At 68.4% G+C, this 46638-nt stretch carries 36 protein-coding genes and 4 pseudogenes; 22 read left to right on the forward strand and 18 right to left on the reverse strand.

Going from position 1 to position 46638, the window contains the following annotated elements; translation table 11 throughout:
• Positions 1-244: 244 nt before the first annotated feature.
• Positions 245-481, forward strand: coding sequence for a hypothetical protein (locus ACFZDL_RS45570; RefSeq protein WP_353596696.1), 237 nt, complete (start codon positions 245-247; stop codon positions 479-481).
• 447 nt (positions 482-928) lie between these two features.
• On the opposite strand, the gene uidA is transcribed toward ACFZDL_RS45570, so the two are convergent.
• The 5 genes from uidA to ACFZDL_RS45595 form a co-directional block, all read right to left on the reverse strand.
• Positions 929-2725 carry a beta-glucuronidase gene (gene uidA, locus ACFZDL_RS45575; protein ID WP_353596697.1) on the reverse strand — a complete coding sequence of 599 codons (1797 nt, stop codon included), beginning with the start codon at positions 2723-2725 and terminating at the stop codon, positions 929-931.
• 66 nt (positions 2726-2791) lie between these two features.
• Positions 2792-3616, reverse strand: a complete 825-nt coding sequence (locus ACFZDL_RS45580; protein WP_353596698.1) for an ATP-binding cassette domain-containing protein — start codon at positions 3614-3616, stop codon at positions 2792-2794.
• Positions 3613-5364: a dipeptide/oligopeptide/nickel ABC transporter permease/ATP-binding protein gene (locus ACFZDL_RS45585; RefSeq protein WP_353596699.1), complete on the reverse strand. Its 1752-nt coding sequence runs from the start codon at positions 5362-5364 to the stop codon at positions 3613-3615. Before ACFZDL_RS45585 ends, ACFZDL_RS45580 begins: the two co-directional genes overlap by 4 nt.
• A complete protein-coding gene (locus ACFZDL_RS45590) occupies positions 5361-6305 on the reverse strand; it encodes an ABC transporter permease (RefSeq protein ID WP_353596700.1) in 945 nt (314 codons plus the stop codon). The genes ACFZDL_RS45585 and ACFZDL_RS45590 overlap by 4 nt, the downstream gene beginning before the upstream one ends.
• Positions 6302-7870, reverse strand: a complete 1569-nt coding sequence (locus ACFZDL_RS45595) for an ABC transporter substrate-binding protein (RefSeq protein WP_353596701.1) — start codon at positions 7868-7870, stop codon at positions 6302-6304. Before ACFZDL_RS45595 ends, ACFZDL_RS45590 begins: the two co-directional genes overlap by 4 nt.
• A gap of 367 nt (positions 7871-8237) precedes the next feature.
• Between ACFZDL_RS45595 and ACFZDL_RS45600 the strand changes: the two genes are divergently transcribed.
• From ACFZDL_RS45600 to ACFZDL_RS45630, 7 genes and pseudogenes are all read left to right on the forward strand, one after another.
• Positions 8238-8855: a helix-turn-helix domain-containing protein gene (locus tag ACFZDL_RS45600; RefSeq protein ID WP_353596702.1), complete on the forward strand. Its 618-nt coding sequence runs from the start codon at positions 8238-8240 to the stop codon at positions 8853-8855.
• A 294-nt stretch (positions 8856-9149) separates the two neighbouring features.
• Positions 9150-10340, forward strand: a complete 1191-nt coding sequence (locus ACFZDL_RS45605) for a family 1 glycosylhydrolase (protein ID WP_353596703.1) — start codon at positions 9150-9152, stop codon at positions 10338-10340.
• 281 nt (positions 10341-10621) lie between these two features.
• Positions 10622-10945 (forward strand): annotated as a pseudogene (locus ACFZDL_RS45610) (MFS transporter); the annotation flags it as partial.
• 142 nt (positions 10946-11087) lie between these two features.
• A complete protein-coding gene (locus ACFZDL_RS45615; RefSeq protein WP_353596704.1) occupies positions 11088-11564 on the forward strand; it encodes an MFS transporter in 477 nt (158 codons plus the stop codon).
• 322 nt (positions 11565-11886) lie between these two features.
• Positions 11887-12156, forward strand: coding sequence for a hypothetical protein (locus ACFZDL_RS45620; RefSeq protein WP_353596705.1), 270 nt, complete (start codon positions 11887-11889; stop codon positions 12154-12156).
• A complete protein-coding gene (locus ACFZDL_RS45625) occupies positions 12143-12958 on the forward strand; it encodes an SDR family oxidoreductase (RefSeq protein WP_353596706.1) in 816 nt (271 codons plus the stop codon). Before ACFZDL_RS45620 ends, ACFZDL_RS45625 begins: the two co-directional genes overlap by 14 nt.
• Before the next feature lie 25 nt (positions 12959-12983).
• Positions 12984-14177 (forward strand): family 1 glycosylhydrolase, encoded by a 1194-nt coding sequence (locus tag ACFZDL_RS45630; protein ID WP_353596707.1) that lies wholly within the window; start codon positions 12984-12986, stop codon positions 14175-14177.
• A gap of 413 nt (positions 14178-14590) precedes the next feature.
• On the opposite strand, the pseudogene ACFZDL_RS45635 reads toward ACFZDL_RS45630, so the two are convergent.
• A pseudogene (locus tag ACFZDL_RS45635) lies at positions 14591-15435 on the reverse strand (alpha/beta hydrolase).
• On the reverse strand, positions 15342-16112 hold the full coding sequence (locus tag ACFZDL_RS45640; protein WP_353596729.1) for a hypothetical protein: 771 nt from the start codon (positions 16110-16112) through the stop codon (positions 15342-15344). Before ACFZDL_RS45640 ends, ACFZDL_RS45635 begins: the two are co-directional and overlap by 94 nt.
• Between ACFZDL_RS45640 and ACFZDL_RS45645 the strand changes: the two genes are divergently transcribed.
• Positions 16028-16573 (forward strand): DUF3558 family protein, encoded by a 546-nt coding sequence (locus ACFZDL_RS45645; protein ID WP_353596730.1) that lies wholly within the window; start codon positions 16028-16030, stop codon positions 16571-16573. The genes ACFZDL_RS45640 and ACFZDL_RS45645 overlap by 85 nt on opposite strands.
• A 113-nt stretch (positions 16574-16686) precedes the next feature.
• Here the strand turns inward: ACFZDL_RS45645 and ACFZDL_RS45650 are convergent, their stop codons facing one another.
• The 5 genes from ACFZDL_RS45650 to ACFZDL_RS45670 form a co-directional block, all read right to left on the reverse strand.
• Positions 16687-17340: a class I SAM-dependent methyltransferase gene (locus ACFZDL_RS45650; protein WP_353596708.1), complete on the reverse strand. Its 654-nt coding sequence runs from the start codon at positions 17338-17340 to the stop codon at positions 16687-16689.
• 159 nt (positions 17341-17499) lie between these two features.
• Positions 17500-17886, reverse strand: coding sequence for a VOC family protein (locus tag ACFZDL_RS45655; RefSeq protein ID WP_353596709.1), 387 nt, complete (start codon positions 17884-17886; stop codon positions 17500-17502).
• Positions 17887-18043: 157 nt separating this feature from the next.
• The gene (locus tag ACFZDL_RS45660; RefSeq protein ID WP_353596710.1) at positions 18044-18394 is read right to left on the reverse strand and encodes an antibiotic biosynthesis monooxygenase family protein; all 351 of its coding nucleotides are present in this window, start codon (positions 18392-18394) and stop codon (positions 18044-18046) included.
• Between the two features lie 653 nt (positions 18395-19047).
• The gene (locus ACFZDL_RS45665; RefSeq protein ID WP_353596711.1) at positions 19048-19974 is read right to left on the reverse strand and encodes an aminoglycoside phosphotransferase family protein; all 927 of its coding nucleotides are present in this window, start codon (positions 19972-19974) and stop codon (positions 19048-19050) included.
• An 881-nt stretch (positions 19975-20855) separates the two neighbouring features.
• Positions 20856-21845, reverse strand: coding sequence for a hypothetical protein (locus ACFZDL_RS45670; RefSeq protein ID WP_353596712.1), 990 nt, complete (start codon positions 21843-21845; stop codon positions 20856-20858).
• Between the two features lie 75 nt (positions 21846-21920).
• On the opposite strand from ACFZDL_RS45670, the gene ACFZDL_RS45675 reads away from it, so the two are divergent.
• The 4 genes from ACFZDL_RS45675 (at position 21921) to ACFZDL_RS45690 (ending at position 26612) form a co-directional block, all read left to right on the forward strand.
• Positions 21921-22235 carry a hypothetical protein gene (locus ACFZDL_RS45675; RefSeq protein ID WP_353596713.1) on the forward strand — a complete coding sequence of 105 codons (315 nt, stop codon included), beginning with the start codon at positions 21921-21923 and terminating at the stop codon, positions 22233-22235.
• Between the two features lie 147 nt (positions 22236-22382).
• Complete coding sequence (locus ACFZDL_RS45680; protein ID WP_353596714.1) at positions 22383-22580, forward strand: RICIN domain-containing protein; 198 nt, start codon at positions 22383-22385, stop codon at positions 22578-22580.
• Between the two features lie 727 nt (positions 22581-23307).
• Positions 23308-25494: a glycoside hydrolase family 97 catalytic domain-containing protein gene (locus ACFZDL_RS45685; protein WP_353596715.1), complete on the forward strand. Its 2187-nt coding sequence runs from the start codon at positions 23308-23310 to the stop codon at positions 25492-25494.
• Between the two features lie 569 nt (positions 25495-26063).
• Positions 26064-26612, forward strand: a complete 549-nt coding sequence (locus ACFZDL_RS45690) for a hypothetical protein (protein ID WP_391194426.1) — start codon at positions 26064-26066, stop codon at positions 26610-26612.
• Here the strand turns inward: ACFZDL_RS45690 and ACFZDL_RS45695 are convergent.
• On the reverse strand, positions 26543-27694 hold the full coding sequence (locus ACFZDL_RS45695; RefSeq protein WP_353596716.1) for a LacI family DNA-binding transcriptional regulator: 1152 nt from the start codon (positions 27692-27694) through the stop codon (positions 26543-26545). The two genes, ACFZDL_RS45690 and ACFZDL_RS45695, sit on opposite strands and share 70 nt — an antisense overlap.
• 235 nt (positions 27695-27929) lie before the next feature.
• Here ACFZDL_RS45695 and ACFZDL_RS45700 point away from each other — a divergent pair, with 235 nt between their 5' ends.
• The 9 genes and pseudogenes from ACFZDL_RS45700 to ACFZDL_RS45740 all read left to right on the forward strand — a co-directional run.
• Positions 27930-28985, forward strand: a complete 1056-nt coding sequence (locus tag ACFZDL_RS45700; protein WP_353596717.1) for a hydroxyacid dehydrogenase — start codon at positions 27930-27932, stop codon at positions 28983-28985.
• Positions 28986-29420: 435 nt separating this feature from the next.
• Complete coding sequence (locus ACFZDL_RS45705) at positions 29421-29684, forward strand: hypothetical protein (RefSeq protein ID WP_353596718.1); 264 nt, start codon at positions 29421-29423, stop codon at positions 29682-29684.
• Between the two features lie 160 nt (positions 29685-29844).
• Positions 29845-29982 (forward strand): hypothetical protein, encoded by a 138-nt coding sequence (locus ACFZDL_RS45710; protein ID WP_353596719.1) that lies wholly within the window; start codon positions 29845-29847, stop codon positions 29980-29982.
• Positions 29983-30281: 299 nt separating this feature from the next.
• The gene (locus ACFZDL_RS45715; protein ID WP_353596720.1) at positions 30282-31613 is read left to right on the forward strand and encodes an extracellular solute-binding protein; all 1332 of its coding nucleotides are present in this window, start codon (positions 30282-30284) and stop codon (positions 31611-31613) included.
• A 4-nt stretch (positions 31614-31617) separates the two neighbouring features.
• Positions 31618-32550, forward strand: coding sequence for a sugar ABC transporter permease (locus ACFZDL_RS45720; RefSeq protein ID WP_353596721.1), 933 nt, complete (start codon positions 31618-31620; stop codon positions 32548-32550).
• On the forward strand, positions 32547-33482 hold the full coding sequence (locus tag ACFZDL_RS45725) for a carbohydrate ABC transporter permease (protein ID WP_353596722.1): 936 nt from the start codon (positions 32547-32549) through the stop codon (positions 33480-33482). The genes ACFZDL_RS45720 and ACFZDL_RS45725 overlap by 4 nt, the downstream gene beginning before the upstream one ends.
• Positions 33483-33503: 21 nt before the next feature.
• Positions 33504-33774, forward strand: a pseudogene (locus ACFZDL_RS45730) (hypothetical protein); the annotation flags it as partial.
• An 80-nt stretch (positions 33775-33854) separates the two neighbouring features.
• Positions 33855-37307 (forward strand): putative Ig domain-containing protein, encoded by a 3453-nt coding sequence (locus ACFZDL_RS45735; RefSeq protein WP_353596723.1) that lies wholly within the window; start codon positions 33855-33857, stop codon positions 37305-37307.
• A 293-nt stretch (positions 37308-37600) separates the two neighbouring features.
• Positions 37601-37926, forward strand: a pseudogene (locus tag ACFZDL_RS45740) (IS3 family transposase); the annotation flags it as partial.
• A gap of 625 nt (positions 37927-38551) precedes the next feature.
• On the opposite strand, the gene ACFZDL_RS45745 reads toward ACFZDL_RS45740, so the two are convergent.
• The 5 genes from ACFZDL_RS45745 to ACFZDL_RS45765 form a co-directional block, all read right to left on the reverse strand.
• Positions 38552-41332, reverse strand: coding sequence for a condensation domain-containing protein (locus ACFZDL_RS45745; protein WP_353596724.1), 2781 nt, complete (start codon positions 41330-41332; stop codon positions 38552-38554).
• Between the two features lie 10 nt (positions 41333-41342).
• Positions 41343-42530 carry a hypothetical protein gene (locus ACFZDL_RS45750; protein WP_353596725.1) on the reverse strand — a complete coding sequence of 396 codons (1188 nt, stop codon included), beginning with the start codon at positions 42528-42530 and terminating at the stop codon, positions 41343-41345.
• A gap of 82 nt (positions 42531-42612) precedes the next feature.
• Positions 42613-42858, reverse strand: coding sequence for an acyl carrier protein (locus ACFZDL_RS45755; protein WP_353596726.1), 246 nt, complete (start codon positions 42856-42858; stop codon positions 42613-42615).
• 28 nt (positions 42859-42886) lie between these two features.
• Positions 42887-43738 carry a 3-hydroxyacyl-CoA dehydrogenase NAD-binding domain-containing protein gene (locus ACFZDL_RS45760; RefSeq protein ID WP_353596727.1) on the reverse strand — a complete coding sequence of 284 codons (852 nt, stop codon included), beginning with the start codon at positions 43736-43738 and terminating at the stop codon, positions 42887-42889.
• Positions 43739-43753: 15 nt separating this feature from the next.
• Positions 43754-46638: SDR family NAD(P)-dependent oxidoreductase (locus tag ACFZDL_RS45765; protein WP_353596728.1), on the reverse strand; the 2885-nt coding region annotated here is incomplete at its 5' end.

The raw sequence follows: 46638 nt of genomic DNA on the forward strand, positions 1-46638 counted from the left end.
CGTGCACACAGTCCGCAAAACAGACACACCAAAACAGCGCAAGAGGAAGTCAACAACCCCACGGCCACGCCGCACAGGTTAAAGATCAAGCTAGGCGTCGCGCCCGGCGCGGGGACCGTCGCCCCGGCTGCCGCGGAGGCCGGGGCCGGCCGTGGGGGCCTGGGGGCCAGGGGTATCAGGCTCCGCGGACGAGGTGCTCCTTCGCACAGGCGCGGAAGGGGCCGAGGAGCGGACTGGTGTCCGCGTGACGGGTGGCGACGACCACCTGGCAGGGTTCGATGTCCCCGACGGGCACGGTGACCAGGTCGCCCCGCAGAAAGCAGCGTCGGTCGTCAGCCGGCACCAGGGCGACGGCCCGGCCGTCGGCGACGACTTCGAGCTTGTCCTCGAAGGTGCCGGGCCCAACTGCCCGCTGCTCACCGAGACGGGGCCCAGACCGCTCGGGGTGTACGCGATGTCCGCCCCGCCACCGCCTCTGTAGTTCACGTGCGGATTGTCCGAACCGCACCCAACGCCTCCGTGCCTGCAGCCGTGTGCCTTGGCCACCTCGTCGGACACCGTGACGGGCTGGTTCTCGTAGTTCTTGTTACCGGGCCGCGCCGGCGCGCCCCCGGTCTTCGCCGGCCCGGCCCACACGGTCGAGCGCTGTGTGGAGAAATACTGCAAGGAGGGGGCGACCGTCCGGTGACGGATCGTGGGAGTCGCATGGGGCCGGCGCAGCAGAACCCGAGAGCCGCGCCGGCCGACAAGCTGGACGGCCCTCACCGCAGGCACCGGCCGACGGTCAGCGCGAGCGTCCCGACCGCTCCTCACCCCAGGCCTGTGACCGCCGATCAGAGAGGGAGGCCGAGCGGGGTCGCATGGCGTGCGGCCAGGCGAAGTCGACAGGCGTACCGCTCTGGTGAGGTTCAGAAGCTGAGGTGTTCGATCAGCTTTGAGCCGAAGACTTGGGGCCGCCCAACTTCAGCCACCGAGAACGGAGTTCCTGCACGGCAGCCTTGGGCCTGCGGTCGCGGGTGAAGACACCCTTGCGGTTGCCGTCGACGCGGTGGATGCCGGGGGAGGTCTGGAAGTCGGCGAAGTTCCACACGTGTTCGCCGACGACCGCGTCGATGCGGTCGAATGCCCGGTGGCTGGCGGCGAGATACGCCGCCTGGTACTCCTCCGTCCACGGCTGGTCCCATACCGAGTGCAGTCCCGGCAGGGTGTCCGCCCCGTACTCGCTCATCAACAGCGGCCTGCCGAACTTCGCCGCCCAGCCGCGCAGGTCCTGCTCCATGTAGGTCTCGGCGGCGGCGAGGTCGCCGGTCGCGATGTACCAGCCGTAGTAGCGGTTGATGCAGATGACGTCGAAAAGGTCGGCGATCAGGTCGTTCTCGGAGGTCGCGAACATCACGGCGGCGTAGGTGAGCGGACGGGTCGGGTCGAGTTTGCGGGTGAGTTCGACGAGCGGCTCGAAGTATTCGCGGGCGCCTTCCTCGTTGGAGGCGGGCTCGTTGGCGATGCACCACATGACGACGCTGGGGTGGTTCTTGTCGCGGGCGATCAGCTCGCGGATCGCCTGGGCGTGGGCGGCGCGGGTGTCGTCGTTGAAGGTGTCGGGCGAGAAGGTGGGGCGCGGCGGGCTGCCGAGGAGGCCGGCCTCGACGGCGAGGTTGAGGCCGACGGCCGCGGTCTCGTCGATGACGACGATGCCGTGCCGGTCGGCGAAGTCCAGGACCTCCTCGGCGTACGGGTAGTGGGAGGTGCGGAAGGAGTTGGCGCCGGTCCACTGCATGAGCTGGAAGTCGTGGACGAGGTAGGCGTCGTCGTGGCCCTTGCCGCGTACGGCGGTGTCCTCGTGCTTGCCGAAGCCGGTGAAGTAGAAGGGCTCGCCGTTGATGAGGAACTGGGTGCCATGGACTTCGACGGTGCGCACACCGAAGGGCTGGCTGTATGTGTCCAGGACGGCATCTCCGTCAACGATCTCCGCCACGAGGTCGTAAAGGTACGCCGCCCCAGGTCGCCACGGTGTCACCGCGTCGATACGCAGGCTGCCGCTCGTGCCCTCGGCGGCAGCCACCTGCGCGCCGGTGGCATCCAGGACCCGGACCCGCACCTGGGCATCGGTGCTGCTGGTCTCCACCTCGTACTCGACCGTGCCGTCGGCGCCGTCGAAGCCGGTGACGACGGTGATGTCCTCGATGTGGACGTCGGGCACGCTGTGCAGCCACACCGAGCGGGCGAGTCCGGCGTAGTTGTAGAAGTCGTGCAGATAGGTTTGCTTGCGGCGGCCGGCCTGGTCGACGGTGATCCGGCCGGGCGGGATGGTGGTGTCGGTCAGCTCGTTGTTGACGCCGATGGTCAGGCGGAACTCCAGCCCCGCACTGAGGTGTTCGGTGATGTCGGCCTCGAACGGTGTGTAGCCTCCGGTGTGTTCGGCGACGAGGGCGTCGTCCACGTAGACCTGCCCCTGATGGGTGGCGGCGTCTACGCGAAGGATCACCCGCTCGTCCGTCCAGCCGCGCGGCACCCGCACGGTGCGCTGGTACCAGACCCAGCCGACGTGGTCGCGGATCGCGCTGTCGGTGAACAGGTCGTTGTAGCTGGCGGGCACGGCGGCTTCGAGGGGGGTGTCGAGGGGCGCGGTCCAGGGGTGTTCGCCTGCGGTGGTGCTGGTGGCGAACTTCCACAAGCCGTCGAGGTTCACCAGTTCACGGGTGGCGGTGGAGCGGGGCTTCAGCATGGGCCTCTCTTCTACGGGCGCTGTTGAGATGATCTAGGTCTGGCAGTGTGCGGGGTCGATGGCTGCCTAGGTTGCCGCCAGGCGTCGGCGCTCTTCGCGGCGCTTGCGCTGCTTGGCCGGGTCTGCGACCGGAGCGGCGAGCAACAGCCTTCGGGTATAGGGGTGTTGAGGAGCCGCAGTGACGTCCCCCGCTGGTCCGGTCTCAACGATGTCACCGCGGTAGATCACGCTGACGCGGTGGCTGACATGGCGAATGACGGCCAGGTCGTGCGAGATGAACAGATAGGCGACGCCGGTGCGTCGTTGGATGTCGATGAGCAGGTCGAGGACGCGGGCCTGGGTGGTGAGGTCGAGGGCGGAGACGGGCTCGTCGCAGACGACGAGCCGCGGGGCAGGGGCGAGGGCGCGGGCGATGGCGACACGCTGGCGCTGGCCGCCGCTGAATTCGCGCGGCAGCCGCTGCGCCGCGTCCTTCGGCAGCCCCACCCGGTCCAGCAACTCCGCTACGCGGGACCGGGCTCGGCGGGCGTCGGCACCGTGCACGATCAGCGGTTCGCTGAGAATGTCGCCGATGGTGAGGGCAGGGTTGAGGGAGGAGTACGGATCCTGGAAGACGACCTGGATGTCGCGGGCCAGGGCGCGGCGATTCTTGCGTACGGCGTGCGTGATGTCGCGCCCGTCGAAACGGACGGTGCCGCCGCTGGGCGCGACCAGGCCGAGCACGGCCCGGCCGATGGTCGTCTTGCCGGAGCCCGACTCGCCGACGACACCGAGGGTCTCGCCCTGTCCCACGCTGAACGACACGCCGTGCAGAACCTCGTGGGGGCGCGCCCTGAAGCCCCGCCCGGGATAGGTGACGTACAGGTCGTTCACCTCGAGCAGCGTGTTCATCGGGCCTCCGGCACAGTGCTCGCGGGGTGGACGGGCGGGTCGGTGCGCAGCGCGGTCTCGTCGAGGATCGAGTCGAGGAGCGCTTGCGTGTACACGTGACGGGGGGCGCGGAACAGCTCGTCCGTCCGACCGGTCTCGACGATCGTGCCCTTCTGCATGACGGCGACGCGGTCGCAGATGTCCGCGACCACACCGAAGTTGTGGGTCACGAGCAGCACGGCCATGTCCAGTTCCTTCTGCAGGTCGCGCAGGAGGTCGAGGATCTCCGCCTGCACGGTGACGTCGAGCGCGGTGGTCGGTTCGTCGGCGATGAGCAGCAAGGGCCGGCTGGCGACGGCGCCCGCGATCAGGACGCGCTGCGCCATGCCGCCGGAGATCTGGTGCGGATAGGAGCGGAAGGTCCGCTCGGGGTCGGGGATGCCGACTCTTGCCAGCAGACCCATGACCCGCTCGCGTGCCTCGCTCCTCGGCATGGGTGCCGCCGCGCGTACGCCTTCGACGAGCTGGGCGCCGACCGTGCAGGACGGGTCCAGGTTGGACATCGGTTCCTGGGGGACGTACGCGATGGACGTCCCCCGCACCGCCCGCAGTTCGCGCTCGTTCAGACCGAGCAGCTCGCGGCCGTCCAGCCGGATCGAGCCATGGGTGACGACCGCCTCCGCGGGAAGTACGCCGAGCGCGGCGAACGCGGTCTGTGTCTTGCCGGAGCCGGACTCGCCGACCAGGCCGAGGGTCTCCCCGGCCGCCACGCTCAGTGTGACGTTACTGACGACCTCCTTCAGTTCGCCGGTCGTCGTCGGGTAGGCGATCGCCAGGTCGTCGATGGTGAGCAGCCCGGTGGTCGTGCCCGCGCCGGCCGGCGGCCGGCGCGTGGCGGTGACGATCCGCGAGGGCTTCGGCCGGCCGCCCTCCAGCGCGTCCCGCAGGGAGTTGCCGAGCAGGACGAGGGAAGCGGTGATGATGCCGAGTGTCAGGCTCGGCCACAGAAACTGCAGCGGCTCCTCGTAGAGGTTGGAGAACCCTTCATTGATCATCGCTCCGAAGCTGGGCACTGTGGTGGAGCCGACGCCGAGGAAGGCGAGCCCCGACTGGACGGCGATGGACGACCCGGCGAGGAACGCGGTGGCGATGACCACCGGCCCGCGTACCACGGTGAACACATGCCGCCGCAGGATGCGCCGGTCGGGCAGGCCGGAGACCCGGGCGGCGTCGACGTACAGCTCGTTCTTCACGCCGACGACCAGATTGCGTACGAGCCGGTAGATGCCCGGGGAGAGCAGTACCCCGAAGACGACCATGGTGACGCGGTAGTCGCCCTTGGTCACCGGCATCAGCACGATGAGCAGAAGCAGCCCGGGGAACGTCATGATCAGGCTGAACATCCACTCGGTGACACCGCGCACGCGTCGCCCGAAGTACCCTCCGATCAGCCCGAAGGTGACGCCGATCGCCAGGGCGATGCTCGCACCGATCAGTGCCGAGACCGTACTGGTGTTGACGGAGTTGAGCAGTCGCGCGTAGATGTCGCGGCCGCTCTTGTCCCCGCCGAGCAGATAGCCGTGGTCGCCGATGCCGGCGTTCACCGCGTCCAGGTTCGCCTGGTTGGGCCCGTGGTCGGTGAGGAGGGGAGTGAGCAGCCCGAGCAGGATGACGAGGGCGAGCAGGCTCGCGCTGACGACGGCCTGGGGGTCGGCGAGCAGCCGCCGTAGGGTCGACCTGCGACGTGAGGACGGGTCCGGAGTTGTCAACTGACCATCCTCGCCTTCGGATTGAGCCAGCCGGCCAGCAGGTCGACCACGAGATTCACGACGACGACGAGCAGTACGCCGAAGAGGCTGATGCCCATGATGATCGGCACATCGCCCTGCAGGGACGCGTTGAACGCGTACTGGCCGAAGCCCGGCAGCGCGAAGACCTGCTCGATGATCAGAGCCCCGCCGAGCATCTGGATGAACTCCAGGGACAGCACCGTCAGGGCCGGTCCGGCGGCGTTGCGCAGGGCGTGCCGTAGCACGATGGAGCGGGTGGGGATGGAGCGGGTGCGCAGGGTGCGGACGTAGTCCTTGCGCAGTTCGCCGATCATGGCGCCGCGGATCTGCGAGGTCAGGCTGGCGACCCCGCCCATCATCAGGGCGGCCACGGGGATGGCGATGGAGCTCGCCCAGCGGGCCGGGCTCTCGCTGAAGTCGGTGTACCCGGTGGCCGGGAACAGCTGCAGCTTGATGGCGAGTACGTAGACCAGCGCGATGGCGAACAGCAGGTTCGGGACCAGGTAGCCGATCATCGAGATACCCTGCGCGAGCCTGTCGACGGCGCCGCCGCGGGCGGCGGCGGCCACGCCGAGCACGACGCTGATGACCGAGGTGGCGAGCAGCGCGACCACGACGATGGACAGGGTCACGCCGAGTCGGGCGGTGACGGCGGAGCGGACCGGTTCGCTGGTGAAGTACGACAGGCCGAAGTCGCCACGGATGGCATGCGCGAGCCAGTCGGCGTACTGGGTCAGCACGGGCCGGTCCAGGCCCATCTGGGCCTTCTGCTCGGCGATCCGCCCGGGAGTCGCACCGCTGCCGACGATGCCGGCTGCCACGTCGTCGAAGGACAGGCTGAGCAGCAAGAACGTGATCATGGTCACCAGGACCGCGAGCACCAGGCCCGTGGCCAGGCGACGCAGCACATACAGCGTCATCGCCGCGGCTCCACGCCGAACTGCCGGATGGTGGACATCGTGGAGGCGCCGTCGCCGAGGTAGACGATGCCCTTCTTGGTGCCCCAGACGACGCCGACGTAGAAGACCGGCGTCATCCATGCCTTCTCGACGCCGAACTTGTTGATCTCCTGCTGGGCCTCGTCGGCTTTCGCCGGGTCGAGCTCCTTGGCGGCCCGGTCGAGGAGCTTTGTCAACTGCGGGTCGGTGGAGTGGAACACGTTGCGGAAGCCGGACGGGGAGTAGAAGTTCCGGGTCATGATCGGGTCGGCGGTGAGACCCTCCACCAGCAGGAACATCGGGTACTTGCGCGAGAGGAGAGCCGAGGTGGTCTGCTGCGCGGGCACCGGCTTCCAGTCCACCTTGATGCCGATGTCGGCGAGCGCCTGGGTGAAGGTCGGTTCGAACGGCTTGGTGAAGACCAGACTCGGCATGGTGACCGAGAAGCCCTTGGGGTAACCGGCGTCGGCGAGCAGCTTCCTGGCCGCGGTGACGTCAAAGGAGTAGGCGGCGTCGAGTGCGTCGTCGTAGGCCCCGCTTTGCGGGTTGTACAGCTGGTCGGTGGCCTTGCCGACGCCGTGCAGCAGCTTCTTGACCATCTTCTGCCGGTCGAAGGCCATGTTGATGGCCTTGCGGACGCGCAGGTCGCCCAGTGGCTTCAGCTTGGTGCCCGCGCGGTCGGCGAGGACGAGCGTGGCCACCGCGGTCGCCGGCACCGTTTTGATCTGGAAGCCGGCCGCCTTGAGCGAGGACACCTGGGAGCTGTCGACGGTGCCGACGTTGGTCTGGCCGGCTCTGAGCGCGTTGGCCGACGCGGTCGGGTCGGAGATCACGCGGACCTTGACCGTCTTGAACGGGTACGCCTTCTCGTTCCAGTAGTCGTCGCGCCGCTTGAGCACGTACACCGAACCGTTGACGGTGGCCTTCGCGTCGAGGGTGTACGGGCCGGAGCCGACCGGGTTCAGGGCGGTGCTCTTGTTCGCCATCGTCTTCGGGTCACCGATCACCCCGGGCGCCGTCGCCAAAGAGCCGAGCAGCGAGCCGTCGGGCTGCTTCAGCTTGATCACGACCGTCGACGCATCCGGTGCCTCGACCGAGGAGACGGAGGCCAGCGACGCCTGGCTCTGTCCGGGCGTCGAGAGGGTCCGCTCCATGGTGGCCTTCACCGCCTTCGCGTCCACCGGGTCGCCCGAGCTGAACGTCATTCCCTGGCGCAGCTTGAGGGTGAGCGTGCGGGCGTCCTTCGAGTACGACCAGCTGCGCGCGGCCCCGGGACGCAACTCGCCCTTGTTGTCCTGCAGGAGCAGCGTGTCGAAGATCGAGTCCCAGACGTAGGTCTGCTGGCCCTCGATCAGCTGGGCGGGGTCGAACGAGTTGGGCGTGCCGAAAATGGACAGCGCGAGGGTCTCGCCGGCACCGGAGGGGCTGGACGGTTGGCTGTCGCACGCCGTGGTGGCCGTCGCGAGCAGCGCGGCGACGGCTGTGACCGCCAGGGACCGAATGCGCGGCCGAGGCTGTCGCCGGGAGTACGGAACTCGTGTGGGCATGGCTGGATTCCTTCGTCCGGGGAACCTGAGAACAGAGACCTTCGTCAGTGCGGAGCCGCCCTGGGCGGAACAGGTACGTGTGCCGTGAACAGGGGAGATCCGGCGGTCGCGGACCCGCCGTTGCCTCCATCCCGCTAACCCTTACCGCGTGGTTGAATTTCGATCGGAACGTAAGTCCTGCGGTGAGTGGCGGGAAGAGGGCGGGCCGCGTTCGTAACCGGAGTGTTACCTGGGGGCGGGGTGTCGCAGGCGGAACCTTGCGCTCGCGGCGGCGGTCGACCACACTCCGGGCGGGAAGCCGAAACACTAACCCTTGGAAGGTTTCCAGGGATCGCGACGCGGGATTCTAGGGAAAGGGAAACATGTTGTGGCCCAGGCCAAGGCCCGTGGCCCGTACGCCAAGACACCGGCCAGGCGTGCGGAGATCGTCCGGGCGGCGCGCGACAGTTTCGCCGAGCACGGTTTTACGAAGGCGTCGCTGCGGGACATCGCCGAGAGGGCCGGCATCACTCACGCCGGGTTGCTGCACCACTTCCGCGGCAAGGACGACCTGCTGGCCGCAGTGCTTGCCGAACGCGATACCGAGGAGTGGCAGCACGGCCTTGCGCAGGTCACCAACGTGGGCCAACTGGCGCCGTACCTCGGGGATCTGCTGCGTCACCACCAGAAGGCGCCCGAGCTGATGCGCTTGTGGATCGAGCTCGCGGCGACCGCCTCGCGTCCGGACAATCCGGCGCACGACTACTTCGTGCAGCGGTACGCGCGGGCACGTGACCAGTCCGAGCCCGGCATGCGGGAAATGGCCGACAGGGGAGGGCTGCAGGAAGGCCTCTCTCCCGCCCACGCCGCCATCCTGATCCAAGCCATGCTCAATGGCCTCCAGCTGCAGTGGCTGCTCGACCAGGACCTGGACATCATCGGCCCCATGCGAGCCTTCATGCGCCTGGTCCTTCCCCAGGGCGACGAACCGGAGAACGAGGCCTGAGACCCGGCATGCAGTCAGGCGTCCGTGATCGAGGTGCGCCTGATCAATGGCGGAGCCCCATGCTGCCCTCGTGTGCCGTATCGGCCCGTGGCTGACAGGGGCCGAATTCGTGACCGGGTCTTGCCCGCTGCCGCTGTCCGGGAGTTTAATCTCGCTCGAAAGGTTTCCACGCGGTTACATTTGGCCGGTGCCCACTCAGCACGGAGCCTCGTCGCTTCCCCGCCCCGCCGACCGCGCTTTCTCGCCACCAGCGGCACTCAGCGCCACCTCACCCCACCACCTCAAGGACCACTCATGGACAAGCCGACCTTTCTCTGGGGAGCTTCGACCGCCCCGCACCAGATCGAGGGCAACAACGTCAACAGCGACTGGTGGGCCCGCGAGGGCCAGATGCCCGGCATGGAGCGCAGCGGCGACGCCGTCGACAGCTACCACCGCTATGAGGAGGACATGCGCCTGCTCGCCGACGCCGGCCTGACCGCCTACCGCTTCGGCATCGAGTGGGCGCGCATCGAGCCGGTCCCGGGGCACTTCTCCCGGGCCGAACTCGCCCACTACCGGCGCATGATCGACGCCGCGCTGCGCCTCGGCCTCACACCCGTGATCACGCTGCACCACTTCACGAGTCCGCAGTGGTTCGCCGAGGAGGGCGGCTGGCTCGGCGAACGGGCCGTCGACCGGTTCACGTCGTACGTCGAGCAGGCCAGCCGCATCCTCGGCGACGTGCCCTACGTCGCCACCATGAACGAGCCCAACATGCTGGCGATGATGACCACCATCGAGCGCATGATGCGGGAGCGCCCCGCGGACAGCTGGCAGAGCCCCACCGTCGACAACGACCCGAGGCCCACGCTGCCCGCACCGGCCCCCGAGATCGGGCACGCCCTGGTCAAGGTCCACCACGCGGCCCGCGAAATCGTGCGCGCCCGCACCGACGCGAGCGTCGGCTGGACCGTGGCCAACCGCGCCTTCGCCGCCCGCCCCGGCGCCGAGGAAAAGCTGCGCGAACTTGAGTACATCTGGGAGGACCTCTATCTGGAGGCCGCGCGCGGCGACGACTTCGTCGGCGTCCAGTCGTACTCGAGCCAGTGGGTCGGCAAGGACGGCATCGAGCCGCACCCGCCGCACCCCGACAACACCCTCGTCGGCACCGCATACCGGCCCGACGCCCTCGGCATGGCGGTGCGGCACACCTGGGACGTCACGGGGGGCGTCCCGATCCTCGTCACCGAGAGCGGCATCGCGACCGCAGACGACACCCGGCGCATCGCCTACACCGACGAGGCCCTGCGCCATCTGTTCGCGGCGGCCGACGACGGCATCGACGTCCGCGGCTATCTGCACTGGAGCGCCCTGGACAACTACGAGTGGGGGCACTGGGAGCCGACGTTCGGCCTGATCGCCGTCGACCGGGAAACGTTCGAACGCACCCCGAAGCCGAGCCTGGCATGGCTCGGCGAGGTCGCGCGGCGCGGCCGCCCCTGACCCCGTAACCGTCCTCTTCCAACAAGGCCTGCGCCCCCAGACCACTTCATGTACTTCTCCGCACACCACAGAGCCCGCACGCCCCACCCCGCACGCCCGCGTGCACCTTTGACAATGGAGTCACCGTACAGGACCAGACACCCTGTCCGGCTGTCGCACCGGCCCCGCCACGGCCCCCTGAGCCGTCCCCCGCCGCCACCGCACCTCAACGGATGGCGCGGGGACACCTGTTCTGGATGGCCGCCGCCAACTTCGGCGTCTCCATGGCCTACATCCTCCCGATGTCGTACACGCTGACCCTGCGCATCGATCAGCTGGCACCGGGCCGCGAGGAGGTGCTCGGTTACGTCACAGGCACCGCCCAAGCCGTCTTCCTGCTGGCGAGCCCGCTGCTCGGCCTCTGGAGCGATCGGACGCGCAGCCCGTTCGGGCGGCGTCATCCGTTTCTGATCGGCGGCAGCCTGCTGGGCCTGCTGGCCCTCACCGCCATCGCCGTGGCGCCCAGCCTGCTGATCACCGGCGCCGGCTGGATGCTCGCGATGCTCGGCTGGGCCACCGCCTCGCAGGCGATCCTCACCCTGCAGGCCGACCGCGTCCCCGAGGACCAGCGCGGCAAGGTCTCCGGGCTCACCGCTGTCACCGGCCAGGTCGGCCCGGTCGTCGGCATCACCCTTGCCTCGGTCCTGCCCGGGACACTCCTGGTCTTCGTCGTGCACTTTCTTCTACGCGCAGCGTCTCGACCTGCCGGTGAAGGAGGTCGCGGGCGCGGTCGGCGCCGTCGGCGTGGCGGGCATCGTGGCCGCCACGGCCGGGGCGATCGGCGGCGGGTTCCTCTCCGACAGGCTCGGCCGCAGGCGGCTGTTCGCGATGCTCGGTGCGCTGCTGTTCGTCGTCGGCGCGGTCGTGGAGGCGTTCGCGTACTCACTCCCGACGCTGATGGTCGGGTCGGTGCTGATGCAGTTGGCCATCGCCGTGTTCTCATCGGTCGACCAGGCGATTGCCATGGCGGTCCTGCCGGACCGCGCCGAGACCGGCCGTTACATGGCGGTGGTCGCGTTCGCCCAGAAGATCCCGAGCGCGCTGGCCCCGCTGATCGCTCCGGTCATCATCGCTCTGAGCACCACGGGCGACACCAAGAACTACACCGTGCTCTATCTGACGGGCGCTGCCTTCGCGCTGGTGGGCGGCCTGTTGATCGTCACCCGGGTGCGGTCCGTCCGCTGATCCCGCCCGCTTCACCCCATCCGTTCGGAGACCGAAGAGCATGTACGACAACGCACCGGGGACCTTGAGGACCGATGGCTCGGACTGTGCCGGCCGGGTCGCCATCCGCGGCCCCCGGCCCCATCTGTCATGGCAGCTGCCCAAGGGCCGACCGGCACAGGACGGTCATGAAATCCAGGCACGCGTCAACGACACCGACCTGCCCTGCGCCGTCGCCGCCCCACCACGGCACCTGTTCGTCCCGTGGCCCCTGGCAGCCGCTGACCAGCCGAGACCGGGTCAGCTGGCGGGTGCGTACCCGCAACGGCGATGCCCTGACGCCGTGGTCGGCGGCACGTATCGCTCCGTGCGTACGCTGGCCGCGATCGCCGGCGTCCTCGGCAAAGGTGAGGACGCCCGCCGGTACGGCGAGTCGGCCGAGCGCATCCGGGCGACGCGGCGGACCGACACGGACGTGCCCGCCGGGCCGACGGCGACCGTCGTCCTGCCGGACGGCACGCACGTCGCCGCCGGGCCCGGCCCCGTACACGCCGAGTGCCCTCACCATGCCCCCGACATCGACATGAAGGACGTATCCCATGCCCATGCCTGACGTCTCCGCCCGTCCCCTCGCCGGACTGACCAGCCTGCGCGAGCGCCGCATCGTCGTCACCGGAGGCGGCCGCGGTCTCGGCAAGGCGATCGCCGCCCGGCTCGCCGAGGCAGGCGCCCGGGTGCTCATCGGCGACATCGACGCCGAACTCGCGACAGCCGCGGCCGCCGAACTCGCCGACGGGTACGGCACCGACGTCCTCGGCGTCGAGATGGACGTGACGGACTCCGACGACATGCGCACGGCGGCGGATGCCGCCGTGCGGCGCTGGTCCGGGCTCGACGCGTGGGTCAACAACGCCGGCGTCTTCCCGAACGTGCCGATCGCCGACATGGACGACATGACGTGGGATCACGTGTTCGCGGTCAACACCCGCGGCACCCTGGCCGGCACCCGCGAGGCCGCCCGGGTCATGTGCGACGGCGGCCACGGCGGCGTGATCGTCAATATCTGCTCCACCGCGGGCTTCCGCGGCAGCGCGCCCGGCCTCGCCGCCTACGTCGGCTCCAAGCACGCGGTGCGCGGCATCACCCGGCAGAGCGCCCTGGAACTGGCGCCGCACGGCATCCGCGTGCTCGGCGTCGCGCCCAGCTATGTCCCGACCGAGGGCAACCAACTGGCCGCCGCTACGCCGCCCGCCCCGGAGTTCCGGGAGGCGAGCACGCCACTGATGATGACCAGCCCGGTCGGCCGCACCGGGACGCCCGACGACATCGCGCGCGTCGTCTTCTTCTGCGTCAGCGACCTGTCGATGTTCATGACCGGCAGCACGCTGCTCGCCGACGGAGGCACGACGGCATGACCACCCCGAGCATCGAGGAGCACCGATGACCAGCACATCACCCTTCCTGTGGGGGGCTTCCTCCGCTCCTCACCAGACGGAGGGCAACAACGTCAACAGCGACTGGTGGGCCCGCGAGGGCCAGATCCCAGGCATGGAGCGCAGCGGTGACGCCTGCGACAGCTACCACCGCTACGAGCAGGACATGCGCCTCCTCGCGGACGCAGGGCTCAACGCCTACCGGTTCGGCATCGAGTGGGCCCGAATCGAACCCGTTCCGGGCCATTTCTCACGGGCCGAACTCGCCCATTACCGGCGCATGATCGACACCGCGCTGCGCTTCGGTCTGACACCCGTGATCACACTCCACCACTTCTCCAACCCCCGGTGGTTCACCGAAGAAGGCGGCTGGCTCAGCGAGCGGGCGGTCGACCGGTTCACGTCGTACGTCGAGCAGGTCAGCGGCATCCTCGGCGACGTACCCTACGTCGCCACCCTGAACGAACCCAACATGCTGGCGATGATGATCACCATCGAGCGCCAGATGCTCTCACAGCCGGGCGGTGACCCGACGGGCTCCACTCTGGCCGACACCGTGCGTCCGGCACTGCCCACCCCCAACCCGGAGATCGGCGCCGCCCTCATCGAGGCCCACCACGCGGCCCGCGCGGTCGTCCGAGCGAACACCGACGCGGCCGTGGGCTGGACCATCGCGAACCGCGCGTTCGCCGCCCGGCCCGGAGCAGAGGACCGGCTCCGCGAGATCGAGTACGTCTGGGAGGACCTGTACCTCGAGGCCGCGCGGGGTGACGACTTCATCGGAGTCCAGTCGTACTCCAGCGAATGGGTCGGACCGGAGGGGATCGAGCCGCACCCGCCGCACCCGGACAACACCATGGTCGGCACCGCGTACCGCCCCGATGCCCTGGGCATGGCGGTGCGGCACACCTGGGATGTCACGGGGGGCATCCCGATCCTCGTCACCGAGAACGGCATCGCCACCCCCGATGACTCCCGACGCATCGCCTACACGCAGGAGGCCCTGCGCCATCTGTTCGCGGCGGCGGACGACGGTATCGACATCCGGGGTTACCTGCACTGGAGCGCCATCGACAATTACCGCTGGGGGCAGTGGAAACCGACGCTCGGGCTGATCGCCGTCGACCGGGAGACCTTCGAACGTCACCCGAAGCCGAGTCTTGCCTGGCTGGGGGACGTCGCGCGCCGCGGACGTCCTTGACGGACCGCGCCCGCCCGCGGCCCGTTCGGGGAACGACGCCACCGCGGGGGCGATCTCTCGGCGCAGTTCGTCATGCCGAAGTCGGGCCGAGGATCATTCTCCGAGCTGGAGCATGACCACGCTCCAGCTCGCGAGCGCGAGGTGGGAAGCACACGCGCGTGCGGGCGTTGTCGGCGGCAGCGCCCGCAGGACGCCCTCGACGGCATACTGCGCGCCGTCCCCGCAATGACCGCCTGGCCCCGGCTCCACCTGCGCCGACCGACCCGGCAGGCTCGTGATGGTTACGACTGGGGGCACGCTGCCGGCAGACGCCGGTGAGATCCTCTGATCAGGCCCGTCGGCGTCTTCCGCCAGATGGACACCCCGACCCCTTGGCATGACTGCGAGCGACCGGGGCGGGGCTGTCGCGCTGGTCAGTCCGCCGGGCGGAGAGCCCCTCGCATCGCCTCCACCCTGGCCCGCTGCAATTCTCTGACGACCGGATGCTCGGGCGCGACCAGCTCGAACGCATGATGCGCACCGGGGATCGTCGTCAGCTCGCACACCACACCTGCTTCGCCAAGGCGCCGCGCGTAGTCGATGCCCTCCTGATGGAACAGGTCGATCTCCCCGACGCTGATCCACGCCGGGGCGAGTCCGCCGAGGTCTTCGCGGCGGGCGGGTACGGCGTAGGGGCGTTCCTCGCTTTCGCCGGGGGAGTGTCCCAGATAGCTGGTCCACGCGAACCTGCTCGAGGGCACCGTCCACACGACACTCACGCGGCCTTCCCTCTCCGCGCGGACGACGGTCCGGTCGCCCAGCATGGGTGAGACCAGCACCTGCATGCGCAGATCGATGCCGGCGTCGCGAGCCCGCTGGGCGATGGCCGCGGCAAGCCCGCCGCCCGCGCTCTCACCCCCGACGACGATCCGTCGCGGGTCGATTCCGAGTTCCTCGGCTGGGTGAGCATCCACTCGAGAGCCGCGAAACAGTCGTCGACGGCGGCGGGATAGGGATGCTCGGGTGCGAGCCGGTAGCCCGGGACGACGACGAGCGCGCCCAACTCGGCGGCGAAGGCGGACGCCGCGTCGTTGAAGTGCTCGGCGGATCCTGTGATGAGGCCACCGCCGAACAGCCACAGGAGCGCTCCGCTGGGCCGCTTACGCCCGTCGGGCTCATGGACCATCACGGTGAGATGGGGGTGCTCCGGCACCGCCCGGAGCTCGGCACGCACGCCGGCCCAGAGCTCGGTCTTCGCGCTGTTGACCTCCCGGGCCATCTGGAGGGCGATGCCGGCCGTGACGTGGGCTTCGGGAATGTCGAGCAGAGGCGCCATGAAGCCGGGATCCACGCCCGCGAGCGCCTCTTGGAGGGTGGTGGGAACGGGGTGGGACATTTTCTCTCTCCAGTCACGATGAACGGGTGGTGATCGTGTGCCGGCCGGATGGGAGCAGCAGGCGGCGCGGAGATGTCGGGCGCGAACTCGATGGTCGAGTAACCAGGTGCGCCCGGGCGGATCCCCGCGATCCGGCGGAACAGGAAGTCGTCGACGGCTCCGAAGGCGTAGTGGCTGAGCGAGAGTTCGCGCGGCTGCCCGTCCCGGGCCACCCCGGCCCAGGACTCCCAGACCGTGGTCGCCCCCATGTCCACCTCATACGGCCAGGAGGGGGCACTGCCCTGGCATCGTCGGATACGAGTCCGAAGGCCAGGGCGATCACATAGGCACCCAGAGCGGCCCTCTTCGGCTCGCAATGGGGCTACGCTGCGCAAACGGCTCCCACATGAGGGCGCGAAACGACAGGAACTTGTGACACCCTTGGCCCGTGCAGACACACAAACGACACGTGGCCGCGACCGCGGCGATAGCGATCGTGTTGGCGGGGACTGCTGCGTGTGGCGGGAGTTCGGGCTCCTCGCCCAAGTCTTCGGGATCCACCACATCGGCGTCCACAACATCAGGTCTTCCCGGAAGCACGTCCGCTTCCAACACGGGTTCCGCGGACGAAAGCGATTCGACCACGGCAACGTTGAAGGGACTCGACTACTGCAGCCTGCTGGATCCGGCAGCCCTGGCCGCGGCCGGAATCCAGGATTCGAAGGGGCAGCTCCCGGCCGACTACCCGAACGTCCTCGGCTGCTGGTGGATGCAGGACAAGACCATCGTCAGCCTCACCGTCAGCGTGGGCGCTCAGGTCAACGACCTGGACAAGGGAGAGAAGCAGGACTTCTCGGGCTTCGAGGGCGCGTCGCAGTACAACGAGATCACGTCCGAGTGCTTCGTTGACGTCAACGTCGGCCTCGACCAGTTCCGGGTCGACATCGCTGACCCCAGCAGGGAGAACAAGGCGCTCACCGGCAAGAAGTGCGACGTGGGCATCCAGTTGGCACGCCAGGTGGTGGCCAAGATCAAGAAGTAGGACGGCGCCCGTTCCCGACACGGCAACCTTGCGGATCTTGAAGCGTAGAGAACTCCATGATCCACAAGAACCGTGCTCGTTCTACGTCAACCCCCTCACAGGAACAAGCCCCGTCAGGGCCTTTCGGGCCTGCGGGCCAGCAGGCAGGCGTGCGGTCTTTTCACTCGTCCGCCGGGCTCCTGCTCCAGCCTCGCGGTGACGACGAGTCCGGCCTGCTCCAGCAGGCCGATCATGCGGTTCAATGGCAGGAGATACGACTCGTAGGACACGGGATGGCCGTAGCCCTGGGTGGGCTGAAGCCGTTCATCGCCGACATAGTCTCCCCAGAGCAGGTAGCCGCCGGGCGCGAGCGTGCGGTGGAACTCGGCGAACACCGTCGGCAGCCACTGCGGAGGCGTGTGGTGGGTGGAGTACCAGGCCAGGAGGCCGCCGAGCTCGTCGTCCCTCATCTCCAGCGCGGTCATCGAGCCCGCGGTGAACCGCAGGTTCGGATAGGCGTGCCGGGCCAGCCCGATCATCTTCGGTGACAGATCGACGCCGAAGACGGACACCCCCAGTCCGGCCAGGTGCGCCGTCACGCGGCCGGGGCCGCATCCCAGGTCCGCGACCGGCCCCAGACCGGCCGTCCGCACGAGTTCGGCGAAGCCCGCCAGCATCGCGCGTGACAGCGGGTCCATCGCGGCTGGAGGCGGGACACGTTCGACGTAATCGGCGGCGACCGTGTCGTACGACTCGCGGACGGCGGTCAGAAAGGAGGGCTCAGCCATGCGGGCGACCCTAGACCAGAGAACTGACGGGCCGTGCCACGACCTTGAGTTGACCTGCGCGACATCCACCCCGCCGTAGACACTCGGCCATCACACCACTCCGCTGATCGTTTCCGGTCAGAGCACCAGAAGTCATGATCCGCTGGGCCGCCATCTGCCTCATGATCCGGCGCCGCCCGGGGTGAGGATTTCCATGAGATGCCTGTCGGGGTCGTGGAAGTAGGTGCCCCTGCGGCCCATGGTGTGCTTACTGTGATAGATCTGCCCGATCTCCTGGCATGCGGGATCGCTGTAGTGGGTGATTCCGCCGTGCTGGATGCGGGCGAGGGCGGCGTCGAACTCCTGCTCGCTGACCATGAACGCGTAGTGGTGTGGCTCGAAGTCGTCCAGCTGGTCGTAGTCCAGGCTGACCTGGTTGGCCAGCGTGACCGGCGTGAAGTGTGCCACCGGCGGATCGACACTCAGGCCGAGGATGTCGGCCAGGAACTGCGCCGAGGCTTGCGGGTCACGGGCGGGGACGATGGTGTGATTCAGTTCCACGGGCATGGTGACTCCTCTTCAGGGACGGGGCTACGCGTGGTGGGGCGCAAAGCGCGGTCGGCTTCGGGCTCGGCCTTGGCGACCCGGCATGGTGTATGGATGTGCGACTGCCCAGGGGAGGGCAGGGCTTCTCGGCTGCCCTCCCCCGGCTGCAGTTGCCGTGTCATACGTTGATCTGCTCGAAGATGTGCGGGTACGACACGATGTCGTCGGGGAACTCGGCGGCCATGCGCTGGAACTCCGGGCTGCCGAGCGCCGTGGCGAGCGCCTCGGTCGACTCCCAGACCGCGATGTTCATCAGAAGCTGGCTGTCCGCCGTTCCCTTGTGCATCTGCAGGGAGATGAATCCCGGCTGAGCCTTCATGAACTCCGCCTGCCTCCGAAAGAGGGCCAGGAACGCTTCAGTCCTCTCCTTTGGGACGACGAAGGTGTTGGCCAGGACGATGGGTCCGGTCTTCTCCTTGAACTGCGCGACCATCGGCGTATTCGGGTCCAGGCTCTGCAGCTTGGCCATCTTCGGTAGTTCCTCTCGCTGTCGGTTGTCCCACGGCACTGAGGGCGGCCACCGCCGTAGTGGATCCGGCGACGCTCCCGACGCTCGCTGCCTGTGGCACGAGGAGATCTGGCGGGCGCTCAAGGGGTATCGCCGGTGGCACCGGGGCCTCCAGCGACTGCGGCCTTGCCAACGCTTGTTGGTCAACGCTTGTTGGCAAACGTAGGGCCGTAGCTCTGGACTGTCAACACCTGTTGGCCTACGCTTGTTGGCATGACCGGCACCACGGAGAACCCGCAGGCCGCACGGCGTTCCGGCGCCACTCGCGCCACGATCCTCGCCGCGGCCCGCGAGCGGTTCGCGGCGGACGGGCGCACCCGCCAGACCGCCGTCATCACCCGCGACGCCTTCTCCAGCCGGGACAGCGCCGACAGCCGCTTGCCCTCCGGCACCTCTCAAGTCCCCGTTCGACCCGGTCGGCATCAGCGCAGGCAAACTGCGGCAGGATCGGCCCTTCGACGAAGCCCGGGAGACCGCCGGCCCGATGCGCCTCATCCGCGTCTTCGGCGTCTGCAGCGCGACCGCAATGAGATACGTTGCCGCCGCCCACCCGGAAAAGAAGACCGACCCGATCCAGACCTAGCGTCCGCCTCACTCCGAGATGGGAGCGGGGCCTATGCGGGAGAGGGCCAGCGCAAGCTGGATGTCAGAACACGATCGAGCGCCGCCCGGCCCGCGGGTCCCCATGCCGGCTTGCCGCCGGGAAGGCCCCGCTCCCCGTTCTGGCCCATAAGGATGAGGAAAAGGCTCTTCAGGGCAGCCAACCCTCGGGCGCGCCGGACCGTCGCCTCGTCCGCATGCGCGTACACCTCGAAGAACCGTGAGCCCGCGCCCGCGGGAAGCAGCACCCACGCGGCCGCGAGGTCCCACGCCGGATCGCCGGCGAACAGGGCATCGAAATCAATCACGCCCGAGAGCGTCCCGTCCGAGACGACGACATTCGCGGGATGGAGGTCACCGTGCAGCCATACCGGCGGGCCCTCCCACTCGGGGGCCGCAACAGCATCGTCCCAGACGTCCCAGACGGCCCGGACGTCAGCAGCAAAGCCACCGGGGGCAATGGCTTGCAAGAACTTCTCGAAGCCGCCCGTGCACTTCTTGGGGTGAGCGCCGCGATCCGAACTGGCCGGCGCATCAGAGGGCGCTTCCACATGGAGAGCCCTGAGGAAGCCCGCCAGAGTGTCGGCCGCGTGGTCGCCGCGACTGATCGAGGTGCAGTCCAGTGGCTCGCCAGGAACCCACGTCATGACGGTCCATGGCCTCGGGAAGCGCGCGGACGGTTCGCCGATCCGCACAGGCGTCGGAACCGGGAGCGGAAGACGCGGGGCCAGGACAGGCAGCCACCGGCACTCCTTGCGCAGGAGATCCGGGGCACCTTCCGTGCGCGGCATGCGCACGGCCAACTCATCCCCAAGGCGCCACATCTGGTTGCCCCAGCCGCCCGCTACCTCGCGGATGGGCAGCCCAGCAAGGTCCGGATGCTGGTCCTTGAGAAGGTCGTGCACCAGCTCTGCGGTGATCTCGATCTCGGGGTCGGTCATGCGAAGACACAGTACGTGAGGCAGCCGGAGCGGACACTCACTCTCCGGAATGCCCGTCGATGCAAGCCCGGATGGATCTGCTGCTGGCGCCAGCAACTCGTGTGCACGCGACGGAAGTTGGTGGTCTCGGTGTCCAGGGTGGCGGCGCGACCCGGCTGGAACAGCTCCCTGACCTCGCGGGTGATCTCTCTCCCCCCAGGCGGGGCACAGCACGACGTCGGAGACATAGGCGCTCGCCTCCGTGGCCTCGGCCAGCTCCCGGCGCACGGTCTCAGGGGGTGGGCAGGTCCTCGATCCGCCCCCAATCCAACCCCCAGCGCCCGGAGTACGGCGAGTTCCATGCCCACACGGTCACACCGTGCCGGTCGGCGAGGCCCCCGCGCAAAGGCGCGGACGGCGGCGGCCCGGGGCGGGGTGAGCTTGGCGTACTCGCGTAGCGGGCTCGGGGCGCCCTTGGGCAGACCGCAGGCGGCTTCCCAGTCGACGCCGGGCACTCCCGCAGCGCGCGGACGTCGCCGAGCCGGTACACCCGCGACGGTGACCGTGCGGCACCGGCCGACCTCGCGCTCGTAGGTGCGCGCGGGGGTGACCCACCCGGCGGCCTCCACGTACTTCCGCTCGCCCGGATCTCCAGCTTGGTGTGTTTGCACAGGCAGTTGTGGTGTTGGTGGCAGAAATACCGGTGACCCCAGAGCCGCCGGACCACGACCCGACCCGACCCGAGCCCAACGGCCGCTTGCCCAAGGGCGTTGGTGTGATCGGTGCACACGTCTCGCCGGTTCCGTCACTTGGTTTCGGCCTCATTGACAACGTTCGGTCACAGCTGCCTGTTCGGTCCCGGCTGGCCAGCCGCGTGGCGAACCGTGCGAGAGCGCTCGGTGTCAGAGGCGGGCCCGGTAGGGCGGGAATCCTGCCGGGTCGGTGAAGTCCTGGTCCGCGTCGGGCCAGCGACGGCGTAGTACGGCGGCGATGCGGCGGATCCAGGCAGTGAGATGGGGCAGGGCCTGATGGGTCTGGGAGGCGTGAGCAGTGGCTTCCAGCGTTGCGATGAGCTGGAGTCGGCTGTGGTCGCCTGGTGGGCGGGCATCGAGCAGAGGGAATCGTTGCAGACGGACCAGCGCCCAGGACACGCAGGCAGCGGCGAGGCCGTTTCCGTACCGCTGGTCATCCTCGGCCTCTGGGATGCCGAGGGCCAGGGCGTGACGGTAGTGGTCGGCGAGTCCCGTAGTGGTGGGATCGCCCACCGTCAGCCAGGCTGGGCCTGGTACGTACAGGCACACGGCGTCCGTCAACGCGTGGGTGAAGCCGGCGAATTCGAAATCGATGAGGCGGGCGTCGGCCGGTCCGGAGGCGTGGAGCAGGATGTTGTTGGCTTCCGCGTCTTGGTTGCTCAGGGCGAGAAAGGGGCCGGGAGCCGCCAACTCATCCATGACTGAGCCAAGTTCATGTGCGGCCCGGTCTTCGAGGTGCACCCCGAGGGCCGAGGCGTGCTCGATTCCGGCCTCCCGGAACGGGGCCAGTCGTCCTGTCTGCTCTGCCGCGGGGTCGACCGGTCCCAGCTCTGCCCGGCGGACGTAGTAGGCCGCGGCTCGCCCGGCGGTGGCCGCGCTCAGCGCACCGCGGGCGCGGGCGAACGCGGCCAGTCGTTCGCCGTGCGCTGCCGCGCCGTCCCGTCGAAGCAGTTGGTCAAGGCTCACACGGGGCGCCAGGTCTTCCAGGATGAGGAACCCGGCGGCTGCATCAGCGGCGACGACACCGGGAGCAAGGCCGGTCCCGAGGTCCCGGCTGAGGAACTGAAGCGCGGCCAGCTCGGTACGCAGCCGCCACGAGGCAGTACGGGCGTCCCGTAGCCCGCCTGACACCCACTTCACAACGACGGACTCCGGGACCGTCGTAGCACTTCGGAGCCAGACCCGGGCTACGGTCCATGGCTCCATCGGCTCCCAATGGTCGACAGCGACCGGAGCGGCATAGAGATCGGTCAGGAGATTCCGCACCGCATCGATTGCGAAGATCTCTCTGGAGGCAGCCACTGGCTCAGGCTATGGCTCGCTCCCTGCCTGGGGCATGCGTGTGAGGAATCAAAGCGAGCAAGTCCGGCCGTCCGCACCGGTCTGCTGGACTCCCTGAGCGAGTACGAGCGAACCGCCGTCGGCCGTCTGTCCGACTCCGGCCCGGAGGCCACGCTCGTCGTCAACGTGCTGCTGGCCCGCGAGTTCTCGAACACCGGCCCTCACCCACGAACCGCGGTTCGAGGGTGAGGGTGACCCCGGCTACACGCCGATCTGCGAGTGCCTGCGCACCCCGAAACAGTTCTGCCTGGCGTGCGCCGGCTGCGCCGCATGCGGGCAGTGCGGCGGGCCGCATGTCTGGCCGCCGCTCCGGACTGATCACCGAGGGCGGACCAGATGTTCACCCTGAAGTCCGTCACCGCGCCGGGCAACAGCAAGGACTACCAGCTAACCGCCGTCCACAGTGGCAAGCGCATCGACGTCAGCGAGATCTCGACCGCAGCCGGCGCGAAGATCCACCAGTGGACCTGCGACCCCGCGAGCGCGCTGAACAACAAGAAGAACCAGATCTGGCGCCTACAGGGCATGGGCTGACCAGCGTTCCCTCCATGGGGGCTCCCGGCAACAGCAGGAGCCCCCATGGGCTGCCGTCTCCCTGTTCCTGGACGGCTCGGCAGTCGGACGCCAGGGCAGGTCAAGGTGCCCTGCATACCGTCCTGCGGTGGGCGCCGGGGCTGGTCCGAAACGGGATTTGAACGCCCGGGAGAAGTGGTACGCATCCTTGAACTCGACGCTCAGCGCGATGCTGCTGACGTTCTGAGCGTCGCATCCGGCCCCCGACAGCATGGCGCGGGGAGCGGTCGAGTCGCTGGGCGTAGAGCCATGCGCGCGGTAGGTGTACGGCCCCGCGGAACAGCTCGTGGATAACGCGGTGAGAAGCCCAGGCCGTGGCTGACGACGAGGAGTGTCGGGCCCGGACCGTGGAGCCGGTCGGCGAGGTAGGCCTTGGCCGCCGAAGGTCCGTGCGGGCCACCGGCCGGGCCGAGCGCACGCAAGTCGACTCACCCAACCAATGCCACAGACATCCCATAAATAGCCGGACCGGAAGCCCTGAAGCCAGATAACTCCCGGACGATATGGACTAGTTCCTTGACAGTGATGGGATGTAAAGGCAATCTCCCCTGCGACTCCCGGCGCGAGTGATACGCGGCGGGCCACCTGCAACCACCCGGAAGGCCGCATGAAACTCCTCCAACGAAGCCGGATTCGATTCGCTGGTGCGGTCGCCGCCGCCCTCGCCGGCATAAGCTCGGTCACTGCGGTGCCCGCATCCGCCGCCACGCCGGGGACCTGGACCTCGGTCCAGCCCGGTGTCGCACAGACGGGCTGTGACGGCGTGCGTGCCACCGTGGCGCTGGACGCGAACGGCGCCCTGTCGCTCGGCGCGACCTGGAACTGCCGCCAAGCCCTGATGCCCGCTCCGATCGGGCTGGTGACCAGCCAGGCCGACTTCACCACCGGACTGGAGTTCGTCAGACGTACGGATACGCCGGTCTTATACAACTACGAGGTCGAAGCGGGGAAGTCCCGCGTCCGGACGCGGTCCGCGACCGAGACGCGACTGGTGTTCGCGAAGGGCTCCGCGCAGATGACCGTGCACGTCCGCACGTCCGCGGACGGTATGGCGCTGCGCTACGAGTTGCCGTCGGGTGCGACGGTGCTGAGAGAGGCGACGTCGTTCGAACTACCGACCGACGCCCAGCTGTCCCGGCAGGTGTTCAGTCCCGATCACGAGAGGGGGTATGTGACCTCTGCTGTCGCCGATGTCCCGACGGGCTCCTACGACATGGGCATGTTCGCCCAGCAGGCCAACGGCGCGCGGGTGCTGCTCGCCGAGTCCGGTGTGGACGGCGACTATTCCGGTGGCTCGTTCACCCACACCCAGGGCACCGGCCGGTTCACCGTCGCGCTGGCCGACGCGCAGATCGTGCGGTCCGGTGCGTTCACCACAGCGTGGCGCACCGCCGCCATCGGCAGCACGGCGACGATCGTGGAGTCCACGCTGGTCGACGACGTCGCGCCCGCGTCGAAGATCTCCGACACCTCGTGGATCAAGCCGGGTGTCGCCGCGTGGCCGTGGCTGGACGGCATGTCGGCCACCCAGCGTGACCTGACCAAGCTCAAGCAGTGGGCCGACTACGCCTCCTCGCAGGGATGGCCCTATCTTCTTGTGGACGACGGGTGGAAGGCCAACCAGGCGATCATTCCCCAGCTCGTGGCCTACGCCCGGGATCACGGCGTGCGGATCATGCTCTGGTACCACTGGCAGGACCTGGACACCGCCGCCGAGCGGGATGCCGAGTTCAGCAAGATCACCGAGTGGGGTGTCGTCGGCGTCAAGATGGACTTCATGGGCTCCGAGGCCCGGGCCCGTCACCAGTGGTACGACGCGGCCCTGGCCGACACCGCCCGGTACAAGCTGATGGTCGACCTGCACGGCTCGCGCCTGTCCGTCGGTGTCCACCGCACCTGGCCGCACGTGCTGACCAATGAGGCCGTCCGGGGTGAGGAATACCCCGGCGGCCGGGACATCGGGCACGTGGCCGCGCTCCCGTTCACCCGCGGCGTACTGGGCCCGGCCGACTACTCGCCGATGAGCTTCCAGCAGGGCAACCCGAACAGTGACGCCGCCGAACTCGCCCTCGGCGTACTCCTGGACAGCGGGATCATGCTGCCCGGTGGCCGCGTCTCGGACTACCGGGCCCGGCCCGAGGCACAGCGGTGGCTGCGCATGCTGCCGACCGTGTGGGACGAGACGAAGTACGTCTCGGGCGACCCGCTCACCGGAGGGGTCATCGCGCGCCGCGACGGGGACCGTTGGTTCGTCGGGGCTTTCAGGCGCGGCGGCGCCGCCACCATCAGCTACCCGACCACGTTCCTCGGCTCCGGCACCTGGCACGCGGAGATCACCACCGACGGCTCCGACGGTCTGACCCGCACCAGCAAGGTCATCCAGGCAGGTGACACACTGAGCGTCCCGGCGGTCGCCAACGGCGGCCATGTGGTCAGGCTGACCAAGGTCCCGGCCATCCCGACCGGGAACGGCACGGTGGCCATCGCCGGCAGCAGCCACGTACTCGACGTGAAGAGCAGAAGCCTCGCGAACGACGCCGAGATCATCCGCTGGACCAGTACCGGCGGCACCAACCAGCGCTTCGCGTTCGTGCCCCTCGGGGACGGATACACGCGGATCGTCAACCAGGCCAGTGGCAAGGACGTCGTCATCATGCGGGCCTCCCGCGACGCGGGCGCGAAGGCCGTCCAGTACCCGTACGAAGCCAACGCGAACACCAACGACGAATGGCTGGCGGAAGACGCGGGCAACGGCCGTATCCGGCTCCTCAACCGTCACAGCGGTCTCTACCTCACCGCGGGCAGCGCCCAGGGCGACCAGTTGGAGCAGCGCCCGTTCGACGGCGCCGACCACCAGATGTTCACCGTCTCCTGACGCCGCTGGACGAGACTGCCATTCAGCAGTACAGCACGGGGGCAGAACCCTTCGCCGGGGCCGTGGTTGAGGGCCACGGCCCCGGCGAAGGCGAAGCGGGTGGAGGACGAGGGGCTGCTCCTGGCCGAGGGCGAGTTGCCCGTGCCGGTGACGCCGACCGGAGGCCACGTCTTTGACCCTCGGCCCCGGCTTCCGTCCGCCTGCTGCAGCCATCGACCGACGCCGGGCTGATCACCGTGGGACCTGCCGAGTTCGACGCCGCCCGCGGCCGGCTGCTACGGATCGGCGGTCTCCGCTTCGAGGAGCTGCAGGTGGGTGTGTGGCGCCCCCACCGACAACGACCTACGGGGATGGGGCGGTTCCGAGGCGAGCCGGTGGCGAGAAGCAGGCCTCGACCGACTGGAACACAAGGTCCACGCTATCAGGACCGGCCAGCACGGCCTCGCCGTCTCCACCCGGATCGCCGCCGCCGGCAGCGACGCCGCGATCCTCGCCGACTACCTGTGGAGCGCCCCGGACAACGGATCGGGCCGTGTGCTGCTGCGGGTCGAGGTCACCCCGGCCGGTGACTGGAACATGCCACTACCCGCGTCGGACTGGACATCGTTCTGCCCGCGGCACCGACGACACTCACCTGGTACGGCGGCGGCCCGGGCGAGGCGTATCCCGACACGTGCGCCGCCGCCCGGATCGGACGTTTCACCGCCCGCGTCGAGGAGCTTCAGACCCCCTATCTCTTCCCGCGGGAGAACGGCAGCAGGACAGGTGTGCGGTGGGCCGAGCTGCACGGCGGACCGGCCGGCAGCAGTCTGCGGGTGAGCGGTCCCGAACCCTTCTCGCTCGCGGTGCGACCCTGGTCCGCCGCAGCACTGGACGTGGCCGGGCACACTACGGACCTGCGTCCCGACGGGCACCTGTACCTGGCGCTCGACGCGGCACAGCACGGCATCGGCAGCGCTTCCTGGCGGGCCCGGCGTACGGCCCGCCCATCGGCTCGCTGCAGGACCGATGTCCTTCGCCGTGGAATCGCTCGTCGGTTGACCGTGTCTCAGGTCGGCTCGACAGATGGCGGTGCGACCGACTCCCGCACCATGAGATGGGTTCCCAGCACGACGTAGTCGACGTCCTGGCGCGCCGCGGGGTCCAGTTCCATGACGTGTCGGACGGCGGCCCGGCCGAGCTCCCGGTAGGGAACGTGCACGGTGGTCAGCCGAGGGGTCATGTCGATCGCCATCGGGATGTCGTCGTAGCCGACCACGGAGACGTCCTCGGGAACCTTCCTGCCGTGCTCACGCAGGACCTGCATGCACCCTGCCGCGGTCATGTCGGAGGCGGCGAAGACGGCGGTGAACGCGACCTGACGGGCGAGGACCTCCCGCATCGCGCGCACGCTCGCCGCGCGGCTGAAGTTGACGACCACCTGCAACGCGGGGTCCGGTTCGATGCCGAAGGAGGCCAGCGCCCGCAGGTATCCGGCGAACCGTGCCTCCGAGGTGGTGTATCCCTCTCCCTTGCCGAGGAAGAGAATCCGCCGGTGGCCCTGCGAGAGCAGATGGGCGGTGGCCGCGTAGGCGCCCGCCTCGTTGTCGTAGTCGATGACGGTCACCGGCAGCGGCTCCCTGGGCGGTGGGCAGCCGCACAACACCAGTCGGGAGCCGGCCGCGGCAAGGGACCGGGCGTAGGACACCAGCCGGCTGTGCGACTCCTCGTCGTTGTCGGCCCCGCCGATGAGGATCACCGCCTCGGCACCCTGCGCACGCATGAGGTCGATGACCTCCGACTGGCGCTCTTGGCTGCCATTTGTGGTGCAGACGACGCACAGCCGGCCGTGGCGGGCGGCCTCCTCCTCGACTCCGGCCGCGGCCTCGGCGAAGGACGGCCCGGTGATGTCGTGCAGGACGAAGGCGATGGTGCGGCTGGCACCCGCCTGCAGGGCCCGGGCCTGGGCGTTGACGACGTAGTCAAGCTGGCGGACCGCGCGCATCACCCGGTTCTTCGTGGTCACGGAGACCGGGTAGTTGCCGGCGAGGACACGTGAGACGGTGGCGTTCGACACGCCCGCCATCTGCGCGACGTCGCTCAGGGTCGCGCGGCGCTGCGGCCCTTCCTTCGCCACGGGGAACGTTTTCTTCGCACCTTTTCCACCGCGGACCGTCTTGCCGGACCGCTCGCCGTCGCCGTCGCTGTTTGTCTTCGTCACACTCTGAAAGTACTGCACAGCAAGCGCCCCCGATCAGTGCGGCCGTCATCCGGCCGGGGACGGGAGTCCGCCCCGGCCGGATGACGGCCGGCACCGGACGGCGAGTGACGGCTGTCCGAGGGAACCGGCGGCATGCTTGCCAGCTCGTTCCGGGTTCCGTAGTCTCGGCGCGTAGCAATCGCTTTCTATCTGACGTCTCCCTGTCATGCGATTTTCTGAGAGAAAACGTTAACTCATGACTCTGCAGCAACGCCGTCGAGCCGCCTCGGACATCCGCTGCACCCTCGCGATGTCACCCCCCGGCCTGGCCGACCATCTCTTCCCCGATGCCGTCCGGCGCCGCCTGGAAGGGGCCGTGAAGGTGTCCCCGCAGATCCTCACTGAGTTCACCTCCCCGTCCTCGCGCGCCGCACTCGCCGACACCGACGTCCTGCTCACCGGGTGGGGGTGCCCCCCGCTGGACGCCGACGCCCTCGCCTGTGCTCCTCGGCTCGCCGCGGTGGTCAGCGCCGCAGGCTCCGCCCTGTCGCCGCTGCTGCATGCCAATCCGGTGCTCACCAAACGGCTGCGCTTCGCCAATGCCGGCGCCGTCAACGCTGTTCCGGTGGCCGAGTACAGCGTTGCCATGATCCTTCTGGCCGGAAAGCGGATCTTCGAATCCGCCAGGCTGTACCGCGCGCGCAGGGACTTCATCGACCGCGAGGCGGTCTTCCCCGACGCGGGCAACTACCGGCGGACGGTGGGCCTGATCGGTGCCTCACGCATCGGGCGGCTCGTCATCGAGCGCCTGCGGCGGAGCACCGACCTCAGGATCGTCGTGGCAGACCCGTACCTGTCCGTCGAGGAGGCCGCTTTTCTCGGCGTACACCTGGTTGGTCTTCCCGAACTCATGCGGTCGGTCGACGTCGTGTCGGTGCATGCTCCGCTGCTGCCCGAGACGAGAGGCATGATCACGGCCGAGTTGCTGGCGCTGCTGCCGGACGGTGCGACGGTCATCAACAGCGCCCGGGGGGCGGTGATCGACCAGGACGCGCTGCTCGCCGAACTCGCCGCAGGGCGCCTCAACGCGATCCTCGATGTCACTCACCCCGAGGTACTGCCCGCCGACCACCTGCTCTACGACCTGGAGAACGTCTTCCTCACTCCGCACATGGCCGGTTCCGTCGGCAACGAACTGCGCCGGATGGGAGAGCACGTGGTCGACGAGGTGATCAGGTTCGCACGCGGTGAGGACTTCGCGAACCCGGAGTACCCGCACTCCGCTGGCGCTCCGATACCGGCGGCCGAGTGACGCCGCCGACGGCTGAAGGAGGGGCAGGCTGTGATCGAGAAACGAGGTAACGGCGCCCTGAGTCTGTACTTCGGGATATCTCCCGAGAGCCACGTGCGTCTGCCTCGCGGTCCACTTCCTGCTCACGGGGGAGCTGCCGGTGGTGGGGTGCTGGGGCGAGCTGACGACGGGCAGCAGGCAGGTGCGGATCGGGAACGTCTCGTCGTTCGTGCTGGGCGGCGTGGCCTCGCCGCCGGGCACCCGTACCCGGTGGCAGCACCGGGGCTCGCTGTTCCGTGCCGTGAACCCGTGGAGCGGGGAGTACCGCTGGGAAGGCACGCCGCCGACCGAGGCGGAACTGGTGGACGTCGGGATGACCCGCTCCGGGCAGACCGGCTCCAAGACCGCCTCGCGCTGGCCAGCACCGGGTCGTGGCCGTCGTCCGAGTTGCTGCCCATGGCGTGGCTGGAGGGCCCGGCCGGCGTGCTCGCCTGGCAGATCGACCACGACGGCTCCTGGCGCGCGGAGCCGGCCGACCGGCACGACAACCGGCACGTCCTGCTCGCCGGCCCCACCGGCCGCGAGCACCAGTGGTCGCTGTCGCCGGCCCCGGGGGAGACGTTCGCCTCGATCACCACCACGGTGGGCCGTCACGGCCGACCGCGACACCGCACTGGCGGCGCTGCCCCGCACCGCACGCACGGTCCGGCGCCCGCATAGCGACAACGCGGAACTGCCGGTCGTCTTCAACGACTTCATGAACTGTCTGATGGGCGACCCCAGCGCTGGTGCGCTGCTACCCCCGGTCGCCGCCGCGGCGGCGACCGGCGCCGGGTAACGGCCGCTTGGGGACGGGGCGCCCAGTTCCGGGCGCCGCCGGGTGAGCTATCTGGGCCGGGTGCAGGGGCTTTCCACCAGCGCCCAGCTCATCAGCGGCTCTGTCCGCGCCGAGAGCGAGCACCAGGTCTTCGGCACACATGCCGTCATCCGGGACTCCATCCGGACCTCCGGCCGATGACCCGCCCGGCCGATGACCCGCCCGGCCCGCGCGAGGCGTGCGGAATCCTGTATCGATTCATAGTAAGCGATCTCTTTAGAAGCTTGCTTCGTACCCCGTCTTCGTGGATGCAGCCTTGGTCCAACGCAGGGCGGGCAGTGCTCTTAACAGAGGATTTTCCTGTCTGACATCTTGCTTCGGGAGGCGACGAGCGCCTAGCTTCCGTAGAGAGCGATTTCTGTGATGGTTTCCGCTCCAGCACGCACGGCCGGGCAGCCGATCGGATCGTCATTCGTGCCCGGACTCCTGGGAGGGTTTTCATGAACCGCAAAAAGGTCGTACTGGCCTCCGCCACCGCGATGGCGCTGTCCGCGACCCTGGTCGCCTGCGGCGGCGGTGGCGGCACCGACTCCGACGCAAAGGGCCCGGTCACCATCACGTGGTGGACCTGGGACGATGCCAAGAGCACTGAGCCGGTTGCCGCCAAGTTCAACGCGACCCACAAGGACATCAAGATCAAGCTGGTCAGGCAGGCCGACGGCCCGGGATCGATGGCCAACCTCCGCAACGCCGTCGCCTCGGGCAAGGACGTCCCGTGCCTGACCAAGAACCTCGGGGAGATCCCGGGCCTGGTCGGTGAGGGACTGCTCGCCGACATCACCGAGTACCTGGAGCCTTACGTCAAGAAGGGGCTCTTCATCCCGGCAGCGGTTCCCGCCATCAAGGCCGGGGGAAGGGACTACGCGATCCCGACCGGCTTCAACCCCTCGTTCATGGTGATCAACCGGAAAGTCTACGACAAGTACGGCATCAAGCCCCCCAAGACCTGGGACGACATCATCGCGGCCGGCAAGAAGTTCAAGAAGCACGGCATCTACGTGATGAACCTGGCCGGCGAAGACCCGTCGACCCTGGTCAACCTGGTCCAGCAGGCCGGCGGCTCCTGGTACAAGCAGGACGGGGACAAGTGGAAGGTGGACTTCCTGTCTCCCGAGTCTCTCAAGTCCGCCAACATCATCCAGCAGCTGGTGGACAACGACATCGTCGCCAACCAGACGTACACCGACCGGCCGGCGCTCATCAGCTACTTCGACTCCGGCAAGATGGTCTCCCTGCCGACCCAGACCTGGCAGCTGGCCAACTACGAACTGAACTACAAGAAGTCGCTTGGGGACTGGGAGCCGATCGACTACCCGCAGTTCTCCGACGCGACATCGTTCACCACGCAGGCGCACAACGCCAACAGCGGCATGCTCGTGCCGAAGGGCTGCGCCCACCTGAAGGAGGCCACGGAGGCCGGTGTCTGGCTGAACACCTCCAAGGACGCGATCAACGCCTCGTACCGGAAGGACATCAAGCAGTACATCTGGCCCGGCGCGATCCCCGACCCGTCCCCGTGGGTGGACGCCGCCGTCCCGCCCAAGCTCTTCGGGCCGCACCGGTCCAAGGCGAAGCCCGTGATACTCAAGGCGGTCGCCAGTGCCAAGGACTCCTGGGTGGTCGGGCCGAACTACACCGGCGTGTTCGCCGAACTCCAGGACCAGTGGGCGAAGATCGTCACCAAGAAGATCACAGTCCGGCAGGCGCTCGAGCACATGCAGAAGTACACGGTCGCCGACCTGAAGTCCAAGAACATCAACGTCGAGGGCTGACAACATGACCGTCGTCGAGCAGCAGCGCCCCCGCACGCAGCGTCTGCGCTGGCGCAGAGTGATGGCGCTCAAGGGCGCCTCCCTCACCGTGCCGTTCTTCCTCGGGTTCGGGCTTTTCACCGTGACGCCGATCGTCATGGCGATCAAGAAGAGCCTGTACCGGGAGCAGAGCTCAGGCCTGGGATTCGGGGCCAAGACCGTCGAGTTCGTCGGAATCGACAACTTCACGAAGGGGCTCCAGGACACCCATTTCTGGGGAGGAATGGGCCGGGTCGCCCTCTTCGCAGCGATCAGCATCCCGCTGATCCAAGTGGCCGCCGTGGGACTCGCGCTGCTCCTCGACGCGGCGTCGCAACGAGTCGCCAACCGATTCCGGATCGCGCTCCTCATCCCCTACATGATCCCCGGCATCGTCGCGACGCTCATCTGGATCTACATCTACAGTCCGACTGTGGGGCCGTTGACACCGTTCTTCAAACTCCTCGGAATCAGCGCCGACTTCTACAGCGGCTCCATGATCTGGATCTCCATCGGCAATCTGATCGCATGGAGCAGCATCGGCTTCAACATGCTCATCGTGTACTCCGCGCTGCGGGCGCTGCCAACCGAGATCTATGACAGCGCCCGCATCGACGGGGCGTCGGAGTGGCGTATCGCCTGGTCGATCAAGGTGCCGCTGATCCGTAGATCCCTGGTGCTGACCAGTGTGCTCAGCATCATCGGAACCTTGCAGATATTCAGCGATCCCGTGCTGTTCCGGTCGATGACGCCTGAAACAGTCACCCGTGACTTCACCCCGATCATGGACATCTACGACTGGGCCTTCAACCAGGGCGAGTTCCACTACGCAGCCGCCCTGTCGATCATCCTCGCGGTCGTCGTCGGCACCACCTCGGCGATCTTCTACCGGCTCACGAACAAGGCGCCCACCTCATGACCACGACCATGGACAGGACGAACGGCCGCGCCGTCGCACCGAAGCCGGCCGTCACGAAGCCGCTCCGGCGGCGCAGCGAGGGTAGTCAGCCCCACCAGGCCACCCGTACCAAAGCACTCGTCATCACGGGCCTGGTTCTCTTCCTGATCTACTCGCTTGCCCCTGTCTGGTGGCTGATCGTCTCGGCGACCAAGAGCCAGCGGGACCTCTACACCACCAACGGCCTGTGGTTCTCGAACATCCACTTCTGGAGCAACCTGCGGCAGCTGTTCACCTACCAGGACGGCATCTTCCTCACCTGGATGCGGAACACGCTGATCTACGGGTTCGTGGGCACCGCCGGTATGACCCTGATCTGTGTGGCCTGCGGCTACGCCCTTGCCATGTACGACTTCAAGGGCCGCGGATTCCTGATGGGCTGCATCATCGGGTCGTTCCTGATCCCGGGCGCCCTGCTCACCATTCCCTCGTTCCTGCTCTTCACCGACCTGAACCTCGTCGACACCCCGTCGGCGATCATCCTCCCGAGCTTCTTCAACGCCTTTTCCGTCTACCTCGCCAAGGTGTACGCGGAGGGAGCCATCCCGCCCGAGCTGCTGGAGGCGGCACGTATCGACGGCGCGGGGGAGTACCGGATCTTCTTCACGATCGGCGCCCGCCTGATGTCCACCGGTGCGGCGACCATCTTCATCCTCGGCTTCGTCGGCATGTGGAACTCGTTCTTCGGGCCACTGGTCTTCCTGCGCAGCAGCACCAAGTGGACGGTCATGCTCGGCCTGTATTCCTGGCTGAAGGTGAAGACGGACAGCTCGGTCGACCTTACCGGCATGGTGGTGGTCGGATCGATCATCTCGCTGATCCCGATGGTGATCCTCATGGTCTCGATGCAGCGCTACTGGCGTTCGGGAGTCACGCTCGGCAGCCTCAAGTGACCCCGCTTCCGCCCGGCGCACATAACGGCAGGCCTTTGGTTCCCTGGTGAGGGTGCGGCACGGGTGTCCGTGCCGACGGTTTCCAAGGTGGTCCACGGTCGGGAGGACGTCGCACCGGACACCCGCCGCCGCGTGACGGAGCCACCGGCGGTTGCGCGGGCTCGCCGCGCGCGGACCCTCCGGTGTGCTGTTCGACCTCGCCGGGCCGGCTGCATCCCGGTACCAATGCCTCGAACGGCAGAACATCCCCTTCGTGATGGTCGATCCGTTGCGTGATCCGTCGCCGCACGTGCCGACGCGTTCGCCGCAGGGCTCCCGCTCGTCACCGAACTCCTCCTTCGAATCTCCCGCCCGAGCAAGAAGGTGCTTCTTGTGAATCCGACTCCAGCCGCCGCAGGCGCTCGTGTCCGACGACTCGGCGCGTTCGCCACAACGCTCCTGCTCATCACCGGACTCCTCTTCACGGTAGGCCGGCCGGCCGCCGCGCAGGATCTCGGCACGTGTGCCGTGACGTTCAAGTCCACCGTCAGCGCGCAGGGATTTTCCCACCCCGGAGTCGGCCTGACAAAGCCGACCCTGGAGAATGCCCGCCGGCAGATCGCCGCGGGCGCCGAACCCTGGACCTCGTCCTTCCACGCGATGCAGCGGTCGTCAGCGGCCGGGACCGGCGTGACGTCGTCGAACCGGAGCAGCGCCGACCCGACCAAGCCCGCCTCCGACGCGTTCAACAGCCAGGGCTTCAACGGCCGCTTCATCGCCGACGGCCTCAAGTCCTACACGCAGGCGATCCTCTACGTGCTCACCGGTGAGGAGGTCTACCGCAAGAACGCTCTCGACATCATTCGCATCTGGGAGCAGATGGACCCCGCCAAGTACGAGTACTTCACCGACTCGCACATCCACACCGGCATCCCCCTCAACCGCATGGTCTCCGCCGCCGAGCTGCTGCGCTACACCTCGTGCGCCGACGAGGCGTACCCCTGGACCGATGCGGACACGCGGGCGTTCACCGACAACCTTGTCGTCCCGGTCATCAAGACCTTCCAGAACGACAACAACCACTTCATGAACCAGCACAGCTACCCGCTGATGGGCGCGATGGCCGGAGCCATCTTCATGGACGACACCGCCCTCTACAAGCGGTCGGTCGAATGGTTCACCGTCAACGCCACCGCGAAGGACCAGGGCTTCAACGGCTCGATCGCGCGGCTGTTCCGATGGGTCGACACCAACGACGCCACCGGCAAGCCGATCAAGAACCCGCACGTCCAGCACGCCGAGATGGGACGCGACCAGGCCCACGGCGGCGGCGACCTCACCAACGCGGCGATCATCTCCCGCATGCTCCTGGCGCAGCAGACGAAGGTCGACCCCGTCGACGGCACCATCTCCAAGGCTTCGAACGCAGTCGGTCCCTACGAGTTCCTCGACAACCGGATCCTCGCCGCCGCCGACTACTTCTGGCGATACATGCTCGGCCATGACACCCCGTGGACTCCGATGGCCTACGCCATTTCGCCTGACGGCACCATCCGCGACACCTACAACCACATCTCGTACGCCTACCGCGGGCGCTACAACACCGCGAGCTTCTGGGACATCTACTACTACTACGCGTTCACCCGCGGCGAGGACGTCAAGAAACTCGCGCCGTACTTCGCCGAGGCGTACGCCAAGCGCAACGGCCCCCTCTTCTACTACGGCGGCAGCCTCAGCAACGCATGGGACAACGTGGACGGCGGCGGCGACTCCTGGCTCTTCGCGCCCGCCTCGGCGGCCGGGCAAACCGTCCCGCCGCTGCCTGACAGCCCGACCGTCCTCGAGGTCGAGAACAAGTACACCCGCCTGTCCGGCGACGTCGAGCAGGGAACCGACGGCGACACCGGCTACGTGCGGATGTCGACCGCGGGCCACGGCTCCGAGATCGCCTACCTCAGCGGCTCGAGTAAGAACCAGCTCCTCGCCTTCCGGGTCCGCACCGACGGCGAGGTCCGGCTGCGCCTCGACCGCCACGACGACCGCACGATCCTCGTGCCGGACACCGGCGGCAAATGGCGGTACGTCATGTACCCCCGCTCCATCGGCGACATCCTGTTCATCAAGGCCACCGGCAACGGGGCCATCGACATCGATCACATCAACACCAACGCCGCCGCCGAACTGACACCCCCGACCTTCGACGACACCTCCACCGCCCGCATCGTCGACTGGAAGGGCGCGACCGCCACCGCCGACCTCTCCGCGCACTACAAGGGCACCGGAAACCTCGCCTACACGGCCAAGGGACTGCCCGCCGGGGCGACCCTCGACGCCTCCACCGGCCAACTGACCTGGAAGCCCGCCGCAGCCGGCTCCACCACCATCAGCGTGACAGTCTCCGACGGCACCACGGTGGCGAGCCACCACGTCGTACTCGGCGCCGCCCGCAACCGCTCCGACGCGCTCAGGCTCGCCCAGATGGGCCACGACGCCGACGCCGAGTACGTCTCAGAGACTCAGACCGCCTACGACCAGGCGCTTACCGCCGCCGAGGCCTTGCGAACGAAGGGAACGGACGACAAGTACCTCGCGGCGCTGGCCCACCTCGTGACGGCGGTCGACGGCCTCACCCTCGTCTCCCCGCACACGGCCGTGGACGGCAGCCTCGACTACCCCTCGCTCGTGGCCACCTCCACGGCCGGGGCCAACGTCGGCAACCTCGTCGACGGCGACAACCAGTCGGGGACCTCGTACCCCCAGGCGGTCAATCTCTCCCACACCTTCGACTTCGGGCCCGACTTCCGGGTCTCGGCGACCCGCTTTGGATTCCAGAGCAACATCTTCGCCGACCGGCTCGCGAACTCCACCGTCTACGGCTCGAACGACGGCAAGAACTGGACCCGGCTGACCCCGGGCGTGACCAAGTTCACCCAGGACTTCAACACGCTCGACGTCGACCCGGCTCTGCGCGACGCGCAATTCCGCTACCTCAAGGTCCAGATGCTCAAACAGCTGCCCGATGTGCTCTACGGCATCGTCCGCAACGTGTTCGAGATGACCGAGTTCCACATCTACGGCGAACGGCACGAGATCGGCAACCTGGTCAAGGCAACCTCGATCGCCTCACGCCAGGCCATTGCGGGCAAGATCATGACGGGCGACACCGTCGACGTTTCGGTCACCGCGAAGAAGCCGATCCAACAGGTCACCATCACCGTCCAAGGTGTGACGGCGAAGGCGAACTCGGAGGACGGCGTCAACTGGACCGCAGCGGTCAAACTCGACAACGTGGCATCGGGCGACATCCAGGTCGCGGTCGACTACCTCGACGCCGACGGCAAGGCCGGGCTGACCGCCTACGGCACCACAGACGGATCGAAGCTCTATATCGCAGGCGATCCCGCGCACTTCATCGATGTGGCCAAGCTGGCCACCGTCACCGCCTCCGACAAACAGTGGCCGGGCAACGGAAAGGGCGCCGACGAGGTCGGCTACCTGCTCTTCGACCGCGACGCCGCCACGTACAGCGACCTGAACAGCGGAGCAGGCGCGTACTACGTCATCGACTTCGGCGCGCACGCGACCGTACGGCCCGAGGAGGTTCTGCTCCTGCCTCGGGCCAGCCACCCGCAGCGGGCCAACGGCACTGTCGTGCAGGGGTCGAACGATGCCCAGACCTGGACCGACCTCACCAAGCCGCTCACCGGGGCCGTCGCAAACGCCTGGAGCGACCAGTCCACCTCGGGCGGAGACCACTACCGGTACCTGCGGATCTACAACGCCACAAGCTGGTACGGAGACCTCTCCGAGGTCGAACTCTACGGTGACATCAAGCACGACGCGTGATTCGAAGGCCTGCATGACCGAGACGCGAAACTGCTCGAACTCGCGCAGGGCGTGGAGGAGGTGTCTCGGTTGATGCACCGTGCCCGGCAGCCGAGGTCTTCGGGGTCAATGACCAGGTTCTTCGGGCCGGGGCGGGTGAGGTGACCAGCGCCGAGCGTGAGGAGCTCACGCGGCCGCGCCGGCAGAACGCCGAGCAGCAGAAGACGATCGAGATCTTGAAGAAGCTGCGGCCTTCTTCGCCAAGGACAGCGACCGGTGAGCGAGGTCTACCAGTTGATCGCCGGCGAAGAAGGCTGTCTACCCGGTGGCCCTGCTGTGCCGTGTCCTGGGCGTGGTCCGCGATCCACCTGGCCTCGAAGGGCGCCTACGGTGTTCCGTGCGCGCTGAACTGCGGCGACGGGGCCAGGCGGTCAACCGCAAGCGGGTGGAGCGGATCATGCGCGAACGCCGGATCACCGGTGTCACACGCCGAAGACGCCGGTCGCTGACCCGGCCCGACCGGCAGGCGAGGCCGACGCCCGACCTGATCGGCCGGGACTTCACCGCCACCCGCCCCGGCACCCGGCTGGTCGGGGACATCACATACCTGCCCATCGGCGAGGGTTGGCTGTATCTGGCCGCGTCCACCGTTTGGGAAATCCTGAAGGAGGCCGGCATCGATCCTGCGCCCGAGCGGAACTCCAGTACCTGGGCCAGTTTTCTGCGCTCCAGGCTGATGCTCTGTTGGCCTGCGATTTCATGGAAACAGTCACCTTGTCGGGGGTTCGAATGTACGTGCTCGTGGTGATCGAGCACGGCAGTCGCCGGATCCGCCTCCTGGGCGCGACCGCGCATCCGATCGCCTCCTGGGTAGTGCAAACGGCGAAAAACCTCGTCATGGACCTCGAGGACCTCGGCTGCCGGGCACGGTTCATGATCAGGGACAGGGACGGGGAGTTCCCCGAACTGTTCGATGCCGTCCTCAAGGACGCAGGGATCGACGTCGTCCTCAGCGGCATCCAGATGCCACGAATGAACTCGATCATGGAGCGCTGGATACAGACCTGTCGCCGCGAGCTCCTGGACCGGACATTGATCTGGAACCAGCGACACCTACTCCACGCCCTATGCGAGTTCGAGCAGTTCTCCAACGGACACCGACCACACCAGGGCATCGCGAACGCCAGGCCGCTGCACCCAGTGCCCCCGCCGATCGACGATCCCGGCGTGTTGGTCCGCCGGCCCGGCCTCACGCGGCTGCCCTTTCAAGCCGGAGCCGAACGGGCCCCGCGACGAGCCGCAGGCGAGACCTTCGTCCCGATCCGTTCCAGGGCGTCAAGCGCCTCGAACAGGCCGAGACGGTCGTCCTCGCCGCGGCGCATCGTCGTGAGGACGGTGGCCGCCCTGCCGCCCTCGTCCACGGTCTGCTGCAGGGCCGGGGCCAGAACCGGGTGGGCACTGATCTCGACCAGCACGTCGTGCTCGGCCAGGAGCTGCTCGGTGGCCTGCGCCAAGAGGACGGGCTGCCGTAGGTTCCGTGCGAAGTAGCCGGCCGAGATCTGCCTCCAGTCCAGCACGCTTCCCGTGACCGAGGAGACCATGTCGATCCGGCCCTGTCGGGGGGTGATCCTTCCGATCGCTTGTTCCATGTCGGCCATGATCGGGTCGATCGCCGCGCTGTGCGCGGGAAGGTCGACGCGGACCATGGCCGACAGGACATTCAGCGCCTGGAGTTCGGCGACGAGCGTCTTGAGCGTGGACCTGTCGCCGGCCAGTACCGTCGTCCGCGGCCCGTTCATGCCCGCGACGGACACCTTCCCGCCGTAGCGGTCGAGGTGCCGTGCGAGGTCGGAGGCGCTGAGTTCGACCACGGCCATACCGCTGTCGGAGCCCGCCACCCGGCGCTGCTGGTCGCTGTAGTGGTGGACGACGCGAACGGCGTCGGGCAGCTCCAGAATGCCGGCGATGGCGCAGGCGGCGATCTCCCCGACGCTGTGACCCGCCACGGCGTGGGGCCGCACGCCCGCCGCCTCCAGCCACCGTGCGATGCCCACCTGGATCGCGAAGACAATGGGCTGCATGACGCCGACGTCTCCGGTCCTGGCCTCCGGCTCGTCGAGGAACAGCTCGTTGACCAGCGACCATCCGGCGTGGCGGGCGAGGAGCACGTCGCACGCCTCAAGCGCGGCGCGGAAGTCCGGTTCGGTGCGGAACAGGGTGCGCCCCATGCCGACCCACTGCTGTCCGTAGGGCGAGCAGACGAAGGCCACACGGGGTTCCTGCCGCGCGTGGCCGGGCGCGGACGTCGGCGTGACGGCCGGCCCCGCCCCGGCCTCCCGGGCCGCGGCCCAGGAGGCCGGGGCGGGGCCGCCCAGTTCGCTCAGGCGCAGGTCCGGCGTCGCGGCGGCGTCGAGAACCGCCAGGAAGTCCCGCATCAGTTGCTGCGCGTGCTCCGGCGTGTACAGGTCCAGGGCGAAGGTGAGGCTCACATCGATCCCCTTCGGCTGCCCGTCCCTCGTGGCCTGCTCGAAGAGTTCGAAACGGAGGTCGAAGCGTGTGATGCCCTCCTCGACCGGTTCGGGCCGCACATCGAGTCCGGGCAGGCGGAGTTCGGAGGAGTCGTTGCTCTGGAAGGCGAGCATGACCTGGATGAGCGGGTGCCAGGCCGCGGAACGGGCCGGATTGAGCAACTGGATGATGTGATCGAACGGAATGTCCTGATGGGCGAAGGCCGCCAGATCGGTGCCGCGCACGCGCCGGAGCATCTCCCGGAACGTGGGATCGCCGTCCGTCCGAGTCCGCAGGACGAGGGTGTTGACGAAGAAGCCCACCAGGTCGTCCAGTTGGGTATCGGCCCGTCCGGCCGTGGGGGTGCCGATGGCGATGTCGGTGCCCGCTCCACGGAGGGTGAGCACGGCCGCGAGTGCGGCCTGGACGGCCATGAAGACGCTGGTTCCGGTCTCCCGGGCCAGCTTCTGGAGGGCGCGATGGGTCTGTGCCGGGATCCGTTCGGCGGTCCGGCCTCCCCGATGGGTGGGGGTGGCCGGTCGCTGTGCTGCCACATCGATGCGCAGCCGGTCCGGCATGCCGGCCAGCTCACGCCGCCAGAATCGGCCTTGCCGGTCCAGCAGGCTGTTCGGATCCTCCGGATCGCCCAGGAGGTCGTCCTGCCAGAGCGTGTAGTCGACGTACTGCACGGGCAGATCGGGCCAGTCCGGCCGCTGGCCCCGGCACCGGGCGGCGTAGGCGAGCCCGAGGTCCCGGGCGAGGGGCACCAACGACCATCCGTCACAGGCGATGTGATGTACCGTCAGCAACAGGACGTGGTCGTCCTCGGCCAGGCGGAAGAGCCGGGAGCGCAACGCGGTCTCGCAGGTGAGGTCGAAGGCATAGCCCGCCTCGGAGGTGAGGGCTCCGGGCAGCTCGGCCGCGGTGACCACCTGGGCCGGCAGCTCCACCGGCGCCTCGTCGGGTTCGAGCACGACCTGCTGCGGGCGGCCGTCCCAGTCCGGGTAGGCGGTGCGCAGACTCTCGTGCCGGTGGACCAGGTCGCCGAGCGCGCGCCGCAGCGCCGGCACGTTCAGCTCGCCCCGGAGGCGGTGGGCCATGGGCATGTTGTAGTTCGCGGCTGCGCCGTGCAGGCGGTTGAGGAACCACAGCCGGCGCTGGGTCTGGGAGAGGGGTATCTCCGGTGGCCGCCGCATCCGCCGCAGGGGAGGCCTGCCGTTTCCCTCGCCCTGTGCGAGGTGGCCGGCCAGGGAGGCGACCGTCGGCGACTCGAATATGGTGCGCAACGACACCTCGACGCCCAGCGCGGTGCGCACCCGGGCCGACAGCCTGGTCGCCAGCAGCGAGTGACCGCCCAGTTGGAAGAAGGAGTCGTCGATCGTGACGCGGTCGACGCCGAGCACCTGGGCGAAGATGGCGCACAGCAGCTCCTCCTCCGGTGTGCGCGGGGTACGGCCCGAGGAGATCCCCGGTACGGCGGAACCGGCCTCGGCGGGGGCGTCGTCCGGGACCTGACGGGTGGGTGCAGCGTCGTTCACGAGGCCTGCCCTACAGTCCGGTTCCGGCGCGGACAGGGGTCGGCCAGGCTTCGGGAGCTACGCCGTACTGACACAAGAAGGCGTAGACGAGCCGCTCCAGCCCGAATCCGACACAACCGCTCCTGATCATGCCGCCGGAACCGTGTGCGATCCCGAAGGCCTCGCCGAACAGGTCGTCGTGGAAGTTGAAGGATCCGACGGCGATGGTGCGGTCGGCGGCGACAGGCAACTGCAGCTCGTATTTCAGCTCCAGCAGGCGTTGTGACCAGATGCGCCCGGAGGTGTCCGTACCGCAGAAGAACGGGTCGTTGCCCACGGCGCAGAAGCCGCTCAGGCCGAGAGACTCGACGTAGGCGAAGATGTTGCGCATGAAGCGTTCGCGGGCGCCGAGGACCTCCTCCCGCGTCCCCATGAACACGATCTCCCGGATGGTGAAGTCCCACAGCCGTTCCATGGTGGTGGAGTAGGCGGCCTCGAAACGGAAGGACTTGCCCCGGGCCGTGACGACATGCAGCCTGTCCGAGGCGAGGGTGCGCCCCTTGTACTGGTGGAAGGTGTGGTAGCACATCGTGGGCGGCAGACAGTAGTCCACGTTGTCGCAGTGTCCCAGCACGCCGGCGTCGATGCCCGAGTCGGCGTACGTCGCCTGAAAGGCACGGTAGACGTCGATGTCGTTGCGCAGTCGGCTGACGAACATCAGATGCTGCGGAAAGGCCTTGAAATAGCCGGAGGTCTGAAGCGCCGTGGTGCTGATGAGTGTGGGGTACCGCTGTTCCAGGGCGGTGAAGTCCTGCGCGAGGATCTCGCGCACGGCGGTGTCGAAGTAGGCCAGGAGGGACAGCAAGGGCTCGCCCATGGCGACCTGGCCCTCACCCGCCTCGCTCACCGCGCCCGCCGCCACGAGTTGCTCGAACACGTCCTCCTGCACGGAACGCTGATGGGGTGACGTCCAGATCGCCTTGGGCGGTGTCACCCACTGCTTGCGTACGTCGTTGTCCACCACGAAGTTGACCTTCTCGGTCAGCACATCGTGGGCGGGGGAGCCGTTGGTGACGAGGGCCACCCCACGTATCTCCCCCTCCTCGCGGACGAGTTCGAAGCCGGTGATGTCCGGTGACACGAAGAAGAGGCGGCGTTCGATCTCCGGTGCCAGCGCTTCGGGCAGCGGGGTGTGCAGGTCGATGTGGGTGTGCGTCACGTGTGTACTCCTCGCCTGGGGGAGGGAAACGAGGCCGGCGGGCGTGACGGGCGGTGGAGAGCCACGCCCGCCGGAACGGGATTCAGACGGCGGTCTTCGCAGTGACGAGGCGGACGAGGCCGTCCACCGTGCGGAAGTTGTCGAAGTCCATGTCCTCGGGCCGCAGAGCCAGTCCGAGGTCCCTCTCCAGGAACTGCGCGAGCTGCATGGCGAAGAGGGAGTTGACGTACCCCAGGGCGAAGAAGTCGTCGCTGTCGGCGAGAGGCTGACCTGCCAGCTGGGGAGCGAGGAACTCCCGGATGCGCTGTCGGGCGTCGTCATGTGTCATGTTCGGCTCTCCTGTGCGATGGGTGATGTCAGTAGATGTAGAAACCGCGGCCTGTCTTGCGCCCCAGCAGGCCGGCGTCGACCATCCGCAGCAGGAGCGGGGCCGGCCGGTACTTGGTGTCCCGGAAGCTCTCGTACAGGACGGTGATCGAGTTCAGGATCGTGTCGAGGCCGATGAGGTCAGCGGTTTCCAGCGGACCCATCTTGTGGCCGAAGCAGCCCTTGAACATCTTGTCGACGTCCTCGGCCGAAGCGACCTGGTCCTGCACGCAGAAGATCGCCTCGTTGATGGTCGGCATCAGCACCCTGTTGGTCACGAAGCCCGGGGCGTCGCCGACCACGATGCCCTCCTTGCCGAGTTCCCGCAGCAGCCCCAGGGCGGTGCTCAGGGTGTCGTTCGAGGTGAAATGACCCCTGACGACCTCGACCGTGTCCATCAGGGGCACCGGATTCATGAAATGCAGCCCGATGACCTCGGACGGACGTCGGGTCACCGATCCCACTCGGGTGATCGGAACCGCTGACGTGTTCACCCCGAATATCACTCCAGGACGGCACAGGGCGTCGATCTCCTCGTACACCTCGCGCTTCACGGACCAGTTCTCGGTGACGTTCTCCACCACGAAGTCGACGTCGGCCAGGGCCGTCAGACCGGTGTCGCAGCGGATGCGTTCCCGGACGGAGTCGGCGCCGTCCTTGAGCGTGCTCACGCCGAGCATCTCGTTGACCAGCAGATCGCGCCGGATCTGTGCCACCGCGCTGTCGAGCTGACTGTGTGACACGTCGACGAGGACCACCTCCATGCCCGCCTCGGCGAAGGACTGGGCGACCCCCCGGCCGATGGTCCCGGCCCCGACCACCCCTACTGTGCGCACGCTCACGCCGTACCGCCTTTCTCAAGAGAGGGAGCCGTCCATGGCTCCGGCACCTTCGCGGTCAAGGTGCTTGGCCAGCTCCGCGACCGTTTCGTACGTGTAGAGATCCGCCATCGACACCCGGACCTGCATCAGCTTCTGGATCCGCTGCGCCAGCCGCAGCGCCGCCAGCGAATCGACCCCGAGCGCGAAGGAACTGTCGTGGACGTTCAGTTCGGCCAGACCCAGCTCCGTGGCCCAGATGTGGGCGAGCGTTCGCTCGGTCCCGGTGTACGTGTCCTCCTTCTTGCCCAGGAGCCTGAGCCGAGCGGGATCGTCGCCGCTGCGCGCGGTGTCCGCCGGGGGTGCCGTGGAGTCCTGGGCGGATGCCGCGGCCCGGCGGATCGGCTCGGACAGCACGACATGGCCGCGGTCCACCAACGCGGCGAGGGGGCCGTCGGCCCGGGCGAGCCGCGGAGAGTTGATCTCGCCCACGATGACCGACCGGCCCGACGAGGCGAGGATCTCCTCGAAGCTGCTCAGCGCCTCCTCGACGGGGAGAGAGCGGAAGAAGCCCTGGTCCCGCGGTACTCCGTGGTCGAAGGCCATACCGACATCGAGCCAGTCGCTCCAGCCGATCGTCACCGTCCTGCGGCCACGCGCCGAGCGCTCGTCGGCGAAGTGGTCGAGGTAGCTGTTCGCCGCGGTGTAATCGCCTTGGCCCGGGGCTCCGAAGACCGAGACCGTCGAACCGAAATTCACCATGAGCTTCGGCGGGGCGTCGCGCGTGACGAGGTCCAGCACCGCGGCGCCGAGTACCTTGGGTGCCAGGGTGCGCCGGAAGGTCTCGGGGTCCTTGCGGAAGAGGAAACCGTCCCCCGCCACGCCGGCCGCGTGCACCACGTAGTCGACCGCTCCCAGCTCGCTGCGGATGAGCCGGACGATCTCCGTCATCCGCGCCGGATCCACGACATCGGCGCTGTAGGTGCGCACCTCCGCCCCGCTGCCGGCCAACTCGCGCAGGATCCCGATCCGTCGCCGCAGCGCGGGGTCGCAGACCTCGTCCCACCGCTCCTGGGGCGGCATTTCCGTACGGCCGACCAGAGCCAGGCGTACCCCTGGGACGGTACGGCTCAGGTGACGGGCGACCGCCAGGCCGAGGCCACCGAGTCCGCCCGTGATGAGGAAGACATCGCCTGCTTGGACGTGCGGGATGTGAGGATCCCTCTTCAGCTGTACAGGAACCAGCTGGGCGACATGGCGTACTCCGTCGCGCAGGGCCACGGTCGCGGGGGTGCGCACGCCGAGGAGTTCGGCGCACACGGCGTCGGCGCCGGTGTCCCCGCAGACGTCGACGCAGAGCACGCCCAGCCCGTCGTTCTCCAGCGCCGCCACCTTGGCGAGGCCGAACAACGTGGCGTGCACGGCCTCCGCCGCTCTTTCACGGCCCGTCACCCGGGCGACGGACGGGGCGACGACACTGAGCCGGTCCGGCATGGCGCCGCGTCCGGACAGGCACTGGAGCAGGTGGAACAGGCTGTGGACGCCCCGTGACAGCTGTGCGTCGAGGATCGCCGGCTCGTCGTGGAGACGTGGGTCCACCGGCCCGGCGACGTGCACCACCTCGTCGAACACCGGGCCGCTGAGCGCGTCGAGCAGCCGGCCGAACCCGTCAGGCGTGGGCGGCACGCGGTAGCGGCCGGCGTCCATCGCCGACCAGGACTCGTCGAGCGTCGCCTCGGCGACATCGACGCCGTGCGCGCGCAGGGCCTCTCCGAGTTGCCCGGCCATGCCGTTGTCCTCTCCCACCAGCAGCACACGGCGAATGGCGGCCGGCGTCCCCGTGGGCGCGGGCGCCTGGATCCAGCGAAGGGCGTGGTGGCGAGCGTGCGGACGCAGCTGGGCCACGGTGCGCCGTGCGTCGGTGACGCGCTTGACGGTGAATCCGGTGATCTCGACGGCCACCGCCCCGGATTCGTCGCAGATCAGCACGTCGGTCTTGCGGACCTCGCCGTCGCCGCCGTGGTCCGCGTGCGGTCGGACATAGCTGATCCCACGCCGCGGCAGCGCGGTGTGGATGCGCAGCGAGTCGTAGCCGACGGGCAGGAAGAACCCGCGGTCCTCGCGTGCCCGGAGCGAGTCGTCGGCGCTCCGCAGGACCGCGAAACCGTGGAATCCGGTGGCCAGGTCGAGCAGCGCGGGGTGCAGGATGTGGTCGCGGCACTCGGACGCGTACTCCTCGGGGAGGTCCAGCTCTCCGAGCGCGCGGCGCACACCCACCCGGACCGTCCGCAGACTCCCCTGCCAGCGGTGGCCGAACTCCATGGTCCTGTGCTCGGCCTGGTGCGCCGCGGTGTCCACGGTGTCCAGCGCACACTCCGCCCGCAGTGCCGCCACGTCCCGCTGCCGCGGTTTCTCCGGCTGCGGCAGGACGCTCACCGTCCCCTGGACGTGCAGGGTCCACGTGTCGTCCCGGGGGTCGTGGCTCGCCACGGTGAACGTGGCCAGTCCGTCACCGGCTTCCCGCACGGTGGTGTGCACCGTGCGGGACGTTCCCTCCTGCACCAGCAGCGGGACGAGGAAGGTGACGTCACGAATCTCCGTGGCCGGGCGCCCGAGCAGGGTCTCCGCGGCGGCACGGCCCATGTCGAGATACGTCGTGCCGGGCACGATCGCCTCACCGAGCAGTTTGTGCTCCGACAGGACCCAGTGCCGGTCCACCGCGAACTCGGTGAGGAAGACGCACTGGTCCATCGACCGCACCAGGAGGCTGTCGAGCAGGGGATGCGGCCCGGGAGTGGCACGCGGCGCGGCTGTCTGCGGGGTGGCTGTGTCGATCCAGTGGTGTTTGGGGTTGAGGGGGTGGGTGGGGAGGGGGGTGTGGTGGTGGGTGTGTGGGGGGTGGTAGGTGGTCCAGTTGGGGGTGG

Source organism: Streptomyces sp. NPDC007917 (assembly GCF_042959105.1).
GTDB lineage: Bacteria > Actinomycetota > Actinomycetes > Streptomycetales > Streptomycetaceae > Streptomyces.

What these genes read in the sequence shown, in the direction of transcription:
- ACFZDL_RS45705 (WP_353596718.1), top strand. Translation starts at nt 29,421, where the DNA reads ATGGCGTGGCTGGAGGGCCCGGCCGGCGTGCTCGCCTGGCAGATCGAC.
- ACFZDL_RS45665 (WP_353596711.1), bottom strand. Translation starts at nt 19,974, where the DNA reads ATGACCGACCCCGAGATCGAGATCACCGCAGAGCTGGTGCACGACCTT.
- uidA (WP_353596697.1), bottom strand. Translation starts at nt 2,725, where the DNA reads ATGCTGAAGCCCCGCTCCACCGCCACCCGTGAACTGGTGAACCTCGAC.
- ACFZDL_RS45725 (WP_353596722.1), top strand. Translation starts at nt 32,547, where the DNA reads ATGACCACGACCATGGACAGGACGAACGGCCGCGCCGTCGCACCGAAG.
- ACFZDL_RS45630 (WP_353596707.1), top strand. Translation starts at nt 12,984, where the DNA reads ATGACCAGCACATCACCCTTCCTGTGGGGGGCTTCCTCCGCTCCTCAC.
- ACFZDL_RS45675 (WP_353596713.1), top strand. Translation starts at nt 21,921, where the DNA reads ATGGTCGACAGCGACCGGAGCGGCATAGAGATCGGTCAGGAGATTCCG.
- ACFZDL_RS45595 (WP_353596701.1), bottom strand. Translation starts at nt 7,870, where the DNA reads ATGCCCACACGAGTTCCGTACTCCCGGCGACAGCCTCGGCCGCGCATT.
- ACFZDL_RS45625 (WP_353596706.1), top strand. Translation starts at nt 12,143, where the DNA reads ATGCCCATGCCTGACGTCTCCGCCCGTCCCCTCGCCGGACTGACCAGC.
- ACFZDL_RS45655 (WP_353596709.1), bottom strand. Translation starts at nt 17,886, where the DNA reads ATGCCCGTGGAACTGAATCACACCATCGTCCCCGCCCGTGACCCGCAA.
- ACFZDL_RS45700 (WP_353596717.1), top strand. Translation starts at nt 27,930, where the DNA reads ATGACTCTGCAGCAACGCCGTCGAGCCGCCTCGGACATCCGCTGCACC.
- ACFZDL_RS45680 (WP_353596714.1), top strand. Translation starts at nt 22,383, where the DNA reads ATGTTCACCCTGAAGTCCGTCACCGCGCCGGGCAACAGCAAGGACTAC.
- ACFZDL_RS45660 (WP_353596710.1), bottom strand. Translation starts at nt 18,394, where the DNA reads ATGGCCAAGCTGCAGAGCCTGGACCCGAATACGCCGATGGTCGCGCAG.
- ACFZDL_RS45755 (WP_353596726.1), bottom strand. Translation starts at nt 42,858, where the DNA reads ATGACACATGACGACGCCCGACAGCGCATCCGGGAGTTCCTCGCTCCC.
- ACFZDL_RS45720 (WP_353596721.1), top strand. Translation starts at nt 31,618, where the DNA reads ATGACCGTCGTCGAGCAGCAGCGCCCCCGCACGCAGCGTCTGCGCTGG.
- ACFZDL_RS45590 (WP_353596700.1), bottom strand. Translation starts at nt 6,305, where the DNA reads ATGACGCTGTATGTGCTGCGTCGCCTGGCCACGGGCCTGGTGCTCGCG.
- ACFZDL_RS45605 (WP_353596703.1), top strand. Translation starts at nt 9,150, where the DNA reads ATGGACAAGCCGACCTTTCTCTGGGGAGCTTCGACCGCCCCGCACCAG.
- ACFZDL_RS45640 (WP_353596729.1), bottom strand. Translation starts at nt 16,112, where the DNA reads ATGTTGTGGACGCCGATGTGGTGGATCCCGAAGACTTGGGCGAGGAGC.
- ACFZDL_RS45650 (WP_353596708.1), bottom strand. Translation starts at nt 17,340, where the DNA reads ATGGCTGAGCCCTCCTTTCTGACCGCCGTCCGCGAGTCGTACGACACG.
- ACFZDL_RS45580 (WP_353596698.1), bottom strand. Translation starts at nt 3,616, where the DNA reads ATGAACACGCTGCTCGAGGTGAACGACCTGTACGTCACCTATCCCGGG.
- ACFZDL_RS45715 (WP_353596720.1), top strand. Translation starts at nt 30,282, where the DNA reads ATGAACCGCAAAAAGGTCGTACTGGCCTCCGCCACCGCGATGGCGCTG.